Annotated in this window: 50 protein-coding genes (1 of these 50 only partly in view); 20 read left to right on the top strand and 30 right to left on the bottom strand. The window is 68.8% G+C overall.

Annotation, left to right across the window (positions count from 1 at the left end):
- The 4 genes from DIZ26_RS35110 to DIZ26_RS35095 all read left to right on the top strand — a co-directional run.
- Positions 1–1,934: the 3' portion of a Na+/H+ antiporter gene (locus DIZ26_RS35110; RefSeq protein WP_112248888.1), read on the top strand. The gene continues 10 nt to the left of window position 1, outside the view; 1,934 of the gene's 1,944 nt are visible here — the last part of the coding sequence; the start codon falls outside the window, past its left edge; the stop codon is at positions 1,932–1,934.
- Positions 1,934–2,350, top strand: coding sequence for an HIT family protein (locus DIZ26_RS35105; RefSeq protein WP_112248876.1), 417 nt, complete (start codon positions 1,934–1,936; stop codon positions 2,348–2,350). Before DIZ26_RS35110 ends, DIZ26_RS35105 begins: the two co-directional genes overlap by 1 nt.
- A 178-nt stretch (positions 2,351–2,528) precedes the next feature.
- Positions 2,529–2,939: a hypothetical protein gene (locus DIZ26_RS35100; protein WP_112248875.1), complete on the top strand. Its 411-nt coding sequence runs from the start codon at positions 2,529–2,531 to the stop codon at positions 2,937–2,939.
- Positions 2,940–2,967: 28 nt separating this feature from the next.
- A complete protein-coding gene (locus DIZ26_RS35095) occupies positions 2,968–6,042 on the top strand; it encodes a S8 family peptidase (RefSeq protein ID WP_112248874.1) in 3,075 nt (1,024 codons plus the stop codon).
- 109 nt (positions 6,043–6,151) lie between these two features.
- Here the strand turns inward: DIZ26_RS35095 and DIZ26_RS35090 are convergent, their stop codons facing one another.
- Positions 6,152–6,715, bottom strand: a complete 564-nt coding sequence (locus DIZ26_RS35090) for a HEAT repeat domain-containing protein (RefSeq protein ID WP_112248873.1) — start codon at positions 6,713–6,715, stop codon at positions 6,152–6,154.
- Between the two features lie 141 nt (positions 6,716–6,856).
- Between DIZ26_RS35090 and DIZ26_RS35085 the strand changes: the two genes are divergently transcribed.
- Together DIZ26_RS35085 and DIZ26_RS35080 are read left to right on the top strand one after the other, a co-directional pair.
- Positions 6,857–7,447, top strand: coding sequence for an RNA polymerase sigma factor (locus DIZ26_RS35085; RefSeq protein WP_232828876.1), 591 nt, complete (start codon positions 6,857–6,859; stop codon positions 7,445–7,447).
- Positions 7,444–8,478, top strand: a complete 1,035-nt coding sequence (locus DIZ26_RS35080) for a hypothetical protein (RefSeq protein ID WP_112248871.1) — start codon at positions 7,444–7,446, stop codon at positions 8,476–8,478. The genes DIZ26_RS35085 and DIZ26_RS35080 overlap by 4 nt, the downstream gene beginning before the upstream one ends.
- 49 nt (positions 8,479–8,527) lie before the next feature.
- Here the strand turns inward: DIZ26_RS35080 and acnA are convergent, their stop codons facing one another.
- Positions 8,528–11,308 (bottom strand): aconitate hydratase AcnA, encoded by a 2,781-nt coding sequence (acnA, locus tag DIZ26_RS35075; RefSeq protein WP_112248870.1) that lies wholly within the window; start codon positions 11,306–11,308, stop codon positions 8,528–8,530.
- 198 nt (positions 11,309–11,506) lie between these two features.
- Between acnA and DIZ26_RS35070 the strand changes: the two genes are divergently transcribed.
- Entirely contained in the window at positions 11,507–12,739 is a 1,233-nt protein-coding gene (locus DIZ26_RS35070; protein WP_232828874.1) for an MFS transporter, read from the top strand.
- Here the strand turns inward: DIZ26_RS35070 and DIZ26_RS35065 are convergent.
- From DIZ26_RS35065 to DIZ26_RS35040, 4 genes are all read right to left on the bottom strand, one after another.
- Positions 12,722–13,654, bottom strand: a complete 933-nt coding sequence (locus tag DIZ26_RS35065; protein WP_112248868.1) for an LLM class F420-dependent oxidoreductase — start codon at positions 13,652–13,654, stop codon at positions 12,722–12,724. The genes DIZ26_RS35070 and DIZ26_RS35065 overlap by 18 nt on opposite strands.
- A 10-nt stretch (positions 13,655–13,664) precedes the next feature.
- Positions 13,665–17,774, bottom strand: a complete 4,110-nt coding sequence (locus DIZ26_RS37695; RefSeq protein WP_157979920.1) for a hypothetical protein — start codon at positions 17,772–17,774, stop codon at positions 13,665–13,667.
- A 71-nt stretch (positions 17,775–17,845) separates the two neighbouring features.
- On the bottom strand, positions 17,846–19,024 hold the full coding sequence (locus tag DIZ26_RS35045) for a class I SAM-dependent RNA methyltransferase (protein WP_112248865.1): 1,179 nt from the start codon (positions 19,022–19,024) through the stop codon (positions 17,846–17,848).
- Entirely contained in the window at positions 19,021–21,048 is a 2,028-nt protein-coding gene (locus DIZ26_RS35040) for an APC family permease (RefSeq protein WP_112248864.1), read from the bottom strand. Before DIZ26_RS35040 ends, DIZ26_RS35045 begins: the two co-directional genes overlap by 4 nt.
- 96 nt (positions 21,049–21,144) lie before the next feature.
- Here DIZ26_RS35040 and DIZ26_RS35035 point away from each other — a divergent pair, with 96 nt between their 5' ends.
- The gene (locus DIZ26_RS35035; RefSeq protein ID WP_112248863.1) at positions 21,145–21,807 is read left to right on the top strand and encodes a potassium channel family protein; all 663 of its coding nucleotides are present in this window, start codon (positions 21,145–21,147) and stop codon (positions 21,805–21,807) included.
- On the top strand, positions 21,807–22,478 hold the full coding sequence (locus DIZ26_RS35030) for a potassium channel family protein (protein ID WP_112248862.1): 672 nt from the start codon (positions 21,807–21,809) through the stop codon (positions 22,476–22,478). The genes DIZ26_RS35035 and DIZ26_RS35030 overlap by 1 nt, the downstream gene beginning before the upstream one ends.
- 147 nt (positions 22,479–22,625) lie before the next feature.
- Here DIZ26_RS35030 and DIZ26_RS35025 read toward each other — a convergent pair whose 3' ends face one another.
- From DIZ26_RS35025 to DIZ26_RS35000, 6 genes are all read right to left on the bottom strand, one after another.
- Positions 22,626–23,510, bottom strand: a complete 885-nt coding sequence (locus DIZ26_RS35025; protein WP_112248861.1) for a hypothetical protein — start codon at positions 23,508–23,510, stop codon at positions 22,626–22,628.
- Positions 23,511–23,664: 154 nt separating this feature from the next.
- Positions 23,665–24,480, bottom strand: coding sequence for a DUF3159 domain-containing protein (locus DIZ26_RS35020; protein WP_112248860.1), 816 nt, complete (start codon positions 24,478–24,480; stop codon positions 23,665–23,667).
- Positions 24,473–24,862, bottom strand: a complete 390-nt coding sequence (locus DIZ26_RS35015; protein ID WP_112248859.1) for an OB-fold nucleic acid binding domain-containing protein — start codon at positions 24,860–24,862, stop codon at positions 24,473–24,475. Before DIZ26_RS35015 ends, DIZ26_RS35020 begins: the two co-directional genes overlap by 8 nt.
- A 55-nt stretch (positions 24,863–24,917) precedes the next feature.
- On the bottom strand, positions 24,918–25,601 hold the full coding sequence (locus DIZ26_RS35010; RefSeq protein WP_112248858.1) for a DUF3710 domain-containing protein: 684 nt from the start codon (positions 25,599–25,601) through the stop codon (positions 24,918–24,920).
- A 99-nt stretch (positions 25,602–25,700) separates the two neighbouring features.
- A complete protein-coding gene (gene dut / locus DIZ26_RS35005) occupies positions 25,701–26,153 on the bottom strand; it encodes a dUTP diphosphatase (RefSeq protein ID WP_112248857.1) in 453 nt (150 codons plus the stop codon).
- Positions 26,150–26,707, bottom strand: coding sequence for a PaaI family thioesterase (locus tag DIZ26_RS35000; protein ID WP_198676442.1), 558 nt, complete (start codon positions 26,705–26,707; stop codon positions 26,150–26,152). Before DIZ26_RS35000 ends, dut begins: the two co-directional genes overlap by 4 nt.
- A 53-nt stretch (positions 26,708–26,760) precedes the next feature.
- Here DIZ26_RS35000 and DIZ26_RS34995 point away from each other — a divergent pair, with 53 nt between their 5' ends.
- Positions 26,761–27,225: a DUF3093 domain-containing protein gene (locus DIZ26_RS34995; RefSeq protein WP_112248856.1), complete on the top strand. Its 465-nt coding sequence runs from the start codon at positions 26,761–26,763 to the stop codon at positions 27,223–27,225.
- Positions 27,226–27,256: 31 nt separating this feature from the next.
- On the top strand, positions 27,257–27,553 hold the full coding sequence (locus DIZ26_RS34990; RefSeq protein WP_112248855.1) for a DUF4235 domain-containing protein: 297 nt from the start codon (positions 27,257–27,259) through the stop codon (positions 27,551–27,553).
- A 108-nt stretch (positions 27,554–27,661) separates the two neighbouring features.
- On the opposite strand, the gene DIZ26_RS34985 is transcribed toward DIZ26_RS34990, so the two are convergent.
- From DIZ26_RS34985 to DIZ26_RS34975, 3 genes are all read right to left on the bottom strand, one after another.
- Complete coding sequence (locus DIZ26_RS34985) at positions 27,662–27,961, bottom strand: DUF4193 domain-containing protein (RefSeq protein ID WP_112248854.1); 300 nt, start codon at positions 27,959–27,961, stop codon at positions 27,662–27,664.
- Between the two features lie 279 nt (positions 27,962–28,240).
- Positions 28,241–29,041 carry an inositol monophosphatase family protein gene (locus tag DIZ26_RS34980; RefSeq protein WP_112248853.1) on the bottom strand — a complete coding sequence of 267 codons (801 nt, stop codon included), beginning with the start codon at positions 29,039–29,041 and terminating at the stop codon, positions 28,241–28,243.
- A complete protein-coding gene (locus DIZ26_RS34975; protein ID WP_112248852.1) occupies positions 29,038–30,285 on the bottom strand; it encodes a ferrochelatase in 1,248 nt (415 codons plus the stop codon). The genes DIZ26_RS34980 and DIZ26_RS34975 overlap by 4 nt, the downstream gene beginning before the upstream one ends.
- Before the next feature lie 134 nt (positions 30,286–30,419).
- On the opposite strand from DIZ26_RS34975, the gene DIZ26_RS34970 reads away from it, so the two are divergent.
- The gene (locus tag DIZ26_RS34970; protein WP_232828872.1) at positions 30,420–31,595 is read left to right on the top strand and encodes an MFS transporter; all 1,176 of its coding nucleotides are present in this window, start codon (positions 30,420–30,422) and stop codon (positions 31,593–31,595) included.
- A 77-nt stretch (positions 31,596–31,672) separates the two neighbouring features.
- Positions 31,673–32,650: a MerR family transcriptional regulator gene (locus tag DIZ26_RS34965; protein ID WP_112248885.1), complete on the top strand. Its 978-nt coding sequence runs from the start codon at positions 31,673–31,675 to the stop codon at positions 32,648–32,650.
- Here the strand turns inward: DIZ26_RS34965 and DIZ26_RS34960 are convergent.
- Positions 32,562–33,179, bottom strand: a complete 618-nt coding sequence (locus tag DIZ26_RS34960; RefSeq protein WP_232828870.1) for a trimeric intracellular cation channel family protein — start codon at positions 33,177–33,179, stop codon at positions 32,562–32,564. The two genes, DIZ26_RS34965 and DIZ26_RS34960, sit on opposite strands and share 89 nt — an antisense overlap.
- A gap of 91 nt (positions 33,180–33,270) precedes the next feature.
- Here DIZ26_RS34960 and fdhD point away from each other — a divergent pair, with 91 nt between their 5' ends.
- The 3 genes from fdhD to DIZ26_RS34945 all read left to right on the top strand — a co-directional run bounded on the left by fdhD (position 33,271) and on the right by DIZ26_RS34945 (position 35,505).
- Positions 33,271–34,098: a formate dehydrogenase accessory sulfurtransferase FdhD gene (fdhD, locus tag DIZ26_RS34955; RefSeq protein WP_112248850.1), complete on the top strand. Its 828-nt coding sequence runs from the start codon at positions 33,271–33,273 to the stop codon at positions 34,096–34,098.
- Between the two features lie 64 nt (positions 34,099–34,162).
- Complete coding sequence (locus tag DIZ26_RS34950) at positions 34,163–34,771, top strand: sigma-70 family RNA polymerase sigma factor (RefSeq protein WP_408610301.1); 609 nt, start codon at positions 34,163–34,165, stop codon at positions 34,769–34,771.
- Between the two features lie 5 nt (positions 34,772–34,776).
- Positions 34,777–35,505, top strand: a complete 729-nt coding sequence (locus DIZ26_RS34945) for an anti-sigma factor (protein ID WP_112248849.1) — start codon at positions 34,777–34,779, stop codon at positions 35,503–35,505.
- 4 nt (positions 35,506–35,509) lie between these two features.
- Here DIZ26_RS34945 and DIZ26_RS34940 read toward each other — a convergent pair whose 3' ends face one another.
- Genes DIZ26_RS34940 through DIZ26_RS34930 form a run of 3 tightly spaced genes read right to left on the bottom strand, consistent with a single transcriptional unit; the run spans position 35,510 to position 40,472 of the window.
- On the bottom strand, positions 35,510–36,520 hold the full coding sequence (locus tag DIZ26_RS34940; protein WP_112248848.1) for an aldo/keto reductase: 1,011 nt from the start codon (positions 36,518–36,520) through the stop codon (positions 35,510–35,512).
- Positions 36,521–36,565: 45 nt separating this feature from the next.
- On the bottom strand, positions 36,566–39,334 hold the full coding sequence (locus DIZ26_RS34935) for an AAA family ATPase (protein WP_112248847.1): 2,769 nt from the start codon (positions 39,332–39,334) through the stop codon (positions 36,566–36,568).
- Positions 39,335–39,341: 7 nt separating this feature from the next.
- Positions 39,342–40,472 carry a metallophosphoesterase family protein gene (locus DIZ26_RS34930; protein ID WP_112248846.1) on the bottom strand — a complete coding sequence of 377 codons (1,131 nt, stop codon included), beginning with the start codon at positions 40,470–40,472 and terminating at the stop codon, positions 39,342–39,344.
- 133 nt (positions 40,473–40,605) lie between these two features.
- On the opposite strand from DIZ26_RS34930, the gene DIZ26_RS34925 reads away from it, so the two are divergent.
- Positions 40,606–41,103, top strand: a complete 498-nt coding sequence (locus DIZ26_RS34925; RefSeq protein ID WP_112248845.1) for a phosphatase domain-containing protein — start codon at positions 40,606–40,608, stop codon at positions 41,101–41,103.
- 69 nt (positions 41,104–41,172) lie between these two features.
- Here DIZ26_RS34925 and DIZ26_RS34920 read toward each other — a convergent pair whose 3' ends face one another.
- The 6 genes from DIZ26_RS34920 to DIZ26_RS34895 all read right to left on the bottom strand — a co-directional run bounded on the left by DIZ26_RS34920 (position 41,173) and on the right by DIZ26_RS34895 (position 47,803).
- Positions 41,173–42,852, bottom strand: a complete 1,680-nt coding sequence (locus DIZ26_RS34920; protein ID WP_112248844.1) for an ABC transporter substrate-binding protein — start codon at positions 42,850–42,852, stop codon at positions 41,173–41,175.
- Positions 42,849–43,898 carry an ABC transporter ATP-binding protein gene (locus tag DIZ26_RS34915; RefSeq protein ID WP_112248843.1) on the bottom strand — a complete coding sequence of 350 codons (1,050 nt, stop codon included), beginning with the start codon at positions 43,896–43,898 and terminating at the stop codon, positions 42,849–42,851. The genes DIZ26_RS34920 and DIZ26_RS34915 overlap by 4 nt, the downstream gene beginning before the upstream one ends.
- Complete coding sequence (locus DIZ26_RS34910) at positions 43,895–45,064, bottom strand: ABC transporter ATP-binding protein (protein WP_232828857.1); 1,170 nt, start codon at positions 45,062–45,064, stop codon at positions 43,895–43,897. The genes DIZ26_RS34915 and DIZ26_RS34910 overlap by 4 nt, the downstream gene beginning before the upstream one ends.
- Positions 45,057–46,055: an ABC transporter permease gene (locus DIZ26_RS34905; protein WP_112248842.1), complete on the bottom strand. Its 999-nt coding sequence runs from the start codon at positions 46,053–46,055 to the stop codon at positions 45,057–45,059. Before DIZ26_RS34905 ends, DIZ26_RS34910 begins: the two co-directional genes overlap by 8 nt.
- Positions 46,055–46,984 (bottom strand): ABC transporter permease, encoded by a 930-nt coding sequence (locus DIZ26_RS34900; RefSeq protein ID WP_112248841.1) that lies wholly within the window; start codon positions 46,982–46,984, stop codon positions 46,055–46,057. The genes DIZ26_RS34905 and DIZ26_RS34900 overlap by 1 nt, the downstream gene beginning before the upstream one ends.
- Before the next feature lie 144 nt (positions 46,985–47,128).
- Positions 47,129–47,803 (bottom strand): hypothetical protein, encoded by a 675-nt coding sequence (locus tag DIZ26_RS34895; RefSeq protein WP_112248840.1) that lies wholly within the window; start codon positions 47,801–47,803, stop codon positions 47,129–47,131.
- A 115-nt stretch (positions 47,804–47,918) separates the two neighbouring features.
- On the opposite strand from DIZ26_RS34895, the gene DIZ26_RS34885 reads away from it, so the two are divergent.
- A complete protein-coding gene (locus DIZ26_RS34885) occupies positions 47,919–48,857 on the top strand; it encodes a DUF1905 domain-containing protein (protein WP_198676441.1) in 939 nt (312 codons plus the stop codon).
- Positions 48,858–48,861: 4 nt separating this feature from the next.
- Here the strand turns inward: DIZ26_RS34885 and DIZ26_RS34880 are convergent, their stop codons facing one another.
- The 3 genes from DIZ26_RS34880 to DIZ26_RS38675 all read right to left on the bottom strand — a co-directional run bounded on the left by DIZ26_RS34880 (position 48,862) and on the right by DIZ26_RS38675 (position 52,854).
- Positions 48,862–49,557: a hypothetical protein gene (locus DIZ26_RS34880; RefSeq protein ID WP_112248839.1), complete on the bottom strand. Its 696-nt coding sequence runs from the start codon at positions 49,555–49,557 to the stop codon at positions 48,862–48,864.
- Positions 49,554–50,063 (bottom strand): RNA polymerase sigma factor, encoded by a 510-nt coding sequence (locus DIZ26_RS34875; protein WP_232828856.1) that lies wholly within the window; start codon positions 50,061–50,063, stop codon positions 49,554–49,556. The genes DIZ26_RS34880 and DIZ26_RS34875 overlap by 4 nt, the downstream gene beginning before the upstream one ends.
- 94 nt (positions 50,064–50,157) lie before the next feature.
- Positions 50,158–52,854: an ATP-dependent RNA helicase gene (locus tag DIZ26_RS38675; RefSeq protein ID WP_198676445.1), complete on the bottom strand. Its 2,697-nt coding sequence runs from the start codon at positions 52,852–52,854 to the stop codon at positions 50,158–50,160.
- A 153-nt stretch (positions 52,855–53,007) separates the two neighbouring features.
- On the opposite strand from DIZ26_RS38675, the gene DIZ26_RS34865 reads away from it, so the two are divergent.
- Positions 53,008–54,525, top strand: coding sequence for a TldD/PmbA family protein (locus tag DIZ26_RS34865; RefSeq protein WP_112248837.1), 1,518 nt, complete (start codon positions 53,008–53,010; stop codon positions 54,523–54,525).
- Positions 54,522–55,931, top strand: a complete 1,410-nt coding sequence (locus DIZ26_RS34860; protein ID WP_112248836.1) for a metallopeptidase TldD-related protein — start codon at positions 54,522–54,524, stop codon at positions 55,929–55,931. Before DIZ26_RS34865 ends, DIZ26_RS34860 begins: the two co-directional genes overlap by 4 nt.
- Before the next feature lie 93 nt (positions 55,932–56,024).
- Here DIZ26_RS34860 and DIZ26_RS34855 read toward each other — a convergent pair whose 3' ends face one another.
- Entirely contained in the window at positions 56,025–56,441 is a 417-nt protein-coding gene (locus tag DIZ26_RS34855) for a DUF805 domain-containing protein (RefSeq protein ID WP_112248881.1), read from the bottom strand.
- A 125-nt stretch (positions 56,442–56,566) separates the two neighbouring features.
- Positions 56,567–57,241, bottom strand: coding sequence for a class I SAM-dependent methyltransferase (locus DIZ26_RS34850; RefSeq protein ID WP_112248835.1), 675 nt, complete (start codon positions 57,239–57,241; stop codon positions 56,567–56,569).
- Between the last annotated feature and the right edge of the window lie 221 nt (positions 57,242–57,462).

Genomic DNA, 57,462 nt, shown 5'->3' with positions numbered 1-57,462 from the left:
CGATCCTCGTTGTCGCTCTGGTCGCCGTGGTGGCGGCCGGGGCAGCGCTGGCCCGGCGAATCGGGGTGTCGGCTCCCCTGCTGCTCGTCGTCGTCGGCGTCGCGGCGTCGTACCTGCCGTTCGTTCCGCAGATCGAGCTGTCCCACGAGGTCGTCCTGGTCGGTTTTCTTCCGCCGCTGCTCTACTCGGCGGCTATCAAGACGAGCCTGGTCGACTTCTCGAAGCACCGCCGTTCGATCGGGTTGCTGTCGGTCGGCCTGGTCGCGTTCACCACTATCGGCGTCGGCCTGGTCGCGTACTGGCTGCTCGGTAGCGCGGCGAAGTCGCAGGGTCTCGAACCGCTCCCCCTGTGGGCGGCCTTCGCGCTCGGCGCGGTCGTCGCCCCACCCGACGCGGTGGCGGCGACGGCGATCGCGAAGCGGGTCGGGCTGCCGCGCCGGGTCGTCACGATCCTCGAGGGTGAAAGCCTGCTCAACGACGCCACCGCCCTGGTCGGACTCCGTACGGCGATCGCGGCCGGCGCGGCGAGTATCGCCCTGATCCGCGGCGACGACCCCAGCGACGTCCACTCGCCGACCCCGCTGAGCGTCGGTCTGGACTTCCTGCTGGCGGCCGGCGGAGGGGTTGCGGTCGGCCTGGTGTGCGCGATCGTGCTGGCCAAGATCCGCAAGCGGTTCACCGATCCCGTCCTCGACACGACGCTCAGCCTGACCGCGCCTTTCATCGCCTACATCGCCGCCGAGGAGATCCACGCCTCGGGCGTGCTGTCCGTCGTGGTGACCGGCTTGTTGCTCGGTCACAAGGCTCCGATCATTCAGTCCGCCGCGTCCCGGATGTCCGAGCGCACCAACTGGCGGACATTCCAGTTCCTGCTGGAGAACACGGTCTTCCTGCTGATCGGTCTGCAGACGCGCTGGATCCTCGACGACGTCTCCCACAGCCCGTTGTCGACGAGCACGATCACGATCGCCACCGTCGGCGTCTTCGCAGCGGTGATCCTGCTCCGGCCGATCTGGCTCTTCCCGGTCACTCTGCTGTCTCGGCGAATCCTCGGCCGGTCGCGGCCGGGGCCGGTCAGCTGGCAGAGCCTGGTGGTCGTGTCCTGGGCCGGGATGCGCGGTGTGGTCACTCTCGCCGCGGTCTTCGTCCTGCCCGAAGAGACGCCGCATCGCGAGGTGCTGGTGTTCATCGCGCTGACGGTGACCGCTGGAACCCTGCTGCTCCAAGGCTCCACCCTGCCGTGGCTCGTACGGCGTTTGCGCCTGCCCGGCCCGGATCCCGCGGAAGACGCGCTGCAGGAGGCCGCCGTACTGCAAGGGGCGCACCGGGCCGCCGAAGCCGAGCTCGATCGCCTGATCACGCCGGATGATCCGGAAGAAGTCATCGCACTGCTTCGCCAGCGTGGTGAATCCCGCGCGCAGGCTGCCTGGGAGCGACTCGGCCGGCCCGAGTCGGAGTACGAAACTCCCAGCGAGGCCTACCGGCGACTGCGGATGGCGATGCTGGAGGCCGAGCGCGGGCACATCCTCAAAGTGCGGGACGACGGTCTGGTCGCCGACGAGGTGTTGCAACGGGCTCAGATCCAGCTCGACATCGAGGAGTCGATTCTCGACCGGGCCGAGGCCGACGACGTCGGCGGGCAGTCCGACTCGCTGCGGATCCAGCCGGCGCCCGGCGCCGAATGCGAGCACCTCGAGCAGGCGCCGTGCGTCCTGACGCCGAACACCCCGGAGGGCTGCGAGGAGTGCCTCGCCGACGGCGGCTCGTGGGTGCACCTGCGGCTGTGCCTGCAGTGCGGTCACGTCGGTTGCTGCGACTCCTCCCCCGAACGCCATGCCAGCAAGCATTTCGAGACGACGCGTCACCCGGTGATGCGGAGCTTCGAGCCGGGCGAGGATTGGCGCTGGTGCTTCATCGACGAGAAACTGGGCTGATGGCTGACTGTCTCTTCTGCTCGATCATCGCGGGATCGACGCCGGCGCACCTCGTGTACGAGTCGCCGGACGTGCTCGGATTCCTCGACATCCGGCCGGTTTTCAAGGGGCACACGTTGCTGGTGCCGCGCGAGCACATCGCCACGATGGTCGAGCTGCCCGACGAGCTGACCGTGCCGCTCTTCGGGGCGGCCCGAGCGGTGGCGGCGGCCGTGCGTACGGCGTACGGGGCGCAGGGGTCGTTCGTTGCCGTCAACAACGTTGTGTCGCAGTCTGTGCCGCACCTGCACGTCCACGTCGTACCGCGGACGAAGGGTGACAGGCTGCGCGGATTCTTCTGGCCGCGCACCAAGTACGCGGACGACGACGAAGCCGCGTCGTACGCCGAGAAGCTCCGCACGGCGCTGACCGGCTAGCCCGCACGACGCTTCGCCGGCTCGCCCGTACGACGCTTCGCCGGCTAGCCCGTACGACGTATCGCCGGGCGAGGCTTTGTCGCGTGCGGTACGTCGGCTTTAAGGGTTTCTGAAGACCTGTCCTGAGGATGGGGTGTACGCGGTCCACGGGGGTCGCGCTGGGGCATCGGGGGAAGCCTTGCGTTCGATCGGGCTGGTTGTCGCGGTGGTGGCGGTTGTCCTCACCGCGGCATGCGGGGGCGGCGGCGTCGGCGGGGAATCCTCGCCGACGCCGGACGCGGAGAGCACTCTGCTCGCCCGGGTGCCGGCCGGCGGCTCGTTGCCTGTGATCGTCCGGCTGGCGGGGCAGTACACCGCCGAAGGCGACCTGCCGGACGAGCACGCCCGGCAGGTGCAGCGGAAGAAGATCAGCGCCGCGCAAACCGCAGTACTGGCTGAGCTTGCCGGCTATCAGGTGCGGAACGTTCATCGCTTCGCGTACACGCCGCAACTGTCGCTCACCGTCGACGCCGATGCCCTTCGGCACCTGCTGCGCTCGTCCCGAGTCGCAGCCGTCCACGAAGACACCGCCAGGTCTCAGAACGGCTGAGCCGGTCACATCCCAGGGGGGATCCACCATGAAAGTCCGAAGACTGTTCGCTGCCGGCGCGCTGGCCTTGGTCACCTTGGCCGCCGCGACGACACAACTACCCGCGGCTGCGCAGGGCGCTCTACCGGCCGCGGACCAGGTCGCCGTACCGGCCGCAGTACAGGCATCGCCCGGTCCTGATGCCGGGGAACGCCAGTTGATGGCGACGGCCGAGCAGCAGGGATCGGCCCGGGTGATCGTCCGGGTCGACCGGCTCGCGGACAAGCAGGCGGTCCTCGACAACATCGATCAGGGCACCGTCGAGCAGAACCAGACCTACAGCTCGTTCCCGCTGCTCGCGCTCAACGCGGACGAGCAGGCGATCCAGGAGCTGGCGACTGATCCGGACGTGGTGTCGATCCAGGAAGACAAGGTCGGCTCACCGACGCTGGCGTCCAGCATCCCGTTCATCCACGCCGACAAGGTCCAGCAACTCGGCTTCACCGGCAGCGGCCAGACGGTGGCGATCCTCGACACCGGCATCGATCGGGACCATCCGTTCTTCGCCGGCCGGATCGTGTCCGAGGCCTGCTACTCCAGCGTGAGTGACGCCAAGACCCAGGCCTCGCTCTGCCCCAACGGCACCGACACCCAGACCGGCGCCGGGGCAGCCGATGCCGAGACCGCGCAGTGCTTGAACGGAACCACCAACATCTGCCGGCACGGCAGCCACGTCGCCGGGATCGCGGCCGGCAACGGAGCCGGCGTGACCGGTGCCCCAGGCAACGGAGTCGCGCCGGGCGCGAACATCATCGCGATCCAGATCTACCACCGGGTCAACAGCGGCTGCACCGGCGGCTCGCCCTGCGTACAGTTCTTCGACTCCGACTTCATCAAGGGCATGCAGCGCATCTACGACCTGCGCAACAGCTTCACCATCGCCTCGGCGAATCTGAGCGGCGGCGACACCAGCAACAACACCACCAACTGTGACAGCAGCATGGACAAGGCGCCGATCGACCTGCTGCTCTCGGTGGGCATCACGACGACGATCTCGGCCGGCAACGAGTCGCATCCGGCCGGCGTCGGCTCACCGGGCTGCATCTCCACCGCCGTCACCGTCGGCGCGATCAGTGCCGATGCCTCCGGCAACGATGTCGACTCGCCCGCGAGCTACTCCAACCGCGGACCGCTGCTCGACCTGTTCGCCCCCGGTACGTCGATCCGGTCGTCGGTCCCCGACGATGCCTGGGCCTCCCTCGACGGTACGTCGATGGCCGCGCCCCACGTCGCCGGTGCCATCGCGGCGCTCCGGAGCGCCTACCCGACGGCCACCGCAGCCACCCTGCTCGGCTACCTGCGCGACACCGGTGTGGACATCACCTACCCGACCAGCGGTACGACGAATGCCACCACTCCGCGCATCGACCTGCTGGCCGCCTTGCAGCAGGGCAACAATCCGCCGACCATCACAGCGGACCATGGCACTGTCGACGTCAACGAGGGAACGACCGCCACCAACAGCGGTGGCTTCAGCGATCCCGAGGGCCGAGCCGTCACGTTGACCGCCTCCAGTGGCGTGGTCACGAACGTCGGCGGCGGCCGATGGACCTGGAGTCTCGGCACCGACGACGGACCGGGCCAGAGCGGCGACGTCACGATCACGGCTACCGACGACAAGGGCGAGACCGCGACCACGACCTTCCACGTGACCGTGGCGAACGTGGCGCCGACCGTCACCATCGACGCGGGGCAACTGACAACAGCGTCTGAAGGCAGCACCTTCACTGTGAAGGCGGCCTTCTCCGATCCAGGCTGGACCGACACCTACTCGGCAACGGTCGAGTGGGGCGACGGCAGCACGAGTTCGGTCAGTCCGAATCCGACTGTCGAGGGACCACCGGTCGATCGCGGTGAAGTCACGGGCAGCCACGAGTACGCCGACAACGGCAGCTACACCGTCAAGGTGACGGTGGCTGACGACGACGGTGGGTCCAGCTCGGCCTCGTTCGCAGTACAGGTCAGCAACGTCGCACCGGTCGTCACCATCGATCCGGCCCAGGTGAAGACGATCACCGAGGGGTCGGTGCTCGCTACCAAGGCATCGTTCACCGATCCCGGGTGGGGTGACACGTACACGTCATCGCTCGACTGGGGATTCGGGGCGCCGTCCACAGGTTCGCTGCTGCTCACGCACGATGGGCCGCCAGCGGATCGCGGGGAGGTGACCGGGAACCAGGCGTACGGCGACAACGGGTCCTTCACCGTCGGAGTCGAGGTGACCGACGACGACGGCGGTACCGGTACGGCGTCCTTCCCGCTCCAGGTCACCAACGTCGCTCCCACGGCCACGATCGACGAGTCGGGCGCGCAGGTGGTGAACGGCGTACCGACCTTCATCGCGCACAGCGGGCAGCCGGTCAACTTCGCCGGCCGGTCGACCGATCCGGGTAGCGACGATCTCGCGCTGAGCTGGAACTGGGGCGACGGAGCACCTGCGCCAGACGTGACGACGAACTATCTGGTCAACCCGCCGGGAACCGACCCGGCGACCAGCCCGAGCCTGCAACCGCGGGACGTGACGGACACCAAGGCCCACACCTTCGGGTCGGCGTGCAGCTACGACGTCGGGTTCGGCGCGCGGGACGACGACGGCGGGACGGGCGCCGATGCCGCGAAGGTGATCGTCACCGGTAACGCGCACCTGACCAGGATCGCGCCGTTGTGGTTCCTGCAGACTCGCCCCGGGCTGCGGATCCCGCCGGTCGATCTGCCGGTGAGCACGATCAATTGCTACCTGCAGGTGGTCCAGCACATGAGTCCTGTCTTCTCCGAGGTGAAGGACGTCTCGACGATGGCCAAGGCGAACGCCGTACTCAACCTCCAGCTGCTGAACCCGAAGGCCGAGTTCGACCGGCAGGCGCTGACAGCCTGGCTGAACTTCGCCGACGGCTCGTTCGACCTGGGCAGCCCGGTCGACACCAACCTGGATCTCAGGCCGGACAGTACCTTCGGCCAGGTGATGACGAAGGCCGAGTCGATCCGCCTCAACCCTGCCTCCACGAACGCCCAGCTAGCCCAGCAAACCCTGCTGCTGGAGAAGCTCAACACCCTCGGCTCTTGAGCCGACAACTCCCGAGCCACCTCGGGCGCTTCGCCTCCGGGCGGAGTGCCCGAGGCAGGTTGTGATCAGTCGGGTGGGCTCCGGTCGGTTGGCCGGGGTCCACCTGCCCTTAGCGCACGTCCCTGTCCAGTCGGTCCTCCAATCGCTGCAGGGCGCGCTCGACGGCGGCTCGCACAGTGGGGTCAGGGTCGTCCTGCAACTCTTCCAGCGCCGCGGCGTGCTCGTACTCCCCCGCCGCACCCACCGCCCGTACTGCGCTTGCCCGGACTCGTGGCAGCTCGTGCGCGAGCATCGGCAACAGCGAGTCCACCAATTGCCCGAGCTCGCGTTGAGCCGTGATGCGCGCGACGTGCTCCCGCACCCGCCAAGCCGGATCATCCGCCGCGACGAGCAGCGCCTCCACCACGTCGTCACGCCAGATGTAGAGGAACGCCCGGGCCGCCCACACCCGCACCCAGTAGTAGTTCACCGGATCGACCGGATGCGCCCACCCGCCCGGATTCTCACTCCCGGTGATCGCGACCAGCTTGGGCAACTCGCGACCGAACGCGTCCTCGCCCGAGATCTCACCGGTCAGGAACGCGACACACCAGTCGATCACCGTGTCCTCACCGTGCTCAGCACACGCCGCAAGAATCACCTCGCGCGGGTGCTCCCGGTCCTTGTCAGCCATGGCCTCAGTAAAACCCGGCCCACGGACACTTTTCGCGAACTGACCTGAGACGCCGCGCATACTCCCGGACATGGACGGGATATGACCAGTACGCCGAGTCCCCCAAGCCCGGCCACCCTGCATGCGGTCCCGGAGGATCGTGTGCCGCTTCGTCTCGTCCCCGCCGACGAAGCCCGGTTCCGCGAACTCGAAGCCAGGTTTCGCGAACTCTTCGAGAGCCACTTCCGCGAACTCCTCGGTTACGCCTTGCGCCGGTCGGGCTCCCCCGACGACGCCGCGGACGTGGTCGCCGAAACCATGCTCGTCGCCTGGCGACGCGTCGACGAAGTACCGGTCGACGGCACCGCCCGGCTCTGGCTGTACGGCGTCGCGCGGCGCGTGCTCGCCAACCATCGACGCGGCGTGCTCCGGCGCGATCGCCTCGGCGAGCGACTCCGGCTGCGGCTCCGGGAGGCCACCTCGGACCTGACCGAGCTGGTCGACTCGCAAACGGCCGTCCGGCAGGCGATGGACCAACTGAGCGACACCGATCGCGAGCTGATCAGGTTGACCAGTTGGGAGGACCTGGACCCGAAGGAGGCGGCGGTCGTCCTCGGCGTACCGGCACGTGTGGTGCGAACCAGGTTGCATCGGGCCCGGTCGCGGCTGAAGAAGTTGCTCGGAGACGCCTTCGAGGATCGCGGACATGTACGGGACGACCAGCTAGCCCGACCAGCTCAGGAGGAGCGATGAACGATCATGAGTTCGACCAGCTGATCGCGCGGGCCAACCCGATCGGCACCGAGGCGGTCCGGCAGCTGCCGACCGCCGGCGCCGAGTCCGAGCTGTTGGAGGACATCTTGACCACCACCGCACCCGCACCAGCACCGTCAGTACTGCGACCGAACCGCCGCCGACGCGTGTCCCTGATCGCCGCAGCCGCGGCCGCCGTCGCGGTAGCCGTCGCCGTCACCGGCGCGCTCTTCCCTCGCGGCAACCCGGCGGCTCCACCGTCGGCCTTCGCCGCCGAGGCAGTGGCAGTTGCCGAGGCCAACCAACGACTCCTGATCGACGATCCCGCCTGGAAGCTGACCGCCATCGACGAGATCAAGCCGGAATCCGGGATGACGAGGTTCACCAACGGCAAGTTGGAGATCGAGCTCGACTGGGAGCCTGCCAAGGACTACCAGACCTACTTCGGGTCTTCTTCGGCCGGCGAATCCCACCAACCGATCAAGGTGCTCGGGCAGCCGGCCACACTGTTCAAGCTCAGGGGGACCGACTTCAACACGATGCTGCCCCCGAAGGGCCCGAATTTCATGCAGATCCGCGCCGACCTGGGCTCCGAGCAGGCGTACCGCGAGGTGCTCGCGAAACTGCGCCAGGTCGACGTCAACACCTGGTTGAGCGCCATGCCGGACACTGCGGTGATGCCTACCCGGACCCGCGCCGCGGTCGACCAGATGCTGACCGACATCACGCTGCCGGCCGGCTTCGACAAGGAACCTCTCTACAAGAACACCCTCATCGACCGCTACCAGCTCGGCGCACGCGTGACCGGCGCGGTCGGCTGCGCGTGGGTCCACCAGTGGATCGTCGCTCACGATGCCGGCGACCAGGCCCGGATGAAGCAGGCCGTCACCGCCATGCAAGGCAGCCGCTCCTGGAAGGTGTTCAAGGAGATGTCCACCCAGGGCGCCTTCCCCCAGGTCTTCCAGCAACTCGGGGACATGATCGCCAAGAACCAGGACCCGACCAAGTACATGCAGGGCATCGGCTGCTGAACACGCGAAAGGCCGGCCCAGGAATCCTGGGCCGGCCTTTCGGGATCGACTAGCTCGCGATGAGCGAGCGCAGTACGTACTGCAGGATGCCGCCGTTGCGGTAGTAGTCGGCCTCGCCGGGGGTGTCGATCCGTACGACGGCGTCGAACTCCTTCGTCGAACCGTCCGTGCCGGTGACCTTGACCTTCACCGTGCGCGGGATCGTGCCGTCGTTCAGGGCGGTGACGCCGCTGATGTCGAAGGTCTCCTCGCCGGTCAGGCCGAGCGACTCCGCGTTCTCGCCCTCGGGGAACTGCAGCGGCAGGACGCCCATGCCGATCAGGTTCGACCGGTGGATCCGCTCGAAGGACTCGGTGATGACCGCCTTCGCCCCGAGCAGCGCGGTGCCCTTCGCGGCCCAGTCGCGTGACGAACCGGAGCCGTACTCCTTACCGGCCAGGATCACCAGTGGCGTACCGGATTCGGCGTACGACTGAGCAGCGTCGTAGATCGAGGTGACCGGCGCGTCGTCCTTGGTGAAGTCGCGGGTGAAACCGCCCTCGGTGCCGGGGGCGATCTGGTTGCGCAGCCGGATGTTGGCGAACGTACCGCGGATCATCACCTCGTGGTTGCCGCGCCGCGACCCGTACGAGTTGAAGTCCTTGCGGTCCACGCCGTGCTCGGCCAGGTACTTGCCGGCCGGGCTGTCAGCCTTGATCGAACCGGCCGGCGAGATGTGGTCGGTGGTAACCGAGTCGCCCAGCTTCGCCAGCACCCGCGCACCGGCGATGTCGGTCACCGGCGACGGCTCCTTGGCCATCCCGTCGAAGTACGGAGGCTTGCGCACGTACGTCGAGTCGGCATCCCAGTCGAACGTCTTGCCCTCCGGCGTCGGCAGCGACTGCCAGCGCTCGTCACCGGCGAACACGTCGGCGTAGTCCTTGGCGAACATCTCCTTGTTGATCGAGGTCGCGATGGTCGACTCGACCTCCTCGGCGGTCGGCCAGATGTCGCGCAGGAACACGTCGTTGCCGTCCGTGTCCTTGCCCAGGGCATCGGTCTCGAAGTCGAAGTCCATCGTCCCGGCCAGCGCGTAGGCGATCACCAGCGGCGGGCTCGCCAGGTAGTTCATCTTGACGTCGGGGTTGATCCGGCCCTCGAAGTTCCGGTTGCCGGACAGCACCGAGACGACGGCCAGATCGGCTTCCTGGACACCGGCCGAGACGGCCTCGGGCAGCGGGCCCGAGTTGCCGATGCAGGTGGTGCAGCCGTACCCGACCAGGTGGAAGCCGAGCTTCTCGAGGTACGGCGTGACGCCGGCCTTCTCGTAGTAGTCGGTGACGACCTTCGAGCCCGGTGCCAGCGAGGTCTTGACCCACGGCTTGCTGGTCAGGCCCTTGTCGACCGCCTTCTTCGCCAGCAGCGCGGCGGCGAGCATGACGGACGGGTTCGAGGTGTTGGTGCAGGAGGTGATGCTGGCGATCACGACATGGCCGTGGTCGAGCTCGACCTCTTGGCCGTCGAGGCTGATCTTGGTCTTCTTCGACGGGCGGCCGGCGCCGCCCGGGCCGTGCGGAACGTGCGGCTCGTCGTCGGTGTCGCCGTGGCCGTTCGGGGCGTCACTGGCCGGGAAGCTGCCGAGTTCGGACGGGTCCACCTCCAGCTCTTCGGTCGCGTAGTCGACCAGCGCGCCACGGAAGCCTTCCTTGGCCTCGCTCAGCGCGACCCGGTCCTGCGGCCGCTTCGGGCCGGCGATCGACGGGACGACCGTCGACAGGTCAAGCTCCAGGTACTCCGAGAAGCGCGGCTCGACGTCGGCGTTGTGCCACAGGCCCTGCTCCTTGGCGTAGGCCTCGACCAGCGCGACCTCGTCGTCACCGCGGCCGGTGAGCCGGAGGTACTCCAGGGTCACGTCGTCGATCGGGAAGATCGCGCAGGTGGAGCCGAACTCCGGGCTCATGTTGCCGATCGTCGCCCGGTTGGCCAGCGGCACGGCCGCGACACCGTCGCCGTAGAACTCGACGAACTTGCCGACCACACCGTGCTTGCGCAGCATCTGGGTGATGGTCAGTACGACGTCGGTCGCGGTCGCGCCGGCCGGCACCGAACCGGTCAGCTTGAAGCCGACGACCTTCGGGATCAGCATGCTCACCGGCTGGCCAAGCATCGCGGCCTCGGCCTCGATACCGCCGACGCCCCAGCCCAGCACGCCCAGGCCGTTGACCATCGTGGTGTGGGAGTCGGTGCCGACGCAGGTGTCCGGGTACGCCTGGCCGTTACGGACCATGACGGTCCGGGCGAGGTGCTCGATGTTCACCTGGTGCACGATGCCGGTGCCCGGCGGGACGACCTTGAACTCGTCGAACGCCGTCTGGCCCCAGCGCAGGAACTGGTACCGCTCGCGGTTGCGCTCGTACTCCAGCTCGACGTTGCGCTCGAAGGCGTCCTGGCGGCCGAAGACGTCGATGATGACCGAGTGGTCGATGACCAGCTCGGCCGGCGCCAGCGGGTTGATCTTGGTCGGGTCACCGCCGAGCTCGGCGACCGCCTCGCGCATGGTGGCCAGGTCGACGACACACGGCACCCCGGTGAAGTCCTGCATGATCACCCGGGCCGGGGTGAACTGGATCTCGGTGTCGGGCGCCGCATTCGCATCCCAGTTGCCGAGCTTGGTGATGTGCTCGGCGGTGATGTTCGCGCCGTCCTCGGTGCGCAGCAGGTTCTCGAGCAGCACCTTGAGCGAGTAGGGCAGCGTCTCCGCGCCCTCGATCCCCGCCAACCTGAAGATCTCGTACGACTTACCGTTGACTTCGAGTGCACCCTTGGCACCGAAGCTGTCGACGCTGGCCATCAACCTGCTCCTCTATCCGGTCCGTGTCCGCTGAGCCCATCCTGCCGAGCCCTCGGCCCGGCCGAAAGATCAGGTAGCCCTAACCTCTCCCACAAACTCTCTCGACATCAAGATACACGACATCGAGTCACCTCTGGGAATCCCGGCCACTGCGGGAAATCGTGTTGCCCCACCTCGCCCGCGTTGGTGAACTGCCTTGTGCGGTACGACGACGATCTCGTGGCCGCCTTCGTCCACTGGACCTGGATGCGGGCACTCCTCCATCGCGGCTGGTGGCTCGTCACCAGTGTGTATCTGGTCGTCGACGCCGGCCTGACCGCAGCACAGCTCGTCCTGATCGGATCCGCCCAAGGGATCTTCGCGCTCGTCTGCGAAGTCCCCGCCGGTGTATTGGCGGACACCATCAGCCGCAAATGGTCACTGGTGGTGTCGCAGCTCTTGATGGGTACGGCGATGCTGGCGACCGGCCTGGTGACGTCGTTCCCGCTTCTGGTGGCGACACAGGTGCTGTGGGGCGTGTCATGGACCTTCGCCAGCGGCGCAGACGTCGCCTGGATCACCGACGAACTGACCGGCCCGGCAGGGTTGCCGGACGGCAGGTCGGCGGGACGCATCTCGGCGGTGTTGTCGAGGGCGGCTCGGGCCGAGCTGACCGGTTCGGCGACCGGGCTGCTCGGGATCGGCGTACTGGCCTGGGCCACCCGGCGCGATCTGGTGATCATCCTCGCCGGCTCGGCCATGCTGCTGCTCACTTGCTACGTGATCGTCCGGTTCAGCGAGGAGCACTTCGTGCCGCTCCGGACCGCACGGTGGTCGACCTCCTGGTCGATCTTCCAACGCGGTCTCGCACTGGTACGCCGGAGCCCCGCGATCCTGCGCATCTTCCTGGCCACATTCCTGATCAACGGCGCCTCCGACGCGGCCGGCCGGCTCGCTCCCAAGCAACTACTCGATCTGGGACTGCCCACCCGCGTCGATCCCGTCATCTGGCTTACCGGCCTCGGCGTCGTCGCCCTGCTCATCGGTGCGGTCGCACTACGCCTCGTGGCGAGGCGTGTCGACGGGCCGCACGCGGCTGTCTCGTACGCCGTTGCCGCGGCGGTTGGCGGGGTCGGCATGATCGGCCTCGCCTTCGCGCCCGACTCGGTTGCCGCGAGCACCTGCCTGCTCCTCGTCTCCGGCATCGCCGTGCCACTGACCCGGATCATCGGCGTCATCTGGGTCAATTCACGGACAACCAGCGAGGTACGCGCGACCGTTCATTCGTTCCTCGCCCAGGCCGAGTACCTGGGCGAGGTGACCTGCGGTCTGGGCATTGCTCTCATCGCGACTCTCGTCACTTTGCCCGTTGCGCTGGGTGTGTGCGCCGGCCTCTTCGCGGTCACCGCAACCGTGATGCGGCGCGCACCGGTCTCAGCTGACCTGGGGTAGGACTTCTGTGGCGATGAGGTCGAGGTGGTCCAGGTCGGCGAGGTCGAGGATCTGGACGTACTGGCGGGACGAGCCGGCTGCTGCCAGGCGGCCCAGGTGGTCGACGACCTCTGCCGGCGTACCGACGATCGAGCCATCGCCTGGGTTCTGCGGGTCGCGGCCGATCACGGCTGCGCGGCGCTTGACCTCGGCGTCATCCTTGCCGACGACAACGGTGTGCGCGGTCGACAGGACCAGCGTCTCGGGGTCCCGCCCGATCGCCTCGCAAGCCTCGCGGACGCGGGTGAAGCGCGTCGCGGTCTCCTCGACCGAGGAGAAGCCGGCGTTGAACTCGGCGGCGTACTTCGCGGTCAGCTCCGGTGTGCGCTTCTTGCCGCCGCCACCGACGATGATCGGGGGGTGCGGTTGCTGGACGGGCTTTGGGAGAGCCGGGGAGTCCTTCAATTGATAGTGCTTGCCGTCGAAGTCGTACTTCTCCCCCACCGGCGTGTCCCACAGCCCGGTGATCACCTCGAGTTGCTCCGACAGCAGGTCGAACCGGCCGGGCGTGTCGGGGAAGTCGAGCCCGTACGCCGCGTGCTCGGACTCGAACCAGCCGGCGCCGAGCCCGAGTTCGGCGCGACCGCCGCTCATCTGGTCGACCTGCGCGACCGTGATCGCGAGGACGCCGGGATGGCGAAACGTCACGGGGCTGACCAAGGTGCCGAGCTTGATCCGCTGCGTCTCGCGGGCGAGTCCGGCGAGCGTGATCCAGGCGTCGGTCGGGCCGGGCAGCCCGTCCCCATCGCCCATCGCGAGGTAGTGGTCGGACCGGAAGAACGCGTCGAATCCGCACTCCTCCGTCTTCCGCGCTACCGCGAGCAGATCGTCGTACGAGGCGCCTTGCTGGGGTTCGGTGAAGATCCTGAGCAACATGCGGACAACGCTATCTCGCCGCTGTGTACAGCTTCTCCAGGTACGACGGTTGCCAGTCGGGCCCGCGTCCGTTCAGCCGCCGGACCAGGCCGTCGACGTCGAGCCGCTGCTCGATCGGGTGGTCCCACCACTCGGGCACCTGGTCGTACCAGCGGTCGATCCGCAGCGTCCGGCCGGCGGCATCCAGGCGCGCGAACAGCCAAGCACCCTGCTCACTCTGCGACTCCGCGAGCCAGAGATCGCCGAGCAACTCGGCGAGCCGGTCAGCGCCGTACTCCGGGTCGTCCACCTCGGGCGGTTCGAGATCGAACCGGTACGACGGACGGGCTGGATCGAGCACCTGCACCTGGATCGTGAACCCGGACGGCACGATCTTCGTCCGCGCCCGGCACCACTCGCGCAACGCGACCAGCGCCGGGGACTCCTTCGGCCGGGGACGCGGACGCTCGTACTCCGACCGCATCGCCTCCTCGATCGACCCCGGCAACGGCTCCACCTTCGGCGCATCCGCCCCGACGAGCCCGAGCCCCGGTATCGCCATCCCGCCAGAACTCGCCGGCGGCGCCACCAACCGCTCCGGCACCTCAACCGGCACGCTTTCAGCCGTCTCGGCTTCAGGTGGCAACGAAGCGAGCGGCAACCCGACAGACTCATCGTCAACTTGAGCTTCAGCCTGCCGGCCCTTGGTCTGCTCGCTCTCGAAGTCCCCCTCAGCTTCCAGCCGCTCGTCCCGCGCCCGCCCGCCGTCGGCCGACCCGTACACCTGCTCCGCCTCGAACGACTCCTGAGCTCCGTCGGCCAACCCGCCGGCTTCGTCGTCACGCACGGCCTCGATCTGCGCGGTCACCTCAGCATCGGCAAACCCCTCCGACTCCCACGGGGCAGCCTCGAGTGAGGCGATCTCCAACGCGTCGCTTCCCGATGAGCCGGTCTCCGGCGCACCGGTCTCCGCTGCGCCGGTCTGTGGTGCGCCGGTCTCCGGCACGGTGATCTCTGGTGCGCTGGTCTCCGGCGCTGCGGCTTCCGACGGGTCGGTCTGCCGCGCGGCGCTGTCCGGCGCGGCGATCTCCCGCGCGGCGGCTTCCGACGGGTCGGTCTGCTGCGCGGCGCTGTACGGCGCGGCGTTGTCCCGCCCGGCGATCTCCGGCGCGCCGATCTCCCGCGCGGCGGCTTCCGACGGGTCGGTCTGCCGCGCGGCGTTCTCCCGTGCACCGACCTCCCGTCCGGCGATCTCCCGCACGGCGTCGTCCCGCACGGCGTCGTCCCGGCCGGCGTTCTCCGGCGCGGTGGCTTCCGCCGCGGTGGTTTCCGGCGATTCAGGCTCTGGCGCGGCGGTATCCGGCGCGTCGACTTCTGGGGGTGCGGGTGGTTGGAGGTCGCCGAGTTGGTCGGCGGTCCAGTCGCCGTCGCCGATGAGTTCGTCGTGGAAGACCTCACCACCGAGCTCGTACCCGTGCTCCCCCGGCTGCAGGTCCGCCGGATCGATCGGCCGGAACCCATTGGTCAGCAGCGGCAACCCGTGCCCGTAGCCGTCATCCTCCGCCGTCCGACCACCAACCGCGAACGGCGAGACGTCCGTCGGGTAGTACTCCTTCTCGACATCATCCTCACCCACAGCCTGCAACGCAGCCGTGTCGTCCCCATCCCCCACAACCACCACATCGGCGCCGTCGCCCGCGCCCTGCACGTCGCCCGCGCCCTGCACGTCGCCCGCGCCCTCCAGGTCGGCCGGGTCGGCGCCCGTTCCCCGGCGACCGGGCCGTTCCTCGTCGTGCGCCGCTTCCAGCCGCTCCGGTGCGTCCTCGCCGTCGCCCGTTTCAAGGTGGTCTGGCGCGTCCTCGCCGTCGCCTGTTGCCCCCGGATCCAGCGCATCCGCGTCGTCGCGCGTTGCCCGCGGATCCAGCGCATCTTCGCCGGCGCGAGTTGCCAGCGGGTCGACCGCGTCCGCGCCGTCGCGCGTTGCCAGCGCATCTTCGCCGTCGCGAGTTGCCAGCGGGTCGAGCGCGTCCGCGCCTTCGCGCCTTGCCAGCGGATCCAGCGCATCTTCGCCGTCGCGAGTTGCCCGCGGATCCAGCGCATCCTCGCCGTCGAGCGTTGCCAGCGGATCCAGCGCGTCCTCGCCGTCGCGAGTTGCCAGCGGGTCGAGCGCGTCCCCGCCGTCGACCGTCGCCCGCGGATCCAGCGCGTCCGCGCCGTCGCGCGTTGACCGCGGGTCGAGCGCGTCTTCGGCGTCGGCGTCTAATTGCTCGACGGGCTCGGTGCGGTCGTTGACCGTTGCCTCGACGGCGACCGGCGGCTCGACCTCGTCGATCACCGCCGCGATCTCGGCCGTCGGCGCGTCGTCATCCGTAGCCTCAGCGTCATCGGGAACTTCAGCAGGGTTGCTGGGCGTATCTTCCGGACCGGCTACCGAGGCGTCGGTTTCGGCGACAGGTGCGATGACGCCGGTGTCGTCGGAAGGCGACGGCGGAATGTTGGTGAGGGGTATGAACGGGCTAGGTGCGTCGGCTGACCAGTCCGCGGCAACGTCCGTGGGAACGTCCGGCGTGTACGACGCAGCGGCGGGAGCGTCGACGAACAGGCTTGCGTAGAAGTCCTCCCCGTCCTCCACCGGCCCACCCACTCGCGGCGGTTCGGCCGACGGCAGCCGCCGATCGCCCAAGTACTGCTCCGGCGAAGCATCCTGCCCGTCGTCGTACTGGTCCGCCCCGTACTGCTCCCGCCCATACGACGCCTGCCCGTACTGAGACTGCGCGTACTGCGGCTGTTCCGGCGCCGCCTGCCCGTACTGCGGGGCGGCGGGGCCGTACCCCTGCTGCTGGTCGACCGGCCCGCCCTGCGGCTCCGGCTGGTCGTCGTACTCCGCCGGCCCGACCAACCCAAGGACCTCGAGGGCGTCGTTCTCCTCGTGCTTCTTCTTCCGGCCGAAGCGGCGCTTCTTCCCGGTGACGCCGTAGCTGTCCGCATCGCGACGCGGCTCCGGCTCCGGTTCGGGCTGCGGCTGGTACGGCGGTGGGTCGGGGGTGAAGGGTGGTTCCGGTCGCACCGGCGGCTCGGCCGGAAACGGCGGTTCCGGCGTGATCGGCGGCTCGGGGATGAACGGTTCGCCGATCAACTGGTCGCCGTCGATCAGCTGCCCGGTGAACGGGCTGACCCCCGGCGGTACGACGAACAGCTCTTCCTCCGCCGCGTCGTCGTCGACCGCCTCGACAACCCCAGTCGTCTCCTCAGCCCCCGCAGGCTCCCCATACTCGTACCCGACCGACTCGCCATACGACGGACCCTCGGCGTACCCAACCGGCTCGCTATACGACGGCGCCTGGCCGCCCGGCTCGCCGTACGACTGCGCCTGGGCATACCCGCCCGACCCGCCGTTCGGCGGCGCCTGCGCGTACCCGGCCGACTCGCCGTACGACGAGCTGTAGCCGGCCGACATCCGCCCCGTACGACCAAGGCTTTCGATCGCCCCCGCCGCGACCACGCCCTCGCCGAACTGTGCCGCGGCCACCAACCCAGCGCCCAGATCGGGATCCTGTGGCGAGCGCGGCCCGATCCCGAGCCGCTCGAACAGATCGCGCAGCACCTCACCCGTCAGCCCCGACGACCCCGCCGTACGGATGAGCGCGACCCCGACCGGCAGCAGTTCGTCGAGCCCACCGAGATAGTCGGCCCACTCCGCAGCCCACTCGACCAGTTCCCGCGCAGCCTCTTCATCTGAGGTCAGCCACGAGGCGATCGGCGCGAACCCGTCGTCCAGTGGCTGCCACGGATCGCCCGGGTACGCCGCGCGCGCCCAGGTCCCGTTGAAGCTTCCGTACACGAACCCGAGCTGCCCAGCGGCCATCCGCCGCTTCACCTCGGGCTGACCGATCCACTCCGGCGAACCGGCGAGCAGGTCGGAACCCCCGGTGCGGCTGTGCTGCGTGTGGAACCCGAACAGGACCGCCCGCGCCCCGTCCAGCCGGACCATCCGCAGGTCGGATCCGGTCTCGTCCTGGTGGTACCAGCCGTTGTCATCGGCGTACCAGCGGCGGTCGAACCCGGTGGCATGGGCGACCGCAGCGAGGGCGCTCCAACGGGCGCGCAGCTCGGCTGGGTCGTCCAGGTCGACGAGCGGCATCGAGGTACCAATCCTGCTCAGGGTCAAGAAGGGGTCAATCCAGCCCTGAACGGTACCCGAGCCGACCGACACTAACCAGTGGCACCCGATCGCGGCTCGAGTACGGCTACGCACTCTATGTGATGGGTCATCCCGAACAGGTCGAAGGCCCGCAGCGAGCTGATCCCGTACCCGAGCTTCCCGAACGTCTTCAGGTCGCGCGCCAGCGCAGCCGGGTCACACGCCACGTAGGCGACCCGGCGAGGCGTGAGGTCCGCAATACGCCGTACGACGGCCTCTCCGGCACCAGTGCGCGGCGGATCCAGTACTACGAGGTCCACCGACTCCAGTCCCTTGCCGACGGCCACGTTGAGCACCTTCTTCACATCACCCTGTTCGAGGGTCACAGCAGGCAGGTCGTGGAGATTGCGACGCGCGTTCTTCACAGCTTCCCGGTCGCCTTCCACAGCGAGCACTGAGCAGCCCGCCTCAGCCAGGAAGGCAGCGAACAGCCCCACTCCGGAGTACAGGTCCAGTGCGGTCTCCCCTTCGACCGGCTCGAGCCCAGCCAGTACTGCGTCGACCAGCGTTGTCGGCGCGGCCGGGTGCACCTGCCAGAACCCACCGGCCTCGACCCGGAACCTCCGGTTGTGCACGACCTCTACGACTCGCCCAGCAGAGTCCTGGTCGGTCAGTACCGCCTTCTTGCCCTCCGACGACACCACTGCCTGCACTGACGAGGTCTCCGGCCACAGCTTGTCCAGTACGGCCGGCGTGTCCTCATGGGCGATCAGGCACCGATCGATGGGGATGAGGTCGTGCGAGCGGTGCGCGTACATGCCCGGCCGGCCGTTGACCACGGCGTACCGCATCCTGGTCCGCCAGCCGAGGCCGTCGTCGCCGGGTGACTCCATCACGATGTTGCGCTCGATACCGCCGATCCGCCGCAGGGTGTCGGACACCACGGTCGCCTTCAGCCGGCGTTGCTCCACGATGTTGGCGTGCTGGAAGTCGCAGCCGCCGCAGAGCCCCGGACCGGCGTACGGGCAGGGTGGCTCGATTCTGTGTGGCGACGGCGTGAGCACCGTCACCGCGTCCGCGTGCAGATACTTGCTGGTCTGCGCGGTCACACGGGCGTGCACCAGCTCACCGGGAAGTGCATGACGTACGAAGACCACCTGGCCCTCGTACCGCGCGACACAGTGGCCACCGTGGGCCACTGGGCCTACTTCCAGCTCCAGTACCGTCCCGACAAGGCTGTCGTCCGTCACCGATCTCCCGAACTCTTGCGCGCGCCGCGCCGTACTTGGCCGGCTACCCGTTCCTCACGGTCCTGCCGTTCCTCGGCTGCCTGGGACGAGATCAGCTGGTACGGCACGGACGTAACCATCACACCAGGTGTGAACAAGAGCCGCCCCTTGAGCCGCAGCGCGGACTGGTTGTGCAGGATGTGCTCCCACCAGTGCCCGACCACGTACTCCGGGATGTAGACCATCACCACGTCCCGCGGCGACTGCCGCCGGATGTCGCGGACGTACTGCACGATCGGCCGGGTGATCTCCCGGTACGGCGAGGCCAGCCGCTTCAGCGGCACCGGGATGTCGCGGGCGTCCCAGTCGGCCTGTAGCGCCTCCGACTCGTCACGGTCGACGTCCACCGTGACTGCCTCGAGCATGTACGGCCGGGCGGCCTTGGCGAACGCCAGTGCGCGCAGCGTCGGCTTGTGCAGCTTGGAGACGAGCACGATGGCGTGCACCCGCGCAGGCAGCATCAGCTGATCGCTGGCGTCCACCGCCATCTCCCGGCCGACAGTGTCGTAGTGGCGCCGGATGCCCTTCATCAACAGGAACAGCACGGCCATCGCGATGATCGCGATGTAGGCCCCGTGGGTGAACTTGGTGATCAGCACGATCACCAGCACGATCCCGGTCATGGTCAGGCCGACCGCGTTGATCACCCGGGACCGCATCATCTGCGCCCGTTTGGCGCCGTCGGTCTCGGTCTTCAGATGCCGGGTCCAGTGCCGGATCATCCCGAACTGACTCAGCGTGAACGAGACGAACACCCCGACGATGTAGAGCTGGATCAGCTTGGTCACCTCGGCGTCGAAGGCAACGATCAGGCCGACGGCACACAGAGCGAGCAGGATGATGCCGTTGCTGTAGGCAAGCCGGTCGCCACGGGTGTGCAACTGCTTGGGCAGGTAGCCGTCCTTGGCCAGGATCGACGCCAGCACCGGGAAGCCGTTGAACGCCGTGTTCGCCGCGAGCACCAGGATCAGCATCGTCGCGCCGATCACCAGGTAGAACGCGGGCGGGAAGTTGGAGAACACCGAATCGCCGATCTGGCCGATCACCGTCTTCTGCGTGTAGCTGTCCCCCACCGGCTGGCCGTCGCGCAGCAACTGGGTGGCCGGATCCTCGGCGTACCGGAGTTTGATCTTGCTGGCCAGGAACAGGATGCTCATCAGCATCGTGACGGCGATCGTGCCGAGCAGCAGCAGCGTGGTCGCGGCGTTCTTGCTCTTCGGCTTGCGGAACGCCGGTACGCCGTTGCTGATCGCCTCGACACCGGTCAGCGCGGCACAGCCGGACGAGAAGGCACGGGCCAGCAGGAAGGCGCCCGCGATACCGCCGAACAGCTCGTGCCCCGGCTCGGGCCGGATCTGGAACTGGGCGCTGTCGGCCATCGGCAGGGTCCCGGCCGAGAGCCGGATGAAGCCCCAGATCGCCATCCCGATGATCGACGCCATGAAGATGTACGTCGGAATCGCGAAGAGCGCGCCGGATTCCCGGACGCCACGCAGGTTCAGCGCCGTCAGCACCAGCACCAGGCCGACCGCCAGCGGAGCTTCGTGGCCTGCCAGGAACGGCAGCGCCGACTTCGCGTTCTGCACGCCCGAGGAGATCGACACGGCCACGGTCAGCACGTAGTCGACCATCAGCGCGCTCGCCACGGTCAGCCCTGCGGTCGGCCCGACGTTCACGGTGGCGACCTCGTAGTCACCGCCGCCGGACGGGTACGCGTGCACGTTCTGCCGGTACGAGGCGACCACGACCAGCATCACGAAGACGACCAGCAGGCCGATCTTCCAGGAGAAGCTGTAGGCGGCCAGTCCGGCCACCGACAGGGTCAGGAAGATCTCGTCCGGAGCGTAGGCGACGGACGACAGAGCGTCACTGGCGAACACGGGGAGTGCGATCTTCTTCGGGAGCAACGTCTCGCCGAGCTGCGTACTGCGCAGCTTGCGCCCGATGAGGATGCGTTTACCGATGTCGCCTAGAGCGGGAGTCACACCGGTGATGTTAGAGCCACGCCCGGTCCGGTGTAGCGTCTATCCCTGCCGAACCCGATGCCAGCGGCCCTGTGAAGGGCAAGGAGTGATCACAGAGTGCACGTCGTCATCATGGGCTGCGGACGAGTCGGGTCGACACTCGCCCGGACCCTGGAGAAGCGTAGCCACACCGTCTCGATCATCGACCAGTCCGCGGACTCGTTCCGCCGGCTGAGCCCGAACTTCTCCGGCCGCACGATCACCGGGATGGGGTTCGACCGCGAAGTACTGATCGAGGCCGGGATCGAGGACGCCGAGGCGTTCGCGGCCGTCTCGAACGGTGACAACTCCAACATCCTCGCCGCGCGTGTCGCCCGGGAGAACTTCGGCGTCGAGAACGTCGTCGCCCGGATCTACGACCCGGGCCGCGCCGAGGTCTACCAGCGGCTCGGCATCCCCACGGTCGGCACGGTCAAGTGGACGGTCGACCAGATGGTCCGCCGGCTGCTGCCGAGCGGTTCGGAGCCCGAGTGGCGCGACCCGTCGGCCACCGTCCGGCTCGCCGAGGTGCACGTGCACCCGGACTGGGTCGGCCGCGTCGCGCTCGACATCGAGAAGGCGACCAACAGCCGGGTCGCGTTCCTGACCCGGCTCGGCGAAGGGCTGCTGCCCAAGGCGGACACGGTCATCCAGGAGGGTGATCTGGTGCACATCGTCATGCTGGAACGGGAAGCCGCCGCGATCGAGTCCCAGCTCGGCGCCAAGCCTGAGGAGCTGTGATGCGGGTAGCCATCGCCGGCGCCGGGAACGTCGGACGGTCGATCGCCGCCGAACTCCTGGAGAACGGCCACGAAGTACTCCTGATCGACAAGGACCCGCGCGCGATCAAGGCCGAGTCCGTACCGCGCGCCGAGTGGCTGCTCGCCGATGCCTGCGAACTGTCTTCGCTAGAGGAGGCCGCGCTGCAACGGTGTCAGGTGGCGATCGCGAGCACCGGCGACGACAAGACCAACCTGGTCGTGTCGCTGCTGGCGAAGACGGAGTTCGGCGTACCGCGGACCGTTGCCCGGGTCAACCATCCCCGGAACGAGTGGATGTTCAACGAGGCCTGGGGTGTGGACGTCTCGGTCTCCACGCCGCGGATCATGTCGGCGCTGGTGGAGGAGGCCGTCTCGGTCGGTGACCTGGTCCGGCTGTTCACCTTCCGCCAGGGCGACGCCAACCTCGTCGAGCTCACCCTGCCCGAGGACTCGCCGATGATCGGCCTGCGCGTCGGCGACATCGACTGGCCGGTCGACACCGCCCTCGTCACCATCATCCGCGAAGGGCGCGTCCTGCGCCCCGACCCCGAGGGCACCCTCGAACTCAACGACGAACTCCTCTTCGTAGCCGCCGACGAAACCGAGGAACAACTCGAGGACATGCTCTCCCCGCACCACCGCCGAGACTGATACCGAGGGCAGGGCTGGGGGGATCAGTACCCCCAGACAGGCAGTACGTCGGGTTATCGTGGGTTCGGCGGCTGCGCCACGCGGAGCAGAGGCCTTGTTGGGTGTGCTCTGCCTGGCTGGAGGTACGGCTCTCCAGCCAGCCCAGCCTCAGGCGGCGGGCCGGAGAAAGGCCCGCGAGCCGGAGATCGTGCGGCCGAGCGAGTCACCGACCCACGCGTCATCGAGCATCACGTCCTCCCAGGAGTAGCGCAGGAGGAGCCAGCCCTCGGCTGCGAGGGAGGTGTAGCGACGGCAGTCCCGGCGAAGGGAATCGCGCGTCGCGTGGTGAGCAAAGCTGTCCGCTTCGATGGCGATTCGGAGCAACGGGTTGCCCAGGTCGACGCGAGCGAAGAACGCGCGCCCGCGTACCTCGTACTGCGGAATGAATCCGGAGACGCCCGCGTCGATCACACGCGAGCGCAACATCGATTCCAGGGCGGACGCGGCTCGGCCGTCGGCCAGGCTGCAGACGCGGATCGCAGCCGGCCGACCGGGTCCCCTCAGCGCTTCGGCCGCGGCGACGAGCGCCTGCCGGTCGACCTTCCGCAGCCGAATCGCCGAGTCCGCCACCGCGAGCGCCTCGCCGAACGGTAGCCGCCGCGCGCAGTCGAGCACCGTACGAAGCGAATCGGTCGCCTTCGACTGGGATTCCTCGGAGCCCGGGGGAAGCTCAGCCCAGTGCAAGATGCAGTCGAGGTCGGTCTTGCGCTTGGCCAACTTGCGGCCGATCGTCACATGCGGGATCAGCGGCCTCGTCACCACCGTCAGCCCGTGGTGAAGCGCAGCGCTCTCGTGCGACAGGACACCGCCGTTCGCCTTCGCAACCGCCAGAGCTGAGGGACCGTCCGGCAGGGCATACACCCCTTTCGAAACCCGCGTGATCTGTCCGAGCGTAAGGGAACGGCGGATCGCGCTGGCCGGTACCAGGCTGCGGAGTTCGGCGAAGGTCGCGCCACCACCCGACCGCTGCAGGATCCCGACGATGTCGTGCATGGGTCAAGGATGTCGTCTTTCCGCTTGGCGCAGAGCCGTCTATCCACAGCCGTACCGCCAGCCAGGCAGTAGTCCCCAATCCGCCCCTTTGTCGTCATCCACCAAGCGGGCGACGAAGCCGGAAGCGGCACCACTGCCTGGCTGCAGGTACGGGCTACTTCTTGCCGCCTCGGAGGAGGTGGGTTACGTGGTCGCGGGCTTCGTCCCACTTGTCGGCGGGGAGTGAGCCGCGGAGCACTGCGTAGGCCAGCCAGAGGGCGAGGGCGTAGAACGGGAGACCGAGACCGACCTTGGCGATGCCCAGGGCGTTCAGGCTGTGGGTCAGGTACAACGGCACCTGGACGATCAGCCGGACGGCGAAGAGGCCTACGAAGACCAGGGTGGCTCGGCTGAAGCCGCGGAGCATGGCTGGGTCTCGGCGCCAGGCGGTCCCGGTTTGCGTGATCACGCCGTACAGGACGCCGAACAACGGCCAGCGGAAGACGACGGTCAGCAGGTACAGAGCGCCGTAGCCGAGGTTGACCAGCAAGCCCGGCAGGTAGACGTCTTCGGCGCGGCCACTGCGGTTGGCGACCCAAGCCGAGATCAGGACGCCCACGAAACCGCCCGCCACGTTACGCAGCGGTTGGCGGCGCAGCAGGCGGAGCAGTGCGACTGCGGCACCCGAGGCGACGGCCACGATCAGCGCGAGCTTCAGGTTGTGGTCGCTGGCACCGTAGACGATCAGGAACGCGATCCACGGCAGGCCGATGTCGAGCAGAGCACCCCAGCCACCGAGTGCGTGGAAGAAGTCCTTGTCCGTTGTCGCCGGCCGAGCCACCCGCGGCTCGGCTGCAGGCGCGTCCGACGAAGACGACTCGTCGGTCAGCACCGACTCGGCTGCCTCGAGCTCCGGCTTGAGGATCTCAACCAGTTTCTCGTCCAGGTCCTCGTCGAGGCCGTCGTGCCGGCGGCTGCTGGGCTCAGCCATGGGCTGCCGCGGGACGGAGTTCGTACCTCGGGTTGAACATCACCCGGTCCCCGTCCACGACACCGATCCGCCCGGACGCGATCAGTTCCGATCCCGGGTGGATCCCGGCGATCTTGCGCCGACCGAGCCAGATCAGCTTCACCGTGCCGGTGCCGTCGTACAGCTCTCCTTCGAGAGCCGGTACGCCGCCGCGCGGGCTGAAGGTGATCGTCCGCAGCGTCCCGTACAGCGTGACCATCTCGCGGTCACGGCAGCCGGTGATGGACCGTGCGCCACAGCCGGACGCGTAGTCCTTCAGTACCTCAGCGTCTTGCTCGTCCCGGTCTCCGGCAAGGCCCCGGAAGGCGCGCTTCCACAGCCCCGCGGGTTTGTCGCTACCCATGGGCCCAGTGTAATCCGCTCGTGACCGTGCTCGGCCGGTATCCGGACATCTCGGATCAGGCCTCTTCCTCGTCCACCGGCTGGGCGCCGGCGGGCAGCCGCAGGGCCAGCGATTCGCGCGGCGCCATCGGCTCGCTGCCCCGGACGACGACGACGTTGCGCAGCGACTGCTCCATCGGCGGAGCGGCGTCGGGCTCGACCGCGGCACGACCCAGCACGGTCGCGCGCAGCAGCCAGCGCGGCCCGTCGATACCGATGACCCGCGAGGTCTGGCTGAAGATCTGCCCCTCGGGGTCCTCGACCGGTACGACGAGGACGAGCTCGGTCCCGAACGGGCCCTCGGTCTCCGACGCGGTGCCGCCCATCCGAGTCGCCTCGGCGGCGATCTCCCGGCGTACCTCGGCCCAGATGCCCGAGGTCTTCGGTGCCGCGAAGGCGCGCAACTCCAGTGCGGAGTCCTCCAGCACCAGCAGAACCGCCTGGACGTCGCCGCTGGCCTCGTCGACCTGCAACCGCAGCTCCATCCCGGGCATCCCGGTGATCACCAGCGCGCCCAGGTCGATCCGGTCCTCGGCGGTCAGGATCGCCGGGTCCACCTCGTTGGAGTCGAACGGCCCTTCGCCCCGCGGCTCCCCGGAGCCGGATTCAGCGCCGGTCTCCTCGGCCGTCGCCTCGTCGTCGCCGAAGAAACCACCAGTCGTCTCGGCCTCGTCGTTCTTGGCCTTGCGGCGGAAGATCACTGCGCTTGCCTACTTCCTCGATCGTCAGTCATATCCACGGGCGCCTAGTCACGGCCGCCGTAGTCTCGCGCACTCCGCAGGTCAACGGAGTGCACCCGGTCAGCGTGTCACATCACCAAATCCACCGGTCGATCCGTGCCCACCGGTACCCCGGGCCGAACCCGGCAAAGTCGCCACCTCGACGAACCTGGCCTTCTCGACCCGCTGGATCACCAACTGGGCGATCCGGTCGCCGCGGCGCAGCGTGACCTCGGCCGAGGTGTCGGTGTTGATCAGGCACACCTTGATCTCGCCACGGTAGCCCGCATCGACCGTGCCCGGCGCGTTGACGAGTGTGACGCCGTGCTTCGCGGCCAGTCCGGAGCGGGGGTGCACGAACGCGGCGTACCCGTCCTGCAAGGCGATCGCGATGCCGGTACCGACCAGCGCCCGCTCCCCCGGCTTCAGCGTGACGTCGGTCGTGGTCACCAGGTCCGCACCGGCGTCACCAGGATGTGCGTACGCCGGTACTGCGAGCTCCGGGTCGAGCCGCTGGATCAGTACCTCGGTCATGGGTTCACCTCGTAGTCGTGGACGTTCTCAGCGGTCATGTCGGTGCCGTGCTCGACGAAATGCTTCGGCGGGACTACAACGAACACCGCGTTCGCCCGTAACGCGATGCTCCCGTCCGGACCACCCAGCCGTGCAGTGGCGTTCGCGTACATCCGCCGGCCGTCGAAGCCGAGGCACAGCGCTCTGAGGTACAGGGTGGCTCCGACCGGGACCGGCCGGATGTAGTCGGTCTCCAGCCGTCCGGTGACCATCGGTCGTCGAAGTAGCCAGGAGAGCCCACCGAGCGTCTCGTCCATGGCAGTAGCCAGTACGCCGCCGTGCGCAAGCCCGGGTGCGCCCTGGTGCTCCTTGGTCACGGTGAACTCGGCGGTGACGCTCACGCCGGGGCCTGCCGTCGTGACCAGCCGCAGACCAGTCGGGTGCGCCGGACCACAGGCCACGCAGTTCTCGTAGTGCGACGGTAGGACCGTGCCTGGCACCGGAGCCTCTGGGTGACGCTCTGCTGGCTCCAGCTCGCGCTGCGGCGTCGCCGTACGGGTCGGTGGCTCGATCACGAGAGGCGACCCTACCTACGCGCTCCGACAGCTCTCATGCCAGGCTGTTCCTCGTGGCCGATGCAGCTCATTACAGGGAACGTCTGAGCGTGCCGGTGCGCTGGTGGCTGATTGCCGCCGTGGCTGTCGTGACGCTGTGGGTGATCACCGCAGTACCGGCAGGCACGATCGCAGGCACCGCGGTCGGCGGCGTCGCCGCAGTACTGCTGACCGTGCTGTTCCTCCGGTACGGCGGTGCGCTGGTGGAGGTGGACCCGGACAAGTTCCGCGCCGGCCGGGCGAGCATCGACCGGGCGTACCTCGGCAAGGCCGTTGCTCTCACCGGCGAGGACGCGCGGAACGCCTTCGGCCGCGACTGCGACCCGAAGGCCTACCTCGTACTACGCAGCTACCTGCCCGGCGCCGTACGGGTGGAACTCACCGACCCGCACGACCCCACGCCGTACTGGCTGGTCGCCACCAAGCACCCCGAGCAGCTCGCTGCCGCCTTGACGCAGAGCAGCGTGGCAAGATCCTGAGTGTCGGGGAACTCATAGCTGGGAGGTAGTCGTGGTCGGAGCCAAGATCGGCTGGAAGCTCGTCCTCGCCGCATTCACGATCGTGGTGGGCCTGGTCGCCAACAAGGCGGTCACCACGGCCTGGAAACTCGGGTCCGGCGGGAAGCCGCCGAAGGGCAACCAGGCCGGCTATGCCGAGGTCGTGACGTGGGCCGTGGCCAGTGGTGGCGCAGCAGCGGCGGCGAAGCTCTTCGCCGAGCGCCGCGCCGCGCAGTACTACCTGAAGTCCACCGGCCATCTGCCGCCCGGTTATGACAAGAAGTCCGGACAGGACGTCGAGAAGGCCTGACCAGCCGGACTTGGTTGCAGACATGCGGACGGGACCGCCCCCGCGAAGGGGGTCGGTCCCGTTCCGTTCGGTACGGACTCAGCCGAGCAGGGCGAGAGTGCTGTCGTGTCAGGCAGCGCAGTCGCGGCAGATCAGCTGGCCGTTCTTGCTGCTCGCGAGCTGGCTCCGGTGGTGCACCAGGAAGCAGCTCGAGCATGTGAACTCGTCGGCCTGGCGCGGGAGCACCCGCACTGCCAGCTCTTCGTGACTCAGGTCGGCGCCGGGCAGCTCGAAGCTCTCAGCGGCCTCGGCCTCGTCCTCGTCGACCTTGCCGGAGTTCTTGTCGTGACGGCGAGTCTTCAGTTCTTCGATCGACTCCTCGCTGGAGTCCTCGTCCGTCTTGCGCGGGGCGTCGTAGTCAGTCGCCATGGTGTTTCCCTGCCCTCTTCGTACCCGTGGTGTTGCCTGCTGAGCCCTTGAACGGGTAATGCGGCCCAGAAATTCCATCCCTGGAATCCCCGGTCCCCCGAAACCCTTGACAGACAGGCCGGGACCGGCGTCATACCGCTCCCGAGGCCGAGATTGTGCCCTATCGAGGGCCCTTCGCGCGCGTCGGGGTCCACCTTGTGACCCGCGTGTCGCGAATTGTGTCAGGACCGAACAACAGATTGCTCATTAGTGCACACTACTGCGCAGCTACAAGCAGCTTCACGATCTGAGCGGATTCGTGGCAGCGAGAGCATCGTGCAGCGGCTTGAACACGGCCGGCGTGGCAGCGATCGACATCTCGGGCGAAACGGGCGCTCCGTCCATCCCGCCGACCATCGCACCGGCCTCCGCCGCGATCAGCGCGCCGGCGCCGTAGTCCCACGGGTTCAGGCCGCGTTCGAAGACCGCGTCCAGTCGTCCGCAGGCGACGTAGCACAGGTCGATCGCGCCGACGCCGATCCGCCGGATGTCGCGGACCTTGGTGATCAACTGCTGGATCACCTCGGCCTGCACCTGCCGCCGCGTCGCGTCGTACCCGAATCCCGTGCCGACCAGCGCCTTCGCCAGGTCGGTGCAGTCCGAGACGCGGATCGGCCGGCCGTCGGCGTACGCGCCGCCGCCGAGCGTCGCGGTGAACACCTCCCCCTTGGGCGCGTCCACGACGACGCCGGCGACGGTCTGCCCGTCGACCTCGACGGCGATCGACACGGCGTACGTCGGGATGTCGTACAGGTAGTTGACCGTGCCGTCGATCGGGTCGACGACCCAGCGCACGCCGCTGGAACCGTTGACGTCGTCGCCCTCCTCACCCAGGAACGAGTCGTCCGGCCGAGCCTGCAGCACGCGGGCCCGGATCAGCTCCTCGGACTCCCGGTCGACCGCGGTGACGATGTCGGTCACGGTGCTCTTCGTGTCGGCGACGGTGATCGTGCCGCGACGGCGCTCGACGATCAGCCGGGCCGCCTCGGTCGCCACCTCCGTGGCGAGCTTCAGCAGGTCCTGGGCATTCTCGGAGCTCATGCGGATTCCTTCTCGTTGGATTCGTCGGTACCACGTGCCGCGGGCGCGCCGCCGCTCTCGGCTACCGGTTCGTCTGTACTGCGTACTGCGGGCGCGCCGTCGCTCGCCGGTGCGGGTTCATCTGTGCTGCGTACTGCGGGCGCGCCGTCGATCGCCGGTGCGGGTTCGCGCGTACTACGTGCCGCTGGCCGGCGTGGGGCGGGGCAGCAGTCCGGGCGGCAGGCGTCCCAGCCGGGGCCGAGTTTGCCGACGCAGGGGCGAACCGGCTGCTCACCGCGTTCCGCGGCCGCTCGCTCCACCACCAGGTCGCGCAGCATCGTCACGAACCGCTCGTCCGTCCCCGGTGTCGCCGCCCGCGCCATCGGCAGCCCCAGCTTCTCCGCCGTCGCCGCCGCCTCGGTGTCGAGGTCGTAGATGACCTCCATGTGGTCACTCACGAACCCGATCGGCACGACGGCTACTCCCGGCACCCCAGCCTGAGTGAGCGCCTCGAGGTGGTCGTTGACGTCCGGCTCGAGCCACGGCACTTGCGGCGGCCCGGACCGTGAGCAGTAGACGAGATCGGTCCGTCGCTCGACCCCGGTCCGCCGCTCGAGCTCGGCCGTGATCTCCGCGGCGACGTCGAGGTGCCAATCGACGTACCCGTTCCCGTCCGGACCGCTCGTCGCGTTCATGCTGGTCGGGATGGAGTGCGTCACATAGGCGATCGCCGATCCCTCCGGCAGTTCGCTCAACGCCGCGGCGGTCGACTCGACGAACGACCCGACGAAGCCGGGGTGGTTCGCGTAGTGGCGCAGCTTGTCGATCACCGGCGCACCTTCGACCTCGGCGACGGCGTCCGCGAGGTTCTCGCGGTACTGCCGACAACCGGAGTACGACGGGTAGGCGCTCGTCACGATCACCACCGCCCGCCGTACGCCGTCGGCTGTCATCTCCCGCAGCGTGTCGGTCAGGTAGGGCGCCCAGTTGCGGTTGCCCCAGTAGATCGGCAGGTCGAGCCCGATCTCGGCGAACGACGCCCGGAGCGCGGCCAGCAGGTCACGGTTCTGGTCGTTGATCGGGCTGCGGCCGCCGAACGCGTAGTAGTGTTCGCCGACCTCCTTGAGCCGCTCGTCCGGGATGCCCCGGCCACGGGTCACGTTCTGCAGGAAGGGCAGCACGTCCTCGGGCTTCTCGGGACCACCGAAGGAGAGCAGCAGGACGGCGTCGTACGGCGAAGGGTCAGGCGACTGAGGGTCGGGCATATACCGATGTTCTCAGGCCGGGTGGAATCACCCCGACCACGGCCCCGGCCGGTCGGTGGGAATTGGCGGGCGCCGGTGCCGCGCGAAAGCTAGGGTGTGGTCGATCACCCATGCTGAAGCCTTACGTTCATCTGATGCGCCGCCCCGGCGCCCGTGCCTTCTTCATCGCCGGGATCCTCGGGCGTATGCCGATCTCGATGGTCGGCCTCGGCATCGTCATCCTGATCTCCCGGGAGAGCGGTTCGTACGGTCTGGCCGGCGCGGTCTCGGGTGTCGCGGTGATCGCGGGGGCGCTCACCGGTCCGATCCAGGGCCGGCTGGTCGATCGCTTCGGTCAGCGCTCGCTGACGATGATCGGCAGCGTGCTCTGCACGGTGGCCCTGGTCGGCCTGCTGATCGCGGTCCGGGCGGATGCGCCGGCCTGGACGCTGTACGCGCTCGGGTTCGTTGCCGGGGGCACCCGTCCGCAGGTCGGCTCGTTCGCGCGGGCGCGCTGGAACCACCTGCTCGGCCGGGGTCGCGCTCTCCAGACCGCGTTCGCACTCGAGGCCGTCGGCGACGAGGTCGTGTTCATCGTCGGTCCCGTCCTGGTCACCGTGCTCGCCACCCAGGTCAGCCCGTACGCCGCTCTCGGCGCGGCCGGTGCGCTCGGGCTGATCGGTGGCATCTGGTTCGCATCGCTGCGCGGCTCGGATCCGCCCGGACGGGGAAAGTCCGACGGAGCGGAGAAAGCGCCACTCCCCTGGCTCTCGCTGATGCTGCTCAGTCTGATCGGGCTGGGACTCGGCGCCACGCTCGGCAGCGCTGAGGTGGTCACAGTGGCGTTCACCGCGGCCGAGGGGCAACCGGCCATGTCGGGCGTCGTACTGGCTGTGTGGGCCTTCGGGAGCCTGTTGGCGGGGCTCTGGTACGGCTCGGTGCATTGGCGAGCGGCAGTCGAGCGACGGCTGCTGATCGGCACCGTCCTGCTCGCGATCGCGCTCTCTCCGTTGCCATGGGTCGGGACCGTGTGGCTGCTCGGCGTCCTGCTGTTCTGCGCGGGGCTGACGATCGCGCCGACGATGGTTGCGCTGACCGCATGTGTGGAGGAATGGGTCCCGCCCGAACGCCTGACCGAGGCGATCACCTGGACCGTGACCGGCATGCTGCTCGGTGTAGCCCCTGGTAACGCCGTCGCCGGCCACGCCGTCGACGTGGTGGGCGCGTCGGACGCGTACTGGGTCCCCGTCGTCGTCGGCATCACCAGCGCCCTGGTCGCCGCCATCGCCGTCACCTTCGCCCGCCCCCGCACCCGCTTCGCCCACAACTGACCCGTTTCCGTTTCCCGGCCTGACACAAGGGCCGGCGACTTGAGTCTCCTCCCGGGGGAGACACCAGGGTGGTCGGCATGGAGGAACTTCTCTCGATCGGGGAACTGGCCCGCCGTACCGGACTGACGGTGAAGGCGATCCGGTTCTACTCCGATCGCGGCCTGGTGACCCCGGCCGACCGGACCACGGCCGGCTACCGGCAGTACGACCTCGCCGCGGTGGCCCGGCTCGACCTGATCCGCACCCTGCGCGAACTAGGCCTCGACCTGGCCACGATCCGGAAGGTGCTGGATCACGAGACAGCGCTCTCCGACGTCGCCGCCGCACACGCCGAGGCGCTGGCCGTGCAGGTTCGCACCCTCCAGCTCCGCCGCGCGATCCTCTCCCTGGTCGCCGAACGCCACTCCACTCCGGAGGATCTGAACCTCATGCACCGCCTGTCGAACCTCTCGACCACCCAACGCCACCACTTGATCACCGACTTCCTCGACGCGGTTCTCACCGGCGACTTCGACGGATTCGCCGCCGTACGCCAATCGCTCACGCCCGAGTTGCCCGACCACCCCGAGCCCGAGCAGGTCGAGGCGTGGATCGAACTCGCGGAGCTCACGCAGGACCCGGACTTCCGCACCGCCGTACGCCGGATGGTCGACGACTACCGAACCGTTGCCCTCCGCCCCGATCTCGTCGCCGGCATCCGCGACCAGGTCCGCCCCGCCCTGGACGCAGGACTCACCCCGGACTCTCCCGAAGCGAGCCCTTTCATCACCGCCGTCGTCACCCGGTACGCCGAGGCGCTGGGCGAGCTGGACAGCGCGGAGCTCCGCCACCGCCTCGCGGACGTCCTCGAAACAGCGAACGACCCACGCTGGGCCCGCTACCTCCATCTCCTCGCCATCACCAACGGCTGGGAGCCGCAACCACCGCTCACCCCGATCTACACCTGGACCATCGGGGCGCTCGGCGCTACGACGGCCGGGGAAGCGGAGCGTTCCAGCCTCGGCGGACAGCGACCAAGCGGATCAGGAAGCAGACGACCGCTCCCGCGAACGTGACCCAGGTCGCCTGGTAGCCGGCGGCGTCGGCCACCACCACGATCCCCGCGCCGAGGAAGGCCGGAATCGCATAGATCTCGCTTCGCAGCACGACGGGGACCCGGCCGGACAGTACGTCGCGGATCACCCCGCCGCCGATTCCCGAGATCATCCCGAGCAAGGCGGCCGACAGCGGCGACAACCCGACCTCGAGCGCCTTACGGGCGCCCGTCACGCAGAACAGCGCGAGACCGGCCGCGTCGAACACGTTCACCAACCGCTCGAGCCGCCCGATCCCCGGATGCAGGAAGAACGTGAGCAGCCCCGCCACCACCGGCACGACGAGATACCGCCAGTCGACCAGCGCTGCGGGCGGCGTCGCCCCGATCAACACATCACGCAGAAACCCGCCACCAAGCCCGGTCACCACCGCCAGCACCTGAATCCCGAACACATCCAACTGCTTCCGCACACCCACCAGCGCCCCGGTGATCCCGAACACGAAAATCCCGACCAGATCCAGCACAACCAGCACCTTCGCCCCATCCACCCCCGCACCGTACGACCCTCAACCCGCCCCACCGAAAACGACAGGCCAGCGCGTTCTGAACGGCCGGCTGGTGAAGGCTTAGGTTGGAGGTATGAGCAAAGGGCCTACTGCCAGGTTCAAGGTCGAGGTGCTGGATGGTGAGCGGACCTCGCGGCGGGAGGACGTGGTGGTGACCGAGGAGCCGCTCGAGCTTCGGCTGGAGTGGCCGGGCCGGCCGCCCGAGCCGCTGGTCGTCACGATGCGTACGCCGGGCGCCGACTTCGAGCTGGCGGCCGGGTTCTGTCTTGGCGAAGGGTTCGCCGTACGGCCCGATGCGATCAGTACCGTTGCCTACTGCACCGATGTGAAGCTCACCCGGGAGCAGCAGTTCAACACCGTCACGGTCAGCCTCGACGGCCCGCCCGATCGCGAACCACCGCAGCGGTACGGCGTCGCGTCGGCCGCCTGCGGGGTCTGCGGTCAGCAGAGCCTCGACGAACTCGCCGAGCGCAACTACGACCCGGTCGATCCGGTCGAGGTCGAGCTGGACGTCGTACGGCGGTTGCCTGACCTGCTGCGGGAGGCGCAGCCCATGTTCGGGCGCACTGGTGGACTGCACGCGGCCGGCTTGTTCACCGCGGCCGGCGAGCGCGTCGTCGTACGGGAGGACGTCGGTCGCCACAACGCGGTCGACAAGGTCGTCGGCTGGACGGTGCTCAACCAGCGGAGCCGCAAAGGTCTCGTGCTGGCGGTGAGCGGCCGGGCCGGATACGAGATCATCCAGAAGGCGGTCGCGGCCGGGATCGGCATGATCGTGGCCGTCGGGGCGCCGTCCAGCCTGGCCGTCGACCTGGCCCGCCGGTTCGACGTCACGGTGGTCGGCTGGGCCCGGGGCGAGCGCTGCGTCGTCTACAGCGCGCCAGAACGGGTACTGCGCTAATCAGGCACCCATCCGAGCGCCGTACGGCTCCGAAGTGCATCCGAACCGCAGTACCGACCAAAGGATGCGACCTGTGAGCGAGGAGTCGACAGCCCTCCCGTGGCCCGTGATCGTCGATGCCGGCAGCGGCACACCGGCCGACCTGATGGCGCGGGTGGCGCGCGGCGATTCCGCGGCGTTCGCGCAGCTGTACGACCAGATGGCGCCGCGCGTCTACGGGCTGATCCGGCGCGTCCTGCGCAACCCGGCGCAGTCCGAGGAGGTGACGCAGGATGTGATGGTCGAGATCTGGCGGACCGCCACCCGGTACGACGCCGACCGTGGCTCGCCGACGTCGTGGATCCTCACGATGGCGCACCGCCGGGCGATCGACCGGGTCCGCTCCGAGCAGTCGTCGACCGACCGGGAGCAGGCGGTCGCCGCCGCGTCGTCGACCACCGAGTACGACGAGGTCGCCGAGACGGTGACCACGAACCTCGAAGTGGAGCAGGTCCGGCACTGTCTAGGCTCGTTGACCGAGCTGCAGCGGGAATCGGTGACGCTGGCCTACTACGGCGGATACTCGTATCGAGAAGTGGCAGAGCTCCTCGATGCGAAGCTCGCGACGATCAAAGCGCGGATGCGCGACGGCCTGATCCGGCTGCGCGACTGCCTGGGTGTGACGGGGAGGTGAGGGCCTTGACGACTCCGGAGGTGCACGCGCTGACCGGACCTTATGTTCTGAACGCTTTGCCCGAGGACGAGCGGATCGGGTTCGAGGAGCACCTCGCCGACTGCCAGTCCTGCAGCGCGGAGGTCTCCGAGCTGCGCGAAGCGGCCAACAAGCTCGGTACGGCGGTCGCCGCGCCGCCACCGCCCGCGTTGAAGGCGCGGGTGATGGCCGAGATCGCGACCACGCGGCAACTCCCGCCCCTGCTGAGAGAACAGGCCGCTGAACCGGAGCCGCTGCGCCGGAAGGGTTTCAGCCGACGCTCGTTCTTCGGCCTCGCCGCGGCCGGACTCGCTGTCGCCGGCGCCGGTGGGATCGCGATCGACCAGTATCGCGAGAACTCCCAGACCCGGCACCAGAACGAACAACTGGCCGCCCTGCTCGCCGAGTCGGACGCCCAGACGGTCCGCGGCAACCTCAAGAGCGGCGGTCAGGCGACGGTGGTGATGTCGCCTGCCAAGGACACCGCGATCGTCCTGCTGCACGACCTCCCGAAGCTGCCCGACGACAAGACCTACCAGCTCTGGCTGGAGGACAAGGGCCGCACCATGCACTCGGTGGGTGTCACCACCCACGACGGCTCCAAGGTCATCCGGGGCGGGATCGTAGGCAAGGTGGCGCTCGGCCTGACCATTGAGAACAAGCCAGGCGCCACCGAGCCGAACCTCTCCACCGCCAGCGTCATCCCGATGGTCTGAGCCGTCAGTGCCGTCCCGGCGAATCGGCCAGTAGCTCGTCGATCTGCTGGCGGTCCGCATCGGCCAGCGGACCGAAGCCGATGGCCGCGGCGTGTTCGGCGACCTGCTCCGGAGTACGGGCGCCGGGGAGCGGAATGACGGCCGGATCGAGCGCCCACAGGTAGGCGAGGGCGCCTTGGGTGAGGGTCCGGCCGTCCGTGGTCAGGATTTCCCGGACCGCTTCGAGCCGGCGGAGCCAGTCGGCCATGGCGTCGTCGTCGAAGTAGGTCCACCACGGGGTGTCCCGGCGTACGTCGTTCTCGGACGGGCGGTTGGACAGGTTGTACTTGCCGGTCAGCAGGCCCATCGCGAGCGGCGTACGGGCCAGTACTGCGAGGTCGTGCTCGTGAGCGGTGCGGAGGACCTCCGGGTTGTGGCCGAAGACGTTCAGCTGCGACTGCACGCTGACGGCCGTCGACTTGCCGAAGACCGCGATCACCGCCGGGTCGTCGACGCTCGTGCCGAAGTCCTTGACCTTGCCCTCGGCAACGAGTTGCTCCAGGGTCGCCACCACCTCCTCGACCTCGGCCGGGGTGTCCGCGCCGCCGTGCAGCTGGTAGAGATCGATCGCCTCGACACCGAGCCTGCGAAGACTCCCCTCGCACGCCCGCCGGATCGCGGCCGGCGTCACGTCCTGCCCCGAGGCCTTCCGCGTCGTCTCGTCGAACAGGTTCCCGAACTTCGTCGCCACGGTCACCTCGGCCCGCACGCCCGCGGGCAGCTGCTTCAGCGCCCTGCCGACCACCAGCTCGCTGTGACCGGTGCCGTACACATCTGCCGTGTCGAGCAGCCGGATGCCTGCATCGACCGCGGTGTGGATCATCCGGATGCTGACCTCGTCATCGACCTCGCCCCACCCCGCCGGCCGGCCGGAGGCCTCCCACTGTCCCCCGATCGCCCAGCAGCCGACACCCAATGCGCTGGTGGTCCGTCCGTCGCGCCCGAGCCGCCGTCCTGTTGTCGTTGTGTTCGCCATACCCCCACCCTCCGACCTGGAGCGCGCTCCAGGTCAAGCCCCGATTCAGGACTCGAGTTTGATGAAGGTGGCGCGGGGGACGTACTCGTAGCGTTCGGGCATGCAGGTGAGGATGATGACCTGGCCGTGGTCACCGGCGCGGCCCAGCAGGGCGCCCATGTCGCGGAGGCGGCCCTTGTCTGACCAGCCGAGGGCGTCGTCGAAGATGACCGGCACGGAGTTGTCGCCGGTGCTGACCAGGTGGCTGATCGCGAGCCGGGTGATGATCGCCAACTGCTCCTGCGCGCCCGTCGACAACGCCTCGACACGCAGCCGCTTGCCGTCGAGTTCACGCTCGGCCACGGCCAGGTCGTCGTCCAGCCACACCTTGAACGAAGGCCCGTACACACTGCGTCCCAGCGACTCGATCCGGGTCTGCAGCGGTTCGGAGTACTTCGTCTGTGCCTCGGCCCGATGCCGCCCGAGCGTGTCGAACACCCGGCGAGCCGCGTCCGCGCGCCGCTTGAGCCCCTCGTGCTCGGCCCGGATCGCGGCCAGCTCCAGCTCGGCCAGCTCGCGCCGCGTCCCCAATCCGTCCCGCCCCGACTGCTCGAGCCTGCCCTCGGTGGTGCGCAACGAGTCCCGCAGTACGTCGCGTTCGCCCTGCAGCCGGGTCGCCACCGCGAGCGCATCGGCCAGCAGACCAGCCGCCTCGTCCGCGCCGACCTCATCAGCCTGAGCCTGTACTGCGGTCAGCTCCTCGAGCACCGCCTCGACCTCGGCCGTCGCCTTCTCTTCCTCGGCGTCCACGTTCTCGTCGGCCAACACAGCACGGGCCGCGTCCAACGCCTCGACCGCAGCGGCCAGCCGCTCTTCCGCCAACTCCGAGCGTGCCCGAGCCTGTTGCGCCTCGGACCGATCCTCCTCGGCAGCCTTCCGCGCCTGTGCCGCCGCGAACTCCGCGTCCGACAGCAGCCGTTCGGCGACGGCCAACTCGGCCCGGGCGTTCTCCAGCGAACGCTCCGCGGCGCCCAGCTCGCCACCTTCCAGCGCCGGCAGGTCCTCGAAGTCGAAGGTGCCTTCCTCCTCCTCGAACTGCGAGAAGAGCGACATCTGCCCGGGAACATCCTCGACCGGCGCCTGCCGCTTGCCGGCCGACTTGGTCTCTTCCTCTTCCTCGCCGGTCGACGAAACGCCCAACCGCGCGCACAACAAGGTGATTCGCTCACTCGGATCGCCATTGGCGGTCAGTGAACGCTCGGTCCGCCGGGCCTCCTGCAGTTCCGCGGAGACGGTGTCGACCTTGCGCAGCAACTCCCGCGCGGCCGCCAGATCCTTCACTCGCCCGCGCTTCAGCAGGTCCTGTTCCAGCCGGACGGCCTCGTCCAGCCGGGAACGCAGCGTCGCCGCCTCTCCCCCGGCCTGGACCTTGACCTCGATCTGTCCCGGTACGTCGATCACCAGCTCCCCGGATACCAGGACCTGGATCTCACCCTCGAGCTCGTCCGGCACCTTCGCCGACCCGGCATCCAGCCCGGTCCCGGAAAGCCGAACAGCCTCGGCACCAACCCGCCGTACCGACACCTCCGGTACGCCGGCAGCCAGCGCGGCGCGCGCTTCGACGACCCGCGCGCGGGCGTCCTCGAGTGCGGCCACCAGCGCTTCGTCGACCTTGACGCCGTCGAGCACCAAGCCCGCCGAGGCGATCCGCGCCCGTACGTCGACCAGCTCGGTCTGCTGGACCAGCAGCCGGTCGAGTTCGGCGCGATCGGTCAGCCTCGCGACGAGCCGCTCCGCCACGTGCAGGTCGCCACGCCGCTCGTCCCTGAGCTCGATGACCTCGGCCAACGCGGCCTCGGCGGCGTGGACCGTCTCGGCGGCCTTCTTCGCGACGGTCTCCGCGTCCTTGCGCCGCTCGGCGAGTTCCGCGTCGGTCTGGGTGAGCTTCTCCACCTCGGCGAGCAGCCGCTCACGCTCGACCCTGGTCCGGGTGTGGTTCTCCAGGCGCGCCCGCGCCGTCTCGGCCCGCGCCCGCACGGAATCACGCCGGAGCAGGATCTCGTCCGTGGCCTGCTTGCGCTCGCGCAGTTCCTCGACCGTTTTCAGATGGTCCGTCAGCCGGGAACTCAGCTCGTCGAGGTCCAGTGCGAGTCGCTCGGCCCGGCGGATGTCGGCGACGACCTCGTCCATCGCCTTCAGCGCTTGGGCTGCGGTGAGTTCGGCTGCTTCCACGGCCTTGGCCGATTTGGCGAAGTCGCCGGTCGGGCGACCACCCTTGGTCCAGTAACGCAGGTACTCGTGTTCGACCGCGAGCACCAGCGGCATCGAGGCGCCGTCGACCGGCGTACCGGATTCGGCGGTCACGGCCGTGATCAGCGGCTCGGCGTCGGCCGGAGTCGGCAGGACGAGCGACTGTCCCTGGCTGACCATCAACGTCTGCCAAAGCACCGGATCGACGTGCTCGTTGAAGAGACGCTCGGCCTCGTTGTGCGCCTCGCGACCGGTCCACGACTGCCGCCGGCCATCGGGCTCGAGGATGGTGAGCTCGGTGGCCTTGTTCTTCAGCCAGCGCTTCGTGTAGGTCAGCTCGCGGCCGCCGAGCGTCAGCTGCGCCGTCACCTCGGGCGCCACGTCCTGACCGACGGGCTGGATGTCGATGATCCGCTTGGACTTGGAGTCGTCCGGGTAGTCGAAGATCAGCGCGAACGCCTCGACCAGGCTGGACTTGCCCACCTCGTTGTCACCGACCACCACGGTGGTCCCGATCGCTGGCAGCTCGACGGTACGGTCCTTGACGCCACGGAAGTTCCGCAGCGTCAGGCTGTGCAATCTCACGGCCGCCTCATCCTGCGTCCCGCGCGAGTCGATGCATCAACGTCAGCGCCGCACCGGCTGTCTCGTCGCCGCCGGCCAATGCCTGGCGCAACTCCTCCATCGCCGCGCGCGCGGGCCCGCTCAGCTGCAACGCGTCCAGGTCCGCCGCGTCCGGAGCAGGTCGGACGGTCCAGAACTTGGCCCATCGCTCGACGCTCGCGAACACCTCACCCTGCGCGTCGACCATGGCGTCCAACTGGCTCAGCAACGGCAATGGCAGCGAGCCGTCGGCCGCGAGCCGTACGTACGTCCGCTCCTTCTCCGGCAGTTCGGCGAAGAAGTCCTCCAGCGCCCGGATCGATTCTTCGTCGTCCAATTCGGCATGGTGCTCGACCATGTGCCAGGCGCCGACGTGATGCGGCTCCACCTCGATCGTGCCCTCGCCGAGCGTCACCGCGAGAACGTTGCCAGGGTGCGTCTCTTCAGGCGCAGTGACCTCCTGGGTGCCCGAGAACCAGATCCGCTCGGTCACCTCGGTCGTCGAGTGCCGATCGCCCAGCCCAACGTAGTGCAGCCGCCCATCATTGACTGCGGCCTCCAGAGCGGCCTGATCAATGGTCGGTACGTCGGACATCCCGCCGCTCAAGCTGGTCAACTGCCCGTGCGCGAGCAAGATCCGCTTGACCCCGGGCGGCGCGGGCGCAAGCTCGGCGTACCCGGGGGCCGCCGGATCCGATAGCGGCCGGCGCGAACGCCAGGGCGCGCCGACGACCTCGACGCCGGGCACGATCTCCAGCGGCTTCGTGTCGGTGACCACCACGACGTGCGAAGGCGCGTGCCCGGTCCACTGGGCCGACGTCCACAGCGAGCCCGGCTCAAGCGCGTCGTGGTTGCCCGGCAGCAGCACCACCGGCACCTCGATCCGCTTCAGCGCTTCACAAGCTCGCAAGATCGTCTGCCGTTCGACCTGGTTGTGCTCGAACACGTCCCCGGTGACCACCACGAACGCCGCCCCGGTCGCCTTCGCGACGTCGCCGATCCGCATGACGGCGTCCAGCCGCGCCTGAGCCCACCGGGCCTGGCCGTCCGGCCCCAGGAACCGGCGCATCATCCCCAGCTGCCAGTCCGAACTGTGCAGAAACGTGATCGAGTCTTCCATCGCGCGAGAACGCTAACCCGCGCCGCCGACAACTCCCAACCAACACACCCACAACCCAGCGTGATGCCCGGCATGCGAACACCCACCCGGCCCAGCACGACGTCAAATCCCGGGATGCGGGACACTGAGCGACGTGCCCGACGAGAAACGACCGTACGCCGTACTGGATATCGACGCGACGTTGTCGGACACCAGCAAGCGGATCCACTTCCTCGCCAAGCGGCCCAAGGACTGGGATTCGTTCTTCGCGGCGGCCAAGGACGACGCGGTGCTCGACGAAGGGCTGGCCGTGGCGACGACGCTCGCGGCCGAGCACGAGATCGTCTATCTGACCGGGCGGCCCGAGCGGCTGCGGCGCGACACGGTGAAGTGGTTCGAGGACAACGGCTTTCCGGACGGGAAGCTGTTGATGCGCGGGAACAACGACCGGCGCCCGTCCGTGGTGATGAAGCTCGCCCGGTTGCGAACGCTCGCGCAGGAGCGGCCGGTCGCCGTACTGGTCGACGACGATGTCAAGGTTTGCGCCGCCGCCGAGAAGGCTGGCTACACGGTGATGAGGGCCGACTGGGGACTCGATGCCGAGACCCAGCCGACCCTCTTCGAAGCCCAGGAAACCGAAGGCCGCACCTGACCCCTCACTGCGTTGCGTCCGAACAACCGTGGGGCCTGACCCTCGGTTGTTCGGACGCAACAGTGTCGGCTACTTGCTCAGGCCCACGATCAGCGTGTTCGGGTACGGCGGGTAGGGCGGCAGGTAGAAGTTCTGCACCTTCGAGCCGTGCAGGAACGCGTTGCGCGCGTAGATCAGCGGGACCAGCGGAGCGTCCTTCATGATCTGCTGGTCGATCGCGCCCCAGGCCGTAGCGGCCTTGGCGCGGTCGGACTCCCCGGTGGCGGCGTTGATCGCGGCGTCCACCGCCGGGTTCGAGTAGCGGGACATGTTGTACCCGCCGTTGCCGATCTCCGACGACGCGAACAGCGGCTGGATGTTGCCGATGGCGCTGGGGAAGTCGGGCAGCCAGCTCGACACCGTCAGGTCGTAGTCGCCCTTCGGCCCGGTCTGCACCTCGGTCAGCGCGTCCGAGTCGTACGGCTTGATGGTGACGGTGATGCCGGCCTTCTTCAGCCCCTGCTGGATGGCCTGCGCGACACTCAGGCCGGTCGGCGCGTTGTCCGCCGCCAGCACCAGGCTGAGATTGCTCACACCGGCCGCGGCCAGCAACTGCTTCGCCTTCTCGGGATCACCGTTCGGCGGCGCCTGGTACAGGTCGTACTTGGTGTAGCCGTCCATCCCGGGCGTGATCAAGGTGGTGGCGATCTCGCCGCCGAACTCCGGGCCACCCTCGGCGACCTGGACGGCCTGCTTGTCGACGGCGTACTCGATCGCCTTGCGGACGGCCGGGTTCGACAGCGCCGGGCGTTTGTTGTTCATCGCCAGGTACTCCAGTGCACCGGACGGCGAGGTGGCGACGCGCGCCTTCACCGCCGGGTTGCCGGTCACGGTCGGGATCAGCGCGGCCGGCACCGACGTACCGGTGGTGGCGGCGAACTTGTCGTCACCGGCGTCCGCGATCAGCCGCTGGTTGATCACGTCGGCCTGCAGGCCCATGTCGTAGACGACCGCGTCGGGCAGGCCGGTCCGGGCCGGGTCGCTGGCCTTGTCCCAGGACGGGTTGCGCTCCAGCTCGAGCTTCGAGCCGGGCGAGTACGACTTGACCTGGTACGGGCCACTGGCGGCCGGCTTCTCGCCGTAGTGGGCCGGGTCCGTGTCGGCCTTCTTCGGCACCGGGGCGAAGGCCGGCATGCTGACGATCCACGGCCAGTCGCCGAACGGCTTGTTCAGCTTGAAGACGACGGTGCTGTCGTCGGGGGTCTCGATCGAGGCGAGCTCGCCGCCCTTGTACGGACCGGCGTACTTGTCGCCACCCACCAGTAGCGACTTGTGGTAGCCGAGGCCGCCGGACAGCTCGGGCGCGAAGGAACGCTCCACGCCGTACTTGATGTCAGCGGCAACGATCGGCGAGCCGTCGGCGTACTTGAGGCCCGGCTTCAGCTTGTACGTCCAGGTCTTCCCGTCGGCGCTGACCTGCCCGGTGTCGGTGGCCAGGTCGGGGACGATCTCGGCGGCCTTGTCCGGCGACGTCTTCCACGAGGTCAGCCCACGCAGTACCAGGTGGATCGCGCTGATGCCCAGGCTCTGGCTCTTGGCCGGGTCGAGGCTCAGCTCCTTGCTGGTGGTGAGGATGTGGAACGTGCCGCCTTGCTCGGCGGCGGCTGTGCCGCCGCCGCCGGGCGTGGCCGACTTGTCATTGGCGTTGCAGGCGGTGACCGCCAACGCCAGTGCGGCCGCGACCGCGAACGCGCGGGTAGTGCGTTTCATGGTGTCCTCTCAGACATGGGGGCTCGAGAGATTTCGGGACTGGCAGTTTCGGGGAAGTAGCACGCGGCCCGGTGCTCGCCGCCTGCCACTGGTTCGAGTACGGGCCGGACGGTGGCGCAGACGTCCTGGACCTTGTAGCACCGGGTGCGGAAGGGACACCCGGAGGGCGGGTCGATCGGGGTGGGCACGTCGCCGGTCAGCACGATCCGCTCCCGGGCAGCGCCGGGATCGGGAACCGGTACGGCGGACAGCAGCGCTCGGGTATACGGATGAGCGGGCGCCGCGTACACCTCGGCGGCCGGGCCCTCCTCGACGATCGTGCCCAGGTACATCACCGCGAGCCGGTCCGCGACCTGCCGGACCACGGCGAGGTCGTGCGCGACCAGCACGTACGACAGGCCGAGCTCGTCGCGCAGGTCGGCCAGCAGGTTCAGCACCTGCGCCTGGACGGAAACGTCGAGGGCCGAAACCGGCTCGTCGCAGATCAGCAGACCGGGCCGTACGGCGAGCGCTCTCGCGATTCCGATCCGTTGCCGCTGACCGCCCGAGAACTCGTGCGGATAGCGCTCCAGGTGCTCCTCCGAGAGACCGACCTGGTGCAGCAACTCGATCAGCTCGGCGCGACTCGGACGGATCCCTTGCGCACGGAACGGCGTGGTCAGGATCGTGCCGACCGACTGCCGCGGGTTGAGCGAGGCCTGCGGATCCTGGAAGACCATCTGGATCTTGCGCCGGACCGGACGCAGCCGCCGGCCGCGCACGGTGGTGACGTCCTGACCGGAGATGGAGACCCGGCCCTCCGTGGGGTCCAGGAGCCGCGTCGCCAGCCGGGCGAGAGTGGACTTGCCCGAGCCGGATTCGCCGACGAGGCCAACCGTTTCGCCCCGGCGTACGACGAGATCGACGCCGTCGACCGCCTTCACCGCGCCCGCCTTGCGGAACGGGACGCCGCGCAAGCCGAAGTACTTCTTCACGCCGTCCAGCCGCAGCAGTTCCTCTGCGTCCTGCCCGATCGCGTCCTTGGTGCTCTGTTCGACCGTGCTCACAGTGCACTCTCCTCGGCACTCGGCTGGAGCGGGCCCTCTGCCTTCGCAGCGCTGTGCTCGAGCGGGGCGCTTTCCTGCGCGGCACTCTGCTGGAGCGGGGCGCCTTCCGGGGCGGCGTTCTCCTGGATTCCCGTGCGGGCGACCTCCTGGGCGATCTCCGGGCGGCGGCCCAGGTGGCAGGCGGCTTCGTGGTTGCCCTCGCCCGGCCGTGGCGTGAGCAGCGGACGCTCGGTGATGCAGCGCTCTCCGACGCGTTCCGTGTAAGCACACCGCGGCTGGAACGGGCAGCCGGTCTCGATCGAGCCAGGCGACGGCGGACTGCCGGGAATCGTGGTGAGGCGATGCTTCGGCGGTACGTCGACGCGCGGCATCGCGCCGAGCAGCCCGAGGCTGTACGGATGGGCCGCGCGGTAGAAGATGTCCTTCACCGAACCCTGCTCGGCCGCGCGCCCGGCGTACATCACCAGCACGTCGTCCGCGACCTCCGCGACCACGCCGAGATCGTGCGAGATCAGCACGAGAGCGGTTCCGAATTCGGTCTGCACGTCCTCGAGCAACTGGATGATCTGCGCCTGCACGGTGACGTCGAGGGCAGTGGTCGGCTCGTCGGCGATCAGCACCTTCGGGTCGTTGACCAGCGCCATCGCGATCACCACCCGCTGCCGCATGCCGCCGGAGAACTCGTGCGGGTACGCCCGGGCTCGCTGCGCGGCCGACGGGATGCCGACCAGGTCGAGCATCCGGACCGCGCGGGCGTTCGCCTCCTTCTTGGAGACGTCGTGGTGCAGCCGGTACGCCTCGGCGACCTGCCAGCCGACGCTGTAGTACGGATTGAGGGCGGAGAGCGCGTCCTGGAAGACCAGCGCGACCTCGTTGCCGCGGACCTTTCGCAGCTCCTCGGCGGTCAGCTTCGTCAGCTCCCGACCGTCCAACAGCACCTCGCCCTTGACGTCGGCGTTGGACGGCAGCAGGCCCATCACGGCCGCCGAACTGACGCTCTTGCCCGAGCCGGACTCGCCGACGATCGCCAGTGTCTGGCCCGGCGCGACGGCGAAGTCGATGCCGTCGACAGCCGGCACCAGCCCGCCTTCGGTCCGGAACGTGACGTGTAGGTCGTGGACCTCGAGCACCGGGGTCTCACTCGGTGTCTTGCGCGGCTCAGGCATGGCCGACCCTCGGGTCCAGTACTCCGTGCAGCACGTCCACCACCAGGTTCGCCAGAATCACCAGGAAGGCCGAGAACAACGTCACGCCGACCACCACCGCCACGTCGAGCTGACCGACCGAGCTGATCAGCAGTTCGCCGAGGCCCTGCATGCTGAACACCTTCTCGGTCAGGATCGCACCGCCGAGCAGGCCACCGAGATCGAGCCCGAAGATCGTCACGATCGGCACCAGCACACCGCGCAGTCCGTGCAGCAGCACGACCCGGCCCTCCCCCGCGCCCTTCGCGCGGGCGGTGGTGATGTGGTCGAGATTGAGCTCCTCCAGCATCTGCGCCCGCGTCAGCCGGATGTACGACGCGGCGTTCAGCGCGGCCAGCACGACCCATGGGAGCACCAGGTGCCAGGCCCAGTCGACCGGGCTGTCGGTGAGCGGCACGTAGCCGTTCACCGGCACCATGTTCAGCCAGAATCCGAAGACCAGGATCGCCAGCAGCCCGACCAGGAATGACGGCGAGGCGACACCGACCAAGGCGAACCCCACCGCGAAACGGTCGAACAACCTGCCCCGGCGGAGCGCGGCCCCGAGGCCGAGAGACACTCCGGCGATCAGCCACAGCACGGCGGCCCCGATCGCGATCGACGCCGTGATCGGCAGCCTGCTCAGGATCAACGTGGTCACCGGCCGCGCGAGCGGGAACGAGTATCCGAAGCACGGCGCGTTGCACTGCACGGCCGCGGCGCCCTCACCGAAGGTCCGGCCGGCCACGATTCCCTTGAGGAACTGCAGGTACTGCTGCATGGTGCTCTGGTCGAGCTGCATGAAGTGCCGGGCCTGCTCGAGGCGGTCCGGCGTACAGGGCTTGCCGCAGCCGAGGCGGGCCGGGTCGGCCGGGAGCGCGTAGAAGATCAGATAGACGGCCAGGCTCAGCGCGAGCATCACCAGCACGGTCGCGAGCAGCCGCCGGATCACGAACCACACCAGGTCCGGCATCAGTGAGTCCTCCGCAGCCGTACGTCGAACGCGTCGCGAACACCGTCGCCGAGCAAGGTGAACCCGAGCACGGCGAGGAACAACATCGCCCCCGGGAACGCCAGGAACCACGGGTCGGCGCCGGTGTACACCCACACGATCGAGTCCGAGATCGACCGGCCCAGACTCGGTGTCGGTGGTGGTACGCCGACCCCGAGGAAGGACAACCCCGCCTCCGCGCCGATGATTCCCGGCACCGCCATCGTGGCGATCACCAGCACCGGCCCGAGCAGGTTGGGCAGCAGTTCGCGGGTGACGATGTGCCAGCCGCTGGACCCCGACGACCGGGCCGCCTCGACGAACTCGCGCTCGACCAGGGACCTGGCCTGGTTACGGATCAGCCTTGCCAGCCCGGCCCAGCCGAACACGCTGAGCACGATGATCAGCAGCAGCCAGCGCGGGAACCCGGCCGGGACAATGATGCCCAGGGCAATCATGAACAGCAGCGACGGGAAGCCGAAGAGGAAGTCGAGCAGCCGCGAGACGACCGCGTCGTACCAGCCGCCGAAGTACGCCGCGCTGATCCCGACGAGCGTGCCGACCACCGTGGTGACGAGGGTGACCACGATCGCGATGAACAGCGACGTCCGCAGCCCGAGCACCGCGATCGCGAACAGGTCCCGGCCGGTCAGCGGCTCGATCCCGAACCAGTGGTCGCCGCTGAGCCCGCCGACGGCTCCCCGCGGCGCGTTGCCGCGGAGCGGATCGAGCAGACCGATGTTGTACGTGTACGGGTCCTGCCCCTCGAGCTTCGCCAGCAACGGCGCCGCGATCGCGATCAGTACCAGGACGACCACCAGTACGGCGCCGAGCCGGGCGCTGCGATCCCGGCGGACCCGGCGAAACGCCTGCCGGGTCGGGGAGACGGCCGAAACGACCTCGGAACCCACACGCACTCCTGACAACGATGGACGGAACCCAGCCGAGAAACGGTAGGCCAGAGTCTCCCACCATCCGGTCCCGGTCTTGAATCGTGAGAATGTCCATCTACGTACTGGAGATTGCCGGACACCGTGCGTGACGGGCCCCCGTGGTCACTCCACGTCGGTCAGTTCCCAGGGGCGACGGCGCGGAAGCCGGCGCAGTACGACGTAGGTGGCGAGCCCACCGAGGACGATGCCTGGGATCACCCAGCGCCAGCCGGAGAGCGCTCCCTGGTGAGTCTCGACGGTCTGCGCAGCCGGCTCGGGAAGTGGCGTGGTGACCGGGGTGCTGGGCTCGGGCAGCGCGGCCGGTTCGGCAGTATCCGGCGGACCGGTCGGGCCGCCGAAGAACTCGCCGTTCACGAGGCCGAGGGAGACGAGCACCTTGGTCAGCGCCACGGAGTCACTGCTGCGGTGCCAGACCGGCTCAGCCGGCAGCGAGGGCCCACCGTTCGGATTCTCGTACGTCGCGATCCACGGTCCACCGGGCGCGTTGGGATAGATCAGGTCGTACCGCCAGGCCGACATGTCATGGATCAGCCAGAGCGCGCGGACGAAGCGACCTTGCGCGTGGCCGCCGGCTTCCTTCGGACCGGTGAGTTCGACCTCGGTCAGCCTTTGCAGCTGGCCGTACCGGACATCGTCGTAGCCGACGGCAACGACTTTGGGTGGAGCGCTGAGCATCACACTGGTCGGCCCACCGGCGGAAGCCGGCACCGCCACCCCGGCGACGCTGATCAACCCTGCGAACAACAGCGCACACGTACGGCGTACCCAACGGTTCATGGCAGTTCTCCTCCGGCCGAGCCAACGATGCACCTCAGATACACCGCCGGCACCAAAAAGGTTCCGGCACTGAATCCGGAACCGAACCGTCTGGAATGGCGCTTAGCATCGGGACATGGAGCAGGAGTTCAACGGCGAGATCATCGAGTGGCGCGGCCCAGCGCCGTACTACTTCGTTCCCGTGCCCGAGCAGCAGAGCGCCGCACTGAGGACAGCTGCCTCGGGTGCCGGTTACGGGTGGGGAACGCTTCCGATCCGCGCTCAGCTCGGCAGCAGCGAGTGGAAGACGGTGCTGACGCAGAAGGACGGTCAGTATCTGCTCCCGCTGAAGGACGCTGTGCGCAAACCAGCTGGGCTGGACGCAGGCGATGCGGTGGATATCCTGCTCACCTTCGATCCGCTGCCCCGGCAGCAGAAGCGACCAGTGAAGCGAGTGCCCGTCTCCCGTCCTACCGGCTCGCGAGAACCTGTCACCGCAGAACAGCTCGAGATCGTTCCGGCCAACGAGGCGGCCTGGGAGGATCTGCAGGCGGTCTTCGGCGTGGCAGGCGAGACGGCGCGGTGCTGGTGTCAGCGGTTCCGGATGCTGCCCAAGGAATCCTGGGCGTCCGAAGGGGCCGAGGAACTGGCCGCCCGGCTCCGCGACCAGACTGCCTGCGGCAACCAGCAGGCACGTGCGACGACCGGCCTGGTGGCGTATCTCGCTGGCGAGCCGGTCGGTTGGTGCGCCGTCGCGCCGCGCGCCGACCACCCGAGGCTGCTGCGCGATTACCGCGTCCCGTGGCTCGGCCGCAACGAGGACAAGACCGACGCGACCGTCTGGGCGGTGACTTGCTTCGTCACCCGGGCCGGCTATCGGCGCCGGGGAATCAGTCGTGCCCTCGCCCGCGCCGCCGCCGAGTTCGCCCGGGACCGGGGCGCCCGCGCTGTGGAGGGGTATCCGGATCTCGTCGACGGCGGGCCTGTCGGCACCCTCGCGATGTTCACCGATGCCGGTTTCGCCGAGGTCAGCCGCCCAGGCAACCGTCGTGCGGTCCTGCGCATCGACTTCTGATCCATCAAGGAACGGCAGAGAGCGCTATCTCGGTCGCTCGCTCCTTGTTTTCAACGCCTTCCAGGCGGTAGGTGCGGCCCTCGTGGACCCAGACCAGGGTCGGTCCTGCCGCCCTGATCATCTTCTCCTTGCCAGTCTTGTCGACGAGCACCAACTGGTACGGCGCCTTGAACCAGAACCCGTTGACGGAGCCCACGACCTCTAGCTCCATGTAGTACTTCTTGATGTACCGCGGCGACGGCTCGGCCTCGAACTGCTCGAGCCGCTCCCCCGTCGTCCAACTCATCGCCACGAACCCTGGCGAGGCCGCGATCCGCGCAGGCGCCCCCAACGCCCGAGGAACCACCGGCGCGAACCCAGCAACCCGCTCAGCCTCCTGCAGCCCCAGTTGTCCCGAGACGGGCGGCACTGTCGGCGTCGTACTGGGACTTTGTCCGACGGGCCGTGCTTCGACCCCGCCGATGTTGAGCCACTCGGCGACCGTTGCGCGGACGGGCGAGATCACGACGGCTCCCCCAACCAGCACGGCCAGTAGCGCCAGCAGGGCACGCCACCGGCTCCGAAGGCGATCCGCGAGCGACCGGCGTACGGGCTCATCGGCAACAGCCTCTAGTACTGCGGTGACGAGGCCCTCCGCGACCGGAGGTACGACAGCGGAGCGCCCGAGCGCGCGGAGTTCGCTGGCGAGGTCGTCGCTCATCGCTGTACCTCCTTGTCGGGTAGTTGTGTCCGCAGTCGTCCCAGTGCTCGGTGCAGTCGCGACTTGACCGTGCCACGCGCCCAACCGAGTACTGTCGCCGTCTCCTGCTCATCCAGCTCCAGCAAGTACCGACAGATCACCACCTGCCGATAGTGCTCAGGCAGCGCCCGTACTGCGGCCAGCAGCTCGCGTCGGCGCTCAGTGACGGCCGCCTCCTCGGCAGGATCGAGCACGCTCTCCGGTAGCGCCGCCAACTCCTCGCGGCGCGCCCTGCGATTCCGTGACCGCTGCAGGTTGCGCGTCTCGTTCGCGACGATGCGCAGCAACCACGGTTTGAACGCCGCGTCCTCGCGGAAGCCGCCGAGCGCGCGGTACGCCTTGACGAACGACTCCTGCACGACGTCGTCGGCCTCCGACCCCGCACCAAGGAACACGGCCGTCCGCTTGGCCACCGGCGCATGCCGCAGCACCAGCTCCGCGTACGCGGTGGCGTCGCCACCCCGCACCCGAGCCAGGATCGCCCGTTCGTCGGTCTCGCTGATTCCGCCTCCTGTCCTCTGTCTGTCTCTACACCGCAGGCCAACAGTCGGTTCCAGGACTTCACTGCCGAGGTTTGACGCGCTTCGTCGGTACCGCGGACAGCGGGTCCTCAGGCCAGGGATGCCGCGGGTACCGGGCTCGCAAGTCAGCGCGGACCTGTGGATAGCCCTGCACCCAGAACGACGCGAGATCGCTGGTGATCGCGACTGGACGTCTCGCCGGCGACAGCAGATGCAACACGACAGGCACCCGCCCATCGGCGACCACCGGCGTCTTGGTCCACCCGAACACCTCCTGCAGCTTCACCGCAAGCACGGGCGGCTCAGCACCGTCGTACGCGAGCCGCACCTGCGACCCTGACGGCACCGCGAGTCGCTCCGGTGCGAGTTCACCGAAGCGGGTCGCAGCCGGCCAGGGCAGCAGCCGTCGCAAGGCGGACGCCACATCGATGTTCGTGAGGTCGCGCGATCGGCGTACCGAGGCAAGCTCCGGACCAAGCCAGTCGTCCAACGTCGCGAGCAATGCCGCGTCGTCGACCGCGGGCCAGGGATCACCGAGGTGCGCATGACAGAAGGCGAGGCGCTCGCGCAGCGAGACCGCGGCATCTGACCATCGCAGTACGGCGAGACCGCTGCGCCGGAGACCATCACGTACGGCGGCTTGCACGAGCAACGGGTCGGGCTTGGACAGCGGTACGTCGTTGAGCACGATCGCGCCGAGCGACTCCACCCGCCGGGTCACCACCCGGCCGTCGTCCCAGCGAATCTGGTCGGAGACGGAGACGAGTTCGCCGGCGACCTCCCGCGCTGTCGCCTCGTCGATCGGCGCAGCGGAACGGATCCTGGCGTCGGCGCGCCCAGGAGCCCGATCCGCCACGGCAATCGCCAGCCACGGCGTGGTACGCAACGGCGACTGCGGATCGAGGGCGGCCCCGGTCCCACCGGACATCTGGTACGTCGTGGAGTCCACCCCACGAGCCCGCGCGATCCGATCCGGATACGCCAGCCCCACCACGATCCCCGCCGCAAGATCATCCGGTACGCCGCCCGCCGGCCGCTGGCCACCACCCACAGCCCCGCCGGTCGCCCACGACCCACCGCCCGCAGCCCCGCCGGTCGGCCGCGTCTCACCGCCCACAGCTCCGCCCGTGGGCCGCAACCCACCGCCCGCAGCCCCGCCGGTCGGCCGCGTCTCACCGCCCACAGCTCCGCCCGTGGGCCGCAACCCACCGCCCGCGGCCCCGCCAGGCGACAGCTGGCCACCAGCCGCTTGAGGCTCGTCGGATCCCCGGGCGAGCCGCTTCGTCTCGTCACGCCAACGCGCAGTCGCCGCACGGTCCTGCCCTCGTCGCAGCGCCCGCCACCGCGCCGGCAGGTCGTCGCCGAAATCCCGCCCGGCATCGTCCGACAGCATCGCCACGATCTCCCGAGCCCGCTCGGCACCAACCCACGCCGTACCGTCCAGCAGCGCCCGAGCCAGCCTCGGATGTGCGCCGACCGCCGCCATCCGCCGCCCGCGTGCGGTGATCCGGCCACCGTCCTCGATCGCATCCAGCCGGCGCAGCAACTCGGTCGCCGCCGTCATCGCTACCACCGGCGGCGCTTCGAGCAACGCCAGACCTTCGCCACCCGGCGCGCCCCACGCGGCCAGATCGAGCGCGAAGGCCGCCAGATCCGCGGTAGCGATCTCCGGCGCCGCGTGGTCGTCCAAATGCGCGTGATCGGTAGCGGACCAACAGCGGTAGACCCGACCGGGCGCCTCCCGCCCAGCACGCCCGGCCCGCTGATCCGCGGACGACTTCGACACCCGGCAAGTCACCAGCGCGCCGAGTCCACGCGATTGATCGGTCCGCGGCTCCCGAGCAAGCCCCGAGTCGACCACGACCCGCACCCCTGGCACGGTCAGCGAGCTTTCCGCGACCGAGGTCGTCACCACGATCCGCCGGGTCGCGCCCGGCGCCAGCGCCCGGTCCTGCTCGGCTCGCGACTGCCGCCCGAACAACGGCAGCACGTTCTCGCCGGCCAACCGGCGAGCCACCCCGGTGATCTCCGCCTCCCCCGGAACGAACACGAGCACATCGCCCTCGTTCTCGGCCAGCGCGCGTCGCACCACCGCGGCGACGTGATCGAGCAGCCGCGGATCGACGCGCCCACCAGGAAGCAACGGCACCGGAACAGGCGGCGGCGCCCACTCGATCGCGACGTCGAACAACGCGGCAGACGCGGTGATCACAGGTGCCGGACTCGCGCTGGCCAACGCCCGACTCAAGGTGACCGTGTCCGCTGTGGCCGAGGTGGCGACGATGGCGAGGTCCTCTCGGAGGTTCGCCCGGACGTCGACGCAGAACGCCAGGAGCAGATCGGCGTCGAGGTGTCGCTCGTGACACTCGTCGATCACGACGGCGGCGACGCCTGGAAGTTCGGGGTTCTGCTGCAACCGCCGTACGAGAAGCCCTGTCGTCACCACCTCGACGCGGAGGCCCTTGCCGCCACTGCGTTCGCCGCGCATCGCGTAGCCGATTCGCCGTCCCAGAGGCTCGCCGGCCAATGTCGCGAGCCGGGTCGCGGCGGCGCGCGTCGCCATTCGCCGCGGCTCGGCGACGATGACGGTGCCGTCCAGCGCATCGGCGAGGGCGAGCGGCAGCAGCGAGGTCTTGCCGGATCCAGGAGGCGCGACCAACACCGCCGTACCGTGAGATCGAACCGCCTCGACCGTGGCAGGAAGGACAGCGCGAACCGGCAGGTCCGCCCCAGGCACGGATCGATCAGGCAGCAGCACGCAGCCGACGCTAACCGACCAGCACCCGAAACCCGTCACTGCTGGCGGCCCGAACCCGTCACCCCGACGGCCCGAACCCGCAGTACCGGGACCGCGCGGCCGTGGTACTGGCGATGGCCTAGGGTCGGACTCGTGCCTGATGTCGATGCGTCTTTCCTCGCCCTCCCCCGACACGAGCTGGCCGACGCGGCCCTGCAGCGCGCCAAGGACCTCGGCGCGACGTACGCCGAATTCCGGCTGGAGCGGATCCGGTCCGAGTCGATCTCGTTGCGTGACAGCGTTCTCGAGAGCGCCCACGACGACGAGGATCTCGGCCTCGCCGTCCGGGTGATCCACGACGGCACCTGGGGCTTCGCCGCCGGGGTCGCGCTCAGCACCGACGAGGCAGTCCGGATCGCCGAACAGGCGGTGAACCTCGCGCAGGTCTCCCGGCCGATCAACACCGAGCCGATCGAGCTCGCCGACGAGCCGATCTACGACGACGTCAGCTGGGTGTCGAGCTACGAGATCGACCCGTTCACGTTGCCGCGGGCGGAGAAGGTTGCCCTGCTCACCGATTACAGCGACCGCCTGCTGCACGCCGACGGCGTCGCGCACGTCACCGTCCACGTGGCCTCGGTCAACGAGTGCAAGTTCTACGCGAACTCCGAAGGTACGTCGACGACGCAGCAACGGATCCGGGTCGGCCCGCAGCTGGTCGCGACCGCGATCGATCCGGAGACCGGCCGGTTCGATTCGATGCGGACCCTCGCGCCACCGGCCGGACGCGGTTGGGAGTATCTGACCGGCACCGGCTGGAACTGGGACGAGGAGCTGGCCCAGCTGCCCGGCTGGCTCGCGGAGAAGATGGCCGCACCGAGTGTCGAGGCCGGTCAGTACGACGTGGTCGTCGACCCCTCGAACCTCTGGCTGACCATCCACGAGTCGATCGGCCACGCGACCGAACTGGACCGCGCCCTCGGGTACGAGGCGAACTACGCAGGGACCAGCTTCGCCACCCTCGACAAGCTCGGCACGCTCGAGTACGGCTCGCCGATCATGCACGTCACCGGCGACCGGACGGCCGAGCACGGGCTCTCGACGGTCGGGTACGACGACGAGGGCGTCGCCGGACAGCAATGGGATCTGGTGAAGGACGGCGTACTGGTCGGCTATCAACTGGATCGCCGGATGGCTCAGGTGAACAAGGACGTGCTAGGCACCAGCCGTTCGAACGGGTGCGCGTACGCCGATTCGGCCGGCCACGTGCCGATCCAGCGGATGGCCAACGTCTCCCTGCAGCCCGCGGCCGACGGCCCCTCCACCGAGGAACTGATCAGCCGGGTGCAGAACGGCATCTACATCGTCGGCGACAAGTCCTGGTCGATCGACATGCAGCGCTACAACTTCCAGTTCACCGGACAGCGGTTCTACAAGATCACCAACGGCAAGCTCGACGGGCAACTGCGCGACGTCGCGTACCAGGCCACGACCACCGACTTCTGGGGCTCGATGGAAGCCGTCGGCGGCCCGCAGACCTACGTACTGGGTGGCGCGCTCAACTGCGGCAAAGCGCAGCCGCCGCAGAGTGGGGCCGTCAGCCACGGTTGCCCGTCCGCCTTGTTCCGCGATGTCCGCATCCTCAACACCACGCAGGAGGCCGGCCGGTGACGACCGCCATTCAGCTGACGCCGCAGGACACGATCGAGCGCGCGCTCGAACTCGCCGCTGCCGAGGGTGCCCAGGGCTGTGTCGTCCTGGTCGCCGAGACCTCCAGCGCGAACCTGCGCTGGGCCAACAACACCCTCACCACCAACGGCGCGATGCGCGGCTCGAGCGTGACGGTGATCGCGACCGTCGGCGCCGGCGAGGGCACTGCGGCCGGCGTGGTCGGGCGCTCGTCCGTGACGGACACCTCGCTGCGCGAACTCGTCTCGGCCGCGGTCGCCGCGGCTCGCGAGTCCGGCCCCGCCGAGGACGCCCGCCCACTGGTGGACGGTACCGTCGGACCAGGCTGGGACGAGGAGCCGGACGAGACCGACGTCAGCGTCTACGCGAACTTCGCCCCCGCACTCGGCGAAGCCCTCAAGAAGGCCGGCAGCGAGAACCGCTGGCTCTACGGCTTCGCCGACCACGAGGTCATCACCCTGTACGTCGGTACGTCGGCGGGCCTGCGACTTCGCCAGGCCCTTCCGCGGGGTTACGTCACTGCGAACGGCAAGTCGAGCGACCTGAGCCAGTCGGCCTGGGTCGGAGCGGCGACGCACGACTTCAGCGACATCGATCCGCTCGCGATCGATGCGGAATTGACCCGCCGGCTGAGCTGGGCCACGCGCACGGTGTCGATGGAGGCCGGCCGGCACCAGACGATTCTGCCGCCTGCCGCTGTCGCGGATCTGATGACGCACATGTACACCAGGCTCGACGGCCGCGACGCCCATGAGGGCCGCAGCGTTTTCGCCAAGCCCACCGGTGGTTCCCGGGTCGGCGAGGTGTTGTCGCCGCACCCGGTCAGGTTCTGGTCGGACCCGCTGCTGCCGGGGCTGGAGACGTTCCCGTTCGTCATCGTGCGATCGTCGGCGGGCTCCGAGAGCGTGTTCGACAACGGTCTCACGCTGACCGCGACGGACTGGATCCGTGGCGGCAAGTTGGAGAACCTGATGCAGAGCAGGTTCACGGCTGCGTTGACCGGCGCTCCGGCTGTGACTCCGCCGATCGCCAACTACGCCCTTGCTGTGGAAGGCGCGACCGGATCGGTGGACGACCTGGTGGCCGGGCTGGATCACGGCCTGTTGCTGACCTGTTTGTGGTACATCCGGGTCGTCGATCCGCAGACTCTACTGCTCACGGGCCTGACCCGCGACGGCGTCTACCTGGTCGAGAACGGCGAGGTGACCGGCGCCGTCAACAACTTCCGTTTCAACGAGAGCCCGGTCGACCTGCTCGCCCGCTTCACCGCGGCCGGCGCGACCGTCCCCTCGTTCTCCCGCGAATGGGGCGACGAGTTCTCCCGTACGGCGACCCCGCCACTGCTCGTCCCCGACTTCAACATGTCCAGCGTCAGCCAGGCGAACTGACGACACCCGTTCGTCGCGACCGCCCTAACGACTCGGTCCCGCGAACCCCGTGCTGAACGGGGGTCGCGGGACCGTAGTACGGAGTGGTGCCGATCAGACGGTCGGGTAACCCGGTTCCGCGTTCGGCGAACCGGCTGTACCGAAGCGCTCAGCGGCCTTCGGGTCCGGGCCGTACTTGTTGTCGCCGGCGTTGCCTTCCTGGATGTAGAAGACGAGCAGCACGATCCAGCCGATCACGATCGCGAAGATCAGCAGCAGCCACAAGGCCGACCGGTTGGTGTCGTGCAGGCGGCGGGCCGCGACGGCCAGCGACGGGAGCAGGACGGCGAGGCTGTAGATGCTGCCGAGTACTCCGTTGCCGGTGCTGTTGGTCAGACCGGCCGCGTTGTCGATGATGCTGAGCACGATCGAGATGATCGCGTTGAACAGGGCGAACATCCAGAATTCCTTGCGCCGCGCGCGACCGCTGAACTGGATGTACTTCTTGAGGACATCTGTGTACCACTGCATTGCTTTGCTCCGATGGTCGAAGGTGAGACGCGGACCGAGCCTGTCGGAACCCATCGGGTTCGTCAATGCAACTTTTCGCTTTGGTGACCACACCGCAACCTGACGCGCCGGAGTGGAAGCGGACTTCAGCTCTTCGGGGCCGGTTTCGCCTGGGTGACCCGCCAGAGCCGGCGCGGTTCGGGTCCTTCCTCGTACGGGTCGACGCCGCCGAGCTCCCACCGCTCGGCCAGCTCGTGGATCAGGTCGAGGTCGAAGAACCGGCCGGCGAATCCGTTCCTCGCGGCCAGCCCGTCGCCGATGTCGGTGCAGTGGCCGAAGCACGGATCGGCCGTGGACCACACGGTGTAGACGAACAGCCCGCCTGGCCGCAGTACACGGTGGATCTCGTTGACCAGCGAGCGTAGTTCGGACCGCGAGAAGGCCATGTTCAGCAGGACGTTCGCATAGACGGCGTTGACCGTCGCGTCGGCCGGTGGCAGCGGATCGCGGACGTCGTGCAGGGCGGCGGTGACCCGGTCGTCCAGCCCTTCACGCTGCGCGTCGAGCCGCAACTGGTTCAGCGCGGCCTCGCTGAAGTCGGTGGCATGCACGCTGAATCCCTGCCTGGCAAGGTAAAGCGCGTCCCGGCCCTGGCCCGCGCCGAGCTCGAGCACATCGTCGATCCCGGCGGCCTCGAACAGCCGGACGGTCCACCGCGCGGCCGCCGAAGGCTCCGCGCCGAGCAACCGTGGATTGCCCTCGTAGGCGGTCTGCCATCTTTCCTGCTGAGCTCTCGCGAGCTCGATGTGTCCAGTCTTCATCTTGCTCCCCGTGGTCGTCACGCCGGTCTGGACGACCGGCAGACCCGCAGCAGCCTACGCGACGAATTGAGTAGACGTACTCAGGCGGCATCTCGTTCCAGCTTCGATAGTGAACGAGACACCCGAGGAGGACGCCGGATGACCGCCAACCTGCGCTGCCCCGTCTGCCAGACGGACCTACTACTCAACGTAGCCATCCCCCCGCCCCCCGTTGCCCCCGG

Source organism: Kribbella monticola, assembly GCF_003261635.1.
Lineage (GTDB): Bacteria > Actinomycetota > Actinomycetes > Propionibacteriales > Kribbellaceae > Kribbella > Kribbella monticola.
The sequence above is the reverse complement of the archived record's forward strand: the minus strand, read 5'-3'. Positions and strand labels throughout refer to the sequence as shown.

What these genes read in the sequence shown, in the direction of transcription:
- DIZ26_RS35105 (WP_112248876.1), top strand. Translation starts at nt 1,934, where the DNA reads ATGGCTGACTGTCTCTTCTGCTCGATCATCGCGGGATCGACGCCGGCG.
- DIZ26_RS35095 (WP_112248874.1), top strand. Translation starts at nt 2,968, where the DNA reads ATGAAAGTCCGAAGACTGTTCGCTGCCGGCGCGCTGGCCTTGGTCACC.
- DIZ26_RS35090 (WP_112248873.1), bottom strand. Translation starts at nt 6,715, where the DNA reads ATGGCTGACAAGGACCGGGAGCACCCGCGCGAGGTGATTCTTGCGGCG.
- DIZ26_RS35080 (WP_112248871.1), top strand. Translation starts at nt 7,444, where the DNA reads ATGAACGATCATGAGTTCGACCAGCTGATCGCGCGGGCCAACCCGATC.
- acnA (WP_112248870.1), bottom strand. Translation starts at nt 11,308, where the DNA reads ATGGCCAGCGTCGACAGCTTCGGTGCCAAGGGTGCACTCGAAGTCAAC.
- DIZ26_RS35065 (WP_112248868.1), bottom strand. Translation starts at nt 13,654, where the DNA reads ATGTTGCTCAGGATCTTCACCGAACCCCAGCAAGGCGCCTCGTACGAC.
- DIZ26_RS37695 (WP_157979920.1), bottom strand. Translation starts at nt 17,774, where the DNA reads ATGCCGCTCGTCGACCTGGACGACCCAGCCGAGCTGCGCGCCCGTTGG.
- DIZ26_RS35030 (WP_112248862.1), top strand. Translation starts at nt 21,807, where the DNA reads ATGCGGGTAGCCATCGCCGGCGCCGGGAACGTCGGACGGTCGATCGCC.
- DIZ26_RS35025 (WP_112248861.1), bottom strand. Translation starts at nt 23,510, where the DNA reads ATGCACGACATCGTCGGGATCCTGCAGCGGTCGGGTGGTGGCGCGACC.
- DIZ26_RS35020 (WP_112248860.1), bottom strand. Translation starts at nt 24,480, where the DNA reads ATGGCTGAGCCCAGCAGCCGCCGGCACGACGGCCTCGACGAGGACCTG.
- DIZ26_RS35015 (WP_112248859.1), bottom strand. Translation starts at nt 24,862, where the DNA reads ATGGGTAGCGACAAACCCGCGGGGCTGTGGAAGCGCGCCTTCCGGGGC.
- dut (WP_112248857.1), bottom strand. Translation starts at nt 26,153, where the DNA reads ATGACCGAGGTACTGATCCAGCGGCTCGACCCGGAGCTCGCAGTACCG.
- DIZ26_RS34985 (WP_112248854.1), bottom strand. Translation starts at nt 27,961, where the DNA reads ATGGCGACTGACTACGACGCCCCGCGCAAGACGGACGAGGACTCCAGC.
- DIZ26_RS34980 (WP_112248853.1), bottom strand. Translation starts at nt 29,041, where the DNA reads ATGAGCTCCGAGAATGCCCAGGACCTGCTGAAGCTCGCCACGGAGGTG.
- DIZ26_RS34975 (WP_112248852.1), bottom strand. Translation starts at nt 30,285, where the DNA reads ATGCCCGACCCTCAGTCGCCTGACCCTTCGCCGTACGACGCCGTCCTG.
- DIZ26_RS34970 (WP_232828872.1), top strand. Translation starts at nt 30,420, where the DNA reads ATGCGCCGCCCCGGCGCCCGTGCCTTCTTCATCGCCGGGATCCTCGGG.
- DIZ26_RS34965 (WP_112248885.1), top strand. Translation starts at nt 31,673, where the DNA reads ATGGAGGAACTTCTCTCGATCGGGGAACTGGCCCGCCGTACCGGACTG.
- fdhD (WP_112248850.1), top strand. Translation starts at nt 33,271, where the DNA reads ATGAGCAAAGGGCCTACTGCCAGGTTCAAGGTCGAGGTGCTGGATGGT.
- DIZ26_RS34950 (WP_408610301.1), top strand. Translation starts at nt 34,163, where the DNA reads ATGCGACCTGTGAGCGAGGAGTCGACAGCCCTCCCGTGGCCCGTGATC.
- DIZ26_RS34940 (WP_112248848.1), bottom strand. Translation starts at nt 36,520, where the DNA reads ATGGCGAACACAACGACAACAGGACGGCGGCTCGGGCGCGACGGACGG.
- DIZ26_RS34930 (WP_112248846.1), bottom strand. Translation starts at nt 40,472, where the DNA reads ATGGAAGACTCGATCACGTTTCTGCACAGTTCGGACTGGCAGCTGGGG.
- DIZ26_RS34920 (WP_112248844.1), bottom strand. Translation starts at nt 42,852, where the DNA reads ATGAAACGCACTACCCGCGCGTTCGCGGTCGCGGCCGCACTGGCGTTG.
- DIZ26_RS34910 (WP_232828857.1), bottom strand. Translation starts at nt 45,064, where the DNA reads ATGCCTGAGCCGCGCAAGACACCGAGTGAGACCCCGGTGCTCGAGGTC.
- DIZ26_RS34905 (WP_112248842.1), bottom strand. Translation starts at nt 46,055, where the DNA reads ATGCCGGACCTGGTGTGGTTCGTGATCCGGCGGCTGCTCGCGACCGTG.
- DIZ26_RS34895 (WP_112248840.1), bottom strand. Translation starts at nt 47,803, where the DNA reads ATGAACCGTTGGGTACGCCGTACGTGTGCGCTGTTGTTCGCAGGGTTG.
- DIZ26_RS34885 (WP_198676441.1), top strand. Translation starts at nt 47,919, where the DNA reads ATGGAGCAGGAGTTCAACGGCGAGATCATCGAGTGGCGCGGCCCAGCG.
- DIZ26_RS34880 (WP_112248839.1), bottom strand. Translation starts at nt 49,557, where the DNA reads ATGAGCGACGACCTCGCCAGCGAACTCCGCGCGCTCGGGCGCTCCGCT.
- DIZ26_RS34855 (WP_112248881.1), bottom strand. Translation starts at nt 56,441, where the DNA reads ATGCAGTGGTACACAGATGTCCTCAAGAAGTACATCCAGTTCAGCGGT.
- DIZ26_RS34850 (WP_112248835.1), bottom strand. Translation starts at nt 57,241, where the DNA reads ATGAAGACTGGACACATCGAGCTCGCGAGAGCTCAGCAGGAAAGATGG.